Source organism: Pseudomonas sp. KB_12 (assembly GCF_052114545.1).
Lineage (GTDB): Bacteria > Pseudomonadota > Gammaproteobacteria > Pseudomonadales > Pseudomonadaceae > Aquipseudomonas > Aquipseudomonas brassicacearum.
In genome coordinates this window covers 57143-112740 of the sequence record NZ_JBFREY010000019.1, presented here as the reverse complement: position 1 = coordinate 112740, position 55598 = coordinate 57143, and the positions used below count along the sequence as shown (strand labels likewise).

Here is a 55598-nt window from a genome sequence, read left to right as displayed (position 1 = left end):
CGGGTTTTACCCGCCTCATCGGTTACGGTCTCGACGCTACCGCCAAAGCCGATCGGGTAGACCACCTCCGGCCGCTCGAACTCCCAAGGGTTGCCGAAATCCAGCCAATGCTCGGTCTGCTCCTGCTGCCAGCCGTCGACGATCGCCTGGCGAAACAGGCCGTGTTCATAACGGATGCCGTAGCCATGGCCGGCAATACCCAGGGTCGACATGCTTTCCATGAAACACGCGGCCAAGCGGCCAAGACCACCGTTGCCCAACGCCGCATCCGGCTCGAGCAGACGAATGCGCTCCAGGTCCACGCCCAGCTCGGTCAGCGCCTCGCGCGCCGTGTCCAGCAGACCGAGGTTGCTCAGGCTGTCGTAGAGCAAACGACCGATGAGGAATTCCAGGGAGAGGTAATAGACGCGCTTCTGGCCCTTGCGGTAGATCTGTCGCGTGTGGTCCATCCAGTGATCGACCATGTGGTCGCGGGCGGCGAGGGCGATGGCTTCGAACCAATCGTGATCAAACGCATGATCCGGGTCCTTGCCAACGGCATAAGTGAGTTTGGTCAACACTGCGTCGCGAAATGCGGCAACTTCGGCTTCGCGAACAAGTGGTTCTTGAGTCATTGATAAGACCTCGAACGAGCATGGAATTGTCTGAGCCTAGACGGTCTGACAGACGGCATAGGCTCTTGGTTCGGTAGATTTCCCCGAGTCTCGGAGAATCGTCGCCATGGAATTGCCGGATGGTCGAATGAATGCAGGGGCCGTGCCGATCCGGGCGGGTTTGGCCGGGATGAAAAAAAACTGGCGGATGGTCGTTCAAAATTTCACCAGTCCCGGTATGATCTCGCGCCCTGATGCATGCTGGTAAACCGTGATGATGAAGCCCAACCTGATCGCCGCCGCGGAGATCGACCGACTCGATACCTGGGCCAAGTACTCCGCCCCGATGTGCGGTTCCTGCGTGTCGAGCTGCTGCACGCTGCCGGTGGAGGTCAAGATCAAGGACCTGATCCGCATCGGTATCGTCGACGAGTTCGAACTGGGCGACCCACCGAAGAACATCGCCAAGCGCCTGCAAAAGGAAGGGATCGTCGAGCGCTACAACCAGAAGTCCGAGATCTTCACGCTCCAGCGCATGAGCAACAACGATTGCCTTTATCTGGACCGCAAAAGCCGGTTGTGCACCATTTACGAGAAACGCCCGGACACCTGCCGCAACCATCCGCGGGTCGGGCCACGGCCGGGGTATTGTGCCTACAAGCCCAAGGAAGTGGAGCGCGAGCGTAATCCGCGGACGTTGGACAAATTTTGATCGACTGATGGTTCAGCTGTGTCTGAACCTCCGTTATCGCGAGCAAGCTCGCTCCCACACAAATCTGTATCCACTGAAGATCCACTGTGGGAGCGAGCTTGCTCGCGATAGGGCCTGACAGCCGCCACACAAACTCCAGGCATAAAAAAACGCCCCTGATTTCACAATCAGGGGCGTTTTTTTTAGCTGCTAACTAAGTCGAAACTCAGTTGCCGCTTTTCTTGGCAGCGCGGGTACGCTCGCTTTCGCCCAGGATCTTCTTGCGAAGACGGATGGACTTAGGAGTGACTTCACACAGCTCGTCTTCCTGCACGAACTCCAGAGCTTGCTCCAGGGTGAACTTGACCGGCGGAACCAGGGCGATGGTTTCGTCCTTGCCCGAAGCACGCATGTTGTCGAGCTTCTTGCCTTTGGTTGGGTTCACGCCCAGGTCGTTGTCGCGGCTGTTCAGGCCGACGATTTGACCTTCGTAGATATCCTGGCCGTGCTCGACGAACAGCTTGCCGCGCGCTTGCAGGGTTTCCAGCGAGTAGGTCAGTGCCTTGCCGGTCGCAACCGATACCAGGACACCGTTCTGACGGCCGGACATGTCGCCGGACTTCATCACGTCGTAACGATCGAAGATCGAAGTCAGGATGCCGCCACCGGAGGTCAGGGTCAGGAACTCGTTACGGAAACCGATCAGGCCACGAGCCGGGATGTTGTACTCAAGGCGCACACGGCCCTTGCCATCCGGAACCATGTTGGTCAGGTCGCCTTTACGCAGGCCCATTTGCTCCATGATCGCGCCCTGGGATTCTTCCGGCAGGTCGATGGTCACGTTTTCGTACGGTTCGTGCTTGACGCCATCAACCATGCGGATGATCACTTCAGGACGGCCCACGCCCATTTCGAAGCCTTCGCGACGCATGGTTTCGATCAGTACCGAGAGGTGCAGCTCACCACGGCCGGAGACCTTGAACTTGTCGGCCGAGTCGCCTTCTTCAACGCGCAGTGCCACGTTGTAGAGCAGCTCTTTGTCCAGGCGTTCCTTGATGTTACGGCTGGTCACGAACTTGCCTTCTTTACCGCAGAATGGCGAGTCGTTGACCTGGAAGGTCATGGAAACGGTTGGCTCGTCGACGGTCAACGGCTTCATCGCTTCGACATTCAGTGGGTCGCACAGGGTGTCGGAGATGAACAGTTGCTCGAAGCCGCTGATGCAGACGATGTCGCCGGCAGCTGCTTCTTCAACGTCGATGCGGTGCAGGCCGTGGTGACCCATCAGCTTGAGGATACGACCGTTGCGCTTCTTGCCGTCGGCGTCGATGGCAACCACCGGGGTGTTCGGCTTGATGCGACCACGGGCGATACGGCCAACACCGATAACACCCAGGAAGCTGTTGTAGTCCAGTGCCGAGATCTGCATCTGGAACGGACCGTCACGGTCGACTTTCGGCGCTGGTACGTCGTCAACGATCGACTGGTACAGCGGGGTCATGTCTTCAGCCATGGCGGTGTGGTCCAGACCGGCAATGCCGTTCAGGGCCGAGGCGTAGACGACTTTGAAGTCCAGCTGTTCTTCGGTGGCACCCAGGTTGTCGAACAGGTCGAAGATCTGGTCCAGGACCCAGTCCGGACGCGCGCCTGGACGGTCAACCTTGTTGATGACCACGATCGGACGCAGGCCGGCTTCGAAAGCCTTCTTGGTCACGAAACGGGTTTGCGGCATAGGACCGTCTTGAGCGTCAACCAGCAGCAGCACGGAGTCGACCATCGACATCACGCGCTCTACTTCACCACCGAAGTCGGCGTGGCCCGGGGTGTCCACGATGTTGATGTGGTAGCCATTCCAGTTGATGGCGGTGTTTTTCGCCAGGATGGTAATACCGCGCTCTTTTTCCTGGTCGTTGGAGTCCATCACGCGCTCGTCGTTGAGCTCGTTGCGCTCCAGGGTGCCGGATTGACGCAAGAGTTTGTCTACCAGGGTGGTTTTACCATGGTCAACGTGAGCAATGATGGCGATGTTGCGTAGATTTTCGATCACTTGTGTATCTCGATCAGAGGATTCGGTGTGCTGACAGGTCGTGGCAGCGATTTACGTTGAGTCCGACAAGGCCGTTACAGCCTGTCGGCGGCGTCGGGGGGCCGGTGACGCAGGCCACAGGCAAACAGCCCCGGGCACTTAGCTCGGTCGATAAACGCGCACATTGGCATGTCCCTCACTGAGCAAATGGTGGGCATGCAGGCGACTCATCACGCCTTTGTCGCAATACAGCAGGTACTGGCGAGTAGGGTCCAGTTCCTTGAAACGCGCGTTCACTGCATAGAACGGCATCGTTTTTACCTCGATGCCGGCGATGCTCAGCGGGTCGTCTTCAGCGTCGTCCGGGTGACGGATGTCGATGATGATCTGACCGGCCAGCGCTTCGCCGACTTCTTCAATCTGAATGTCCTGGCCCAACTCATCGATGACTCGATCGATTGGCACCAGCCTGGCGTTTTCGAGCGCACGCTCGAGCACCGCCATGTCGAATTCTTTCTCTTCGTGTTCCACCCGCCCGCGCTTGGCCGCCGTCTTCGGATTGACCGAGATGACGCCGCAGTACTCCGGCATGTGCCGGGCAAACTCGGCGGTGCCGATTTCATTGGCCTGGTCGATGATGTCCTGCTTGTGGCTGGCAATCAGCGGCCGCAAGACCAGCTTCTCGGTCACGCAGTCGATCACCGACAGGTTCGGCAGCGTCTGGCTCGACACCTGGGAGATCGCCTCGCCGGTCACCAGCGCATCGATTTGCAGGCGGTCGGCAATTCGTGAAGCGGCGCGCAACATCATACGCTTCAAAATGACGCCCATATGACTGTTATCGACTTTGCCGAGAATCTCGCCCAAGACTTCTTCGAACGGCACACTCACAAATAACACGCGTTGGGAGCTGCCGTACTTCTTCCAGATGAAGTGCGCCACTTCCATCACGCCCAGTTCATGGGCACGCCCGCCGAGGTTGAAGAAGCAGAAATGGCTCATCAACCCGCGACGCATGATCTGGTAGGCGGCCACCGTGGAGTCAAAACCGCCGGACATCAGCACCAGGGTCTGCTCCAGCGAACCCAGCGGATAGCCGCCAATGCTGTTGTGCTGGCTGTGGATCACGAACAGCCGTTGGTCGCGAATTTCGATGCGCACTTCGATCTGCGGGTCTTTCAGCGAAATACCGGCCGCGCCGCACTGTCGGCGCAACTGGCTGCCGACGTATTTCTCCACATCCATCGAACTGAACGGGTGCTTGCCGGCACGCTTGCAGCGCACCGAAAAAATCTTGCCGGCCAGGGCATCACCATAATGGAGCATGCACTTGGCGAGGATGTCGTCGAAATCCCCCAGCGGGTATTCATCGACTTGCAGGAAATGCGCGATGCCCGGCATGCAGCTCAGGCGCTCGGTCATTTCCTTCAGGACCTTGGGTTCGCTGACACGGGTTTCCAGCTCGAGGTTGTCCCACACGCCATTCACCACCACGGCCGGGTCCAGGTCTCGGAGCACGGCACGGATGTTCTTGGCCAACTGGCGGATGAAACGCATCCGTACCGGGCGGCTCTTGATGGTGATCTCGGGGAAGACTTTTACGATTAGTTTCATGAAAACAGCGCGCGAACGGCCAGCCGAAAAAGGGGGGCGCGGATTATAGCGGAAATTGCTCAAGGTTTAACCAGTTTATGTGCAGATGGTTTTACACGCACCAAAACAGGTCATTATTGATTGACGGCGCCACATTGCAGTGCGTTATTGTCTGACAATCTTTGATTTACGCCATTAAAAGCGTGGATTTGGTGCAAAAAACCCATGGTGGGGCACTGGCATGCAATTTGCTCCCTTGTGAGGCAGGTTGCCATGGCAGAGTATTCGCGCCGGCATCACCCATATCTAAGGGCACTCCACTACCCGCCCGAAGCCACCCGGAGGACATATGTCGAAGTCGGTTCAACTCATCAAAGATCATGACGTCAAGTGGATTGATCTGCGCTTCACTGACACCAAAGGTACTCAACATCACGTGACCATGCCGGCCCGTGATGCGCTGGACGACGAATTCTTTGAAATCGGCAAAATGTTCGACGGTTCCTCCATCTCCGGCTGGAAAGGCATCGAAGCCTCCGACATGATCCTGATGCCGGACGACGAAACTGCCGTCCTGGACCCGTTCACCGAAGAGCCGACCCTGATCCTGGTCTGCGACATCATCGAACCTTCGACCATGCAAGGCTATGACCGCGACCCACGCGCCATCGCCCACCGCGCCGAGGAATACCTGAAGTCCACCGGTATCGGCGACACCGCTTTCTTCGGCCCTGAGCCTGAGTTCTTCATTTTCGACGAAGTCAAATTCAAGTCCGATATCTCCGGCTCCATGTTCAAGATCTTCTCCGAACAAGGTTCGTGGATGTCCGACCAGGACGTGGAAGGCGGCAACAAAGGCCACCGTCCAGGCGTCAAAGGCGGCTACTTCCCGGTTCCACCGTTCGACCACGACCACGAAATCCGTACCTCCATGTGCAACGCACTGGAAGAAATGGGCCAGACCGTCGAAGTTCACCACCACGAAGTGGCAACTGCCGGCCAGAACGAAATCGGCGTGAAGTTCAACACGCTGGTCAAGAAGGCTGACGAAGTCCAGACCCTGAAGTACTGCGTCCACAACGTTGCCGACGCCTACGGCCGCACCGCGACCTTCATGCCGAAGCCACTGTACGGCGACAACGGTTCGGGCATGCACGTTCACATGTCGATCTCCAAAGACGGCAAGAACACCTTCGCAGGCGAAGGCTATGCCGGCCTGTCGGACACCGCCCTGTACTTCATCGGCGGCATCATCAAGCACGGTAAGGCCCTGAACGGCTTCACCAACCCGTCGACCAACTCCTACAAGCGTCTGGTACCTGGCTTCGAAGCCCCGGTCATGCTGGCCTACTCGGCTCGCAACCGTTCCGCCTCGATCCGTATTCCTTACGTGAACAGCCCTAAAGCCCGCCGTATCGAAGCGCGCTTCCCGGATCCGGCTGCCAACCCGTACCTGGCCTTCGCTGCACTGATGATGGCCGGCCTGGACGGTATCCAGAACAAGATCCACCCTGGCGACGCCGCTGACAAAAACCTGTATGACCTGCCGCCTGAAGAGGCCAAGGAAATTCCACAGGTGTGTGGCAGCTTGAAAGAAGCCCTGGAGGAGCTGGACAAGGGCCGTGCCTTCCTGACCAAGGGCGGCGTATTCAGCGATGACTTCATCGACGCTTACATCGCACTGAAAAGCGAAGAAGAAATCAAGGTTCGCACCTTCGTACACCCACTGGAATATGAGCTGTACTACAGCTGCTAATCCAGTAAGCGCCGCCACGCACGGCGTGCAATAAAGAAAGGCCTCCTTCGGGAGGCCTTTTTTATGGGCGCAGGTTACGTGCATGATGCCTCGTCGTTCCCCCTTAGAAGACGAGACTGCCCATGACTTTGCGTTTCAAGCTCTGCCTTGCCCTGTCTGCCGCGCTGCTGGCCTCCACCGCCGAAGCCGCCTCGACTCAAGCGCCCGAGGCCCTGACCCCGCTGCTTAACGCCATTGGCGAACGCCTGGCCCTTGGCGATCAAGTGGCGTTGAGCAAATGGGACAGCCATAAACCGGTAGAAGACCGTCAGCGCGAGCGTGAAGTCATTGCCGCCGCCGTTGCCCAGGCACCGGTCTACAAGCTGAGTGGCGAAACCGTGGAAGCGTTTTTCGCCGCCCAGATAGAAGCCAACAAAATGGTGCAGTACATCAACCTGTCCGACTGGGCCCTGGAAGGCAAGGCCCCGGACCTCCCGCGCCCGGACCTGGTGGGACAGATCCGCCCGCAACTCGACCGCCTGCAAAAACGCCTGCTGCAACAACTGGCCGACTTCGCCCCCTACCGCACCGACCCGCAGTGCCCGCAATGGCTGGCCCGAGCCACCCACCACAACAAGCAGCACCCGGTGCACCGCCTCGCCCTGATCCGAGCGACCGGAGAGCTGTGTATCCCCACAAAATCCTGAGACAACACCCCTTCCCCTGTGGGAGCGAGCCTGCTCGCGATGAGGCCGGCACAGCCAACATCTCAGTGACTGACATACCGCTATCGCGAGCAAGCTCGCTCCCACAGGGGTTATGTGCAACAACTTGGGTCAATCACCCTCCCTGACCTATGCTGCAACCCATCACTTTTCGTTTTCGGTCGATTTTCCATGGGTCGTGGTTTTTCAATCCTCCTGTTGTTGCTGTTGGCACTGCCTGCCGCCGCGCAGATCTACAAATACACCGACGCCGACGGCAACACCGCCTACAGCAACCAGCCGCCCCAAGGCGTGCCGGCCCAGACGGTGGAGCTGCCGCCGCTCAACAGCATCGAACGCCAATCCCCGGCCAGCCCGAAAACACCGCCAGCCCCCGCCAACAGCGACGAGCCGCGCAATGCCTACGAAATATTGGAACTGACGGACATCCCCACCGACGAGGCCCTGCGCGCCAACAACGGCACCTTCACCGTTGGCGTGCGGGCGCAACCGCGCTTGCAGAGCCCGCATCTGTTCCGGCTGTTGCTGGACGGCCAACCCTACGGCCAGCCGTCCAACGTACCGCGCCTGCAATTGGTGAACATCGATCGGGGCGAGCACAGCCTGGCGGTTCAAGTCATCGACGGGGACACCCTCGTGCAACAAAGCGAAACCGTCACGTTCACCGTGCAACGAGTGCACCAGCCATGATCCGCTGGCTGCTCGCGCTTAGCCTGGCGCTGGCGGCGCTGCCAGGGATGGCGCAGGTCTACACCTACATCGATGCCCAGGGTAATCGCGTCTTCACCGATCAGCCGCGCCCCGGCAATGCGAAGAAAGTCCAGCTGCCACCCGGCAACCGGATGCCGACGCCGCCCCCGGGCACAACCTCGACGCCCACGGCCGAAGCCCGGCCCGAGCCCCTATTTCATTACGAAATGCTCCGACTGTTGATACCCGAGCCGGAGGCGACGATACGCAGCACCGCAGGCGAACTGATCGTCAGCGTCACCAGCGAACCCGGCCTGAAAAAAGGCCACCGCTATCGCCTGCTGCTCGACGGCCAGCCAACAGGCGCGCCGGGGCCGAGCCCGGTGTTTGCCTTGAGCAACATCGATCGAGGCACCCATCAACTGGCGGTAGAAATCCTCGATGAGCAGGACCGCATCGTCGAACGCACCGCCAACCAGCCCTTCCATATGCAACGCATGTCCCTGGCGCAAAAGCGCCGCATCAAACCCTGCGTCACGGCCGATTACGGTCAACGCCCCGAGTGCCCCCTCGCCGAAAAGCCTGAAGAAGAAAAAAGCAGCATCCTGCCGTTCTTCTAACATCACTCAGGGCTGCGCACTATATTGGTGCGCTCCATTGCCCACTACTCAGATCCCAAACCCATTTTGGTTCGAAAGTACCCGTAAAAGCTGGCTGAATGCCACGCAACCGGGCGAAAAACACCTTTTTGAGGCTCTAAACGCTTCTTTTCGGAGCCTTGGTTTGGTTTTTGCATTTTCCTTGTAACAGCGCATTAATCGCGCGCGCAATTTGGGACCGGTCCCGAGTTGCTACGCTCCAAAAGAGGTCCTGATGACCATTAGCGACGCACTACACCGCTTGCTGCTCGACAACCTCACCACCGCGACCATCCTGCTCGACGCCGAACTGCGCCTCGAGTACATGAACCCGGCGGCAGAGATGCTCCTGGCTGTCAGTGGCCAGCGCAGCCACGGGCAGTTCATCAGCGAGTTGTTCACCGAATCCGCCGAAGCGCTCAACTCCTTGCGCCAGGCGGTGGAACAGGCCCATCCGTTCACCAAGCGCGAAGCGATGCTCACCGCGCTGACCGGCCAGACCCTGACCGTGGACTACGCGGTTACGCCGATCCTGAACAACGGCGCCACCCTGCTGTTGCTGGAAGTCCACCCGCGTGATCGCTTGCTGCGTATCACCAAGGAAGAAGCGCAATTGTCCAAGCAGGAAACCAGCAAGATGCTGGTGCGCGGCCTGGCCCACGAGATCAAGAACCCCCTCGGCGGGATTCGTGGCGCGGCGCAATTGCTCGCCCGCGAACTGCCGGAAGAAAGCCTCAAGGACTACACCAACGTCATCATCGAGGAAGCCGACCGCCTGCGGAACCTGGTGGACCGCATGCTCGGCTCGAACAAGCTGCCATCGCTGGCGATGTGCAACGTCCATGAGGTGCTGGAGCGGGTCAGCAGCCTGGTGGAAGCCGAAAGCCAGGGTTGCATCACGTTGGTGCGCGACTATGACCCGAGCATTCCCGATGTCTTGATCGATCGCGAGCAGATGATCCAGGCCGTGTTGAACATCGTGCGCAACGCGATGCAAGCCATCAGCAGCCAGAACGAGCTGCGCCTGGGCCGCATCAGCCTGCGTACCCGCGCCATGCGCCAGTTCACTATCGGCCATGTGCGTCATCGCCTGGTGACCAAGATCGAAATCATCGACAACGGCCCGGGCATCCCTGCCGAGCTGCAGGAAACCATCTTTTTTCCCATGGTCAGCGGCCGTCCGGACGGTACCGGGCTGGGCCTGGCCATTACCCAGAACATCATCAGTCAGCATCAGGGCTTGATCGAGTGTGAAAGCCACCCCGGCCACACCACCTTCTCGATCTTCCTGCCACTGGAACAAGGAGCCACATCGACATGAGCCGTAGTGAAACCGTGTGGATCGTCGATGACGACCGTTCTATCCGTTGGGTCCTGGAAAAAGCCTTGCAACAGGAAGGCATGACCACCCAGAGCTTCGACAGCGCCGATGGGGTGATGAGTCGCCTGGCGCGTCAGCAACCGGACGTCATCATCTCCGACATCCGCATGCCTGGCGCCAGCGGCCTGGACCTGCTGGCGCGGATTCGCGAACAGCATCCGCGGCTGCCGGTGATCATCATGACCGCCCATTCCGACCTGGACAGCGCCGTGGCGTCCTACCAGGGTGGCGCTTTCGAATACCTGCCCAAGCCATTCGACGTCGATGAAGCCGTGTCGCTGGTCAAGCGCGCCAATCAACATGCCCAGGAACAACAGGGCATGGAAGAGGTACCGGCCCTGGCTCGCACCCCGGAAATCATCGGTGAAGCGCCGGCGATGCAGGAAGTGTTTCGCGCCATCGGGCGCCTGAGCCACTCCAACATCACCGTGCTGATCAACGGCGAGTCGGGCACCGGTAAAGAACTGGTGGCCCACGCCCTGCACCGTCACAGTCCACGGGCGGCATCGCCGTTCATCGCGCTGAACATGGCCGCGATTCCCAAGGACTTGATGGAGTCCGAGCTGTTCGGCCACGAAAAAGGTGCGTTCACCGGCGCGGCCAACCTGCGGCGCGGGCGTTTCGAGCAAGCCGACGGCGGCACGTTGTTCCTCGATGAAATCGGCGACATGCCGGCGGACACCCAGACCCGCTTGCTGCGCGTACTGGCCGATGGCGAGTTCTATCGGGTGGGCGGGCATACGCCAGTCAAGGTGGACGTGCGCATCATCGCCGCGACCCACCAGAACCTGGAAACCCTGGTTCACGCCGGCAAATTCCGTGAGGACTTGTTCCACCGCCTGAACGTGATCCGCATTCATATCCCGCGCCTGGCGGATCGTCGCGAAGACATCCCGACCCTGGCCCGGCACTTCCTCAGCCGCGCGGCCCAGGAGTTGGCGGTCGAGCCTAAGCTGCTCAAGAGCGAAACCGAGGAATACCTCAAGAACCTGCCGTGGCCGGGCAACGTGCGTCAGCTGGAGAACACCTGCCGCTGGATCACGGTGATGGCTTCGGGTCGCGAAGTGCACATCAGCGACCTGCCGCCGGAACTGTTGAGCCTGCCGCAGGATTCAGCCCCGGTGACCAACTGGGAACAAGCCCTGCGCCAGTGGGCCGACCAGGCCCTGTCCCGTGGCCAGTCGAGCCTGCTGGACAGCGCGGTGCCGAGTTTCGAGCGGATCATGATCGAGACCGCCCTCAAGCACACCGCTGGCCGCCGCCGCGACGCCGCCGTGCTGCTGGGTTGGGGCCGCAATACCTTGACCCGCAAGATCAAGGAATTGGGGATGAAGGTCGACGGTGGGGATGATGATGACGGAGATGAGGGCTGATCGGCCTTTAACCCCTTCGCTGAATTTGAAGGCCAATCGCGAGCAAGCTCGCTCCCACAATGGTTCTGCATCAGGCACAAAATTTGTGTTCACCGCAGATCCCCTGTGGGAGCGAGCTTGCTCGCGATGCTTTTTAAAGGACTGTGTGCACCGCTTCAATGCACTGCGAACCGCAATTGCGCATGCACAACGAGCCAAACCCCATCGACCCAGTTCGAAAAAAACCGCACAAATAAAAACAAAAGCCCCGGAATACGGGGCTTTTCGCATCACCAGCAGTTTTTTTGTGACAAGCCATTTAAAACTGGCACGCCCCCTGCAATAGCTAGATCACTACCCAGTTTCGGGGACCTTGGTACAGGCAGGCCGGGGATTCCCCATTTTATACCGGGCTCATCGAGCCCACTGTTTTGGGGGCCTTGATACAGGCAGGTCAAGGTTTCCCTTCTTTACACCAGGGCTGGACCTTCGCGGTAAGCCCTCCCGTTTTGGGGACCTTGGTACAGGCAGGCCGGGGATTCCCTCTTTTATTGCTCCTGGAGACGGACCTCCAGCCGCCAGCGGTCATCGACCTCGCTGGCGGTCCACGCCCCGCGCAACGGACGCGCCGCCACCAGCGTCAGCAGCAACCCCTTGTCACTCAACCGCACCCGCCAGTTCACGTCCTTGCCGTTGAGCTTTAACTGGCCGTTCTGCGATCGCCCTTCTGCTTCGAACAACAGCGCCACCGAGCCGTCGACGACTTCCCCGTGCAGCTTGGGTTCGGTGTTGAACCAGGCCACCACCCCACCGTCAATCACCTCGACCTGCTGCAGCACGCTCGGCTCGGGCGTGGTCAGGCGTCCGATCATCAATCCGACCATCATGCCGAAGATCGCCAACGAGCCCATCACCCGAGGCATTAGCTTCGAACGTCGGTCGGTTTGCAGCGTAGAATGCTGCTCATCTTCATCTGCGGAGCCGTGCATGTTTCACGTCATCCTTTTTCAACCGGAAATTCCGCCGAATACCGGCAATGTCATCAGGCTGTGCGCCAACAGCGGCTGCCACCTGCATTTGATCGAACCGCTGGGCTTCGACATGGACGACAAGCGCCTGCGCCGTGCCGGTCTCGACTACCACGAGTATGCCACCTTGCAGCGTCACGCCGACCTTTCCAGCTGTCTGGAAAGCCTCGGGCATCCGCGCCTGTTCGCTTTTACCACCAAGGGTTCGCGGCCATTCCATGACGCCAGCTTCGTCGCCGGTGATCGATGAGGKCGACACGGTTCAACTGCAAAACCGCGTCATCGTTCATCGCGAGCAAGCTCGGCTCCCACAGGGCTCGCTCCCACAGGTTTTGTGCCGGACTGGCAGCGCCGCTTACTGAACGGTCGCGCCGCCTTCTTGCTGCATGCGCTGCAGTTCTTGCGCATACAGGGCATCGAAGTTCACCGGAGCCAGCATCAGGGCCGGGAACGAACCGCGGGTCACCAGGCTGTCCAGGGTTTCGCGGGCGTAAGGGAACAGGATGTTCGGGCAGAATGCACCGAGGGTGTGGCTCATCGAAGCGGCATCCAGGTTCTTGATCAGGAAGATCCCGGCCTGTTGCACTTCGGCGATGAACGCCACTTCGTCACCATTTTTCACGGTAACCGACAGGGTCAGCACCACTTCGTGGAAGTCGTCTTCCAGGGCTTTCTGGCGAGTGTTCAGGTCCAGGCCTACGCTCGGCTCCCACTGCTGGCGAAAGATCGCCGGGCTTTTCGGGGCTTCGAAGGACAGGTCACGTACATAAATGCGCTGCAAGGAGAATTGCGGTGCGGCTTCTTCTTCGCTGGCAGCTGTGTTCTGTTGGTCAGTCATCGCAGATCCTTCTTACTTTCAGGTTCTTTCAGTGGGAAATTCAGGCGTTGAGCAGTGCGTCGAGCTTGCCGGCGCGCTCCAGGGCGAACAGATCATCGCAACCGCCTACGTGGGTGCTGCCGATCCAGATCTGCGGCACGGACGTGCGCCCGGCCTTCTGGGCCATTTGGGCGCGCAGTTGCGGCTTGCCGTCGACCTTGATCTCTTCGAAGGCCACACCTTTGTTCTGGAGCAGGAACTTGGCTCGGGAACAATAGGGGCAGTAATCGCTGGAATAGACAACGACGTGGGACATTTCACTTCACCAGGGGCAGATTGTCGGCTTTCCAGCTCGCAACACCACCGGACAGCTTGGCGGCGGTGAAACCGGATTTCATCAGCTCGCGGGCGTGGGTGCCGGCGTGCTGGCCTTGGGCATCTACCAGGATCAGTGTCTTGGCCTTGTGTTTTTCCAGCTCGCCGATACGGGCGATCAGTTTGTCCTGGGGAATATTCACCGCCCCGACAATGTGGCCAGCGGCGTAATCCTTGCTCGGGCGGATGTCCACCACCACGCCGGCATCCTTGTTGACCAGCGCCGTCAGCTCGGCAGTACTGAGGCTGCGACCGCCACCCTGCATCGTATGGGCTACCAGCAACGCCAGCAGTACGACGAAGATACCGACGAGAATGTAGTGGGTAGTGGCAAATTCAATCAGGTGAGCAACCATCGAAGGAGGTTCCAGGGCGTTAAAATGTCGGCCAGTATACACAGCACACAAGGCCGGCCAAACCCCGCCCGGCGGTGACGCCGTCGGAACTTACCTTTAAACTGCCCGTCCCTTTTCCATCGTCTTCTTTTAACCTGCCACGAGTGGATTCCATGACTACCACGCCTAAACCTTTGGTCCTGATGATTCTCGACGGCTTCGGTCACAGTGACAGCCACGAATCCAACGCCGTGTATTCGGCCAACAAGCCTGTGCTGGACCGTTTGTGGGCCACCGTGCCCAACGGCCTGATCTCCGGCAGCGGCATGGACGTCGGCCTGCCCGACGGGCAGATGGGCAACTCCGAAGTCGGCCACATGAACCTCGGCGCAGGCCGCGTGGTGTATCAGGACTTCACCCGCGTGACCAAATCGATCCGCGACGGCGAGTTCTTCGAAAACCCGACCATCTGCGCCGCCGTGGATAAAGCCGTGGTCGCCGGCAAGGCCGTGCACTTCATGGGCCTGCTGTCCGACGGTGGCGTGCACAGCCATCAGGACCACCTGATTGCCATGGCCGAACTGGCCTTCAAGCGCGGTGCCGAGCAGATCTACCTGCACGCGTTCCTCGATGGCCGCGACACCCCGCCGAAAAGCGCCACGTCGTCGATCGAACTGCTGGACGCAGCGTTCCAGGCACTCGGCAAGGGACGCATCGCCAGCCTCATTGGCCGCTATTACGCGATGGACCGTGACAACCGTTGGGACCGCGTGTCCCAGGCCTACAACCTGATCGTCGACGGCAACGGCGAATTCAACGCCGCCACCGCCCAGGAAGGCCTGGAGGCCGCCTACGAGCGCGGCGAAAGCGACGAATTCGTCAAGGCCACCACCATTGGCGAGCCGGTCAAGGTTGAAGACGGCGACGCCGTGGTGTTCATGAACTTTCGCGCCGACCGCGCTCGCGAACTGACCCGCGTGTTTGTCGAAGACGACTTCAAGGAGTTCGAACGCGCTCGCCAGCCAAAACTGGCCGGTTTCGTGATGCTGACCCAATACGCCGCCAGCATTCCTGCGCCATCGGCCTTCGCCGCCGGCAGCCTGGAAAACGTGCTGGGCGACTACCTGGCGAAGAACGGCAAGACCCAACTGCGCATCGCCGAGACCGAAAAGTACGCCCACGTGACGTTCTTTTTCTCCGGCGGCCGTGAAGAACCCTTCCCGGGCGAAGAACGCATCCTGATCCCCTCGCCAAAAGTCGCCACCTACGACCTGCAACCGGAAATGAGCGCGCCGGAAGTGACCGACCGCATCGTCGAGGCTATTGAAAACCAGCGTTACGACGTGATCGTGGTCAACTACGCCAACGGCGACATGGTGGGCCACAGCGGCGTGTTCGACGCAGCGGTCAAGGCCGTGGAATGCCTGGACACCTGCGTTGGCCGCATCGTCGAAGCCCTGGAAAAGGTCGACGGCGAAGCACTGATCACGGCCGACCACGGCAACGTCGAGCAGATGTCCGACGAATCCACCGGCCAGGCCCACACCGCCCACACCACCGAGCCGGTGCCGTTCATCTATGTCGGCAAGCGTGATTTCAAGGTCCGCGACGGTGGCGTGCTGGCTGACGTGGCACCGACCATGCTGATGCTGCTGGGCATGGAGAAACCGGCGGAGATGACCGGGACGTCGATCCTGGTCTGATTGATCCATCAATCACCGCAAACCCTGTGGGAGCGAGCTTGCTCGCGATAGCGCCGGATCAGCCACCCTTGATGTTGACTGATACACCGCCATCGCGAGCAAGCTCGCTCCCACATTGGTTTTGGGTGTTTTTTGGGCCAGTTATCACACAGCCCCAAATGGGCGTTTTTTTTGCAGCGTGGGGCGGGCATACTAGGCCGTCCCTTTCCCTGGTGTCGCCCGCCTCTATGCTTCGCGTCCTGATAGCCCTCGCTCTGACCTGCCTGCTCCAACCGGCCTTTGCCGACGAGCGCGCGCAAACCCAACAACAGTTGGAAGCCACGCGCCAGGACATTGCCGAGCTGAAAAAGCTGCTGGGCAAGTTGCAGGAAGAGAAATCCAGCGTGCAGAAAGACCTGCGCGGCACCGAGACCGAGATGGGCAATCTGGAGAAACAGGTCGACGCGCTGCAAAAAGAGCTGAAGAAAAGCGAATCCGAGCTGCAACGACTCGATGGAGAGAAAAAAAAACTCCAGAGCGCGCGCACTGAACAGCAAAAGCTGATCGCCATCCAGGCTCGGGCCGCCTACCAGAACGGTCGCCAGGAATACCTCAAGCTGCTGCTAAACCAGCAGAACCCCGAGAAATTCGCCCGCACCCTGACTTATTACGACTACCTGAGCCAGGCACGCCTGGAACAGCTCAAGAGCTTCAACGAAACCCTGCGCCAACTGGCCAACGTCGAAAAAGATATCGAACTGCAGCAAGCCCAGTTGCTGGTGCAGAAAAGCAGCCTCGACACCCAGCGCGAAGAACTCGATAAGGTTCGCAAGGAGCGCCAGGTGGCCCTGGCCAAGCTCAATGACGATGTGAAGGCTCGCGACAGCAAGCTCAAGGCCCGCGAGCAGGACCAGGCCGAACTGGCCAATGTGTTGAAAACCATCGAAGAAACCCTCGCCCGCCAGGCCCGAGAGGCAGAAGAAGCGCGCCAGAAAGCGCTGATCGCCCAGCAGGAAGCCGAAAAAAAGCGTTTGCGTGAAGCCCAGGCCGACGCGGACGCCGGCGACGCGCCGCGCAAGCCGGTGAAATCAAGCCCCGGTGCACTGGTTTCCAGTGATGGCGAAACCTTCGGCGGTGCTTTTGCTTCGGCGCGGGGCAAACTTCCATGGCCGGTCAATGGTCGACTGCTTGCGCGCTTCGGTGAAACCCGCGGCGACGACACCCGCACCAAGTGGGACGGCGTGATGATCAGCGCGTCCGCTGGCAGCCAGGTGCATGCCGTGCATGGCGGGCGCGTGGTCTTCGCCGACTGGTTGCGCGGCGCCGGCCTGCTGGTGATCCTGGATCACGGCAACGGTTATTTGAGCCTGTACGGCCACAACCAGACCCTGCTCAAGTCCGCGGGGGATGTGGTCAAGGCCGGTGAGTCCATCTCCACGGTCGGCAACAGTGGCGGGCAGGATACGCCAGCGCTGTATTTCGCTATTCGTCAGCAGGGTCGCCCCAGTGACCCGGCCCAATGGTGCCGTGCGCAAGGATAAGCGCGCCCATCCTATTAAGGAGTTCGTTCGACATGCTGCATTTGTCCCGCCTTACCTCGCTGGCCCTGACGATCGCCCTGGTGATCGGTGCGCCCCTGGCTTTCGCCGCCGAACCGGCCCCGTCGGCACCCGCCGCCACAGCCGCGACCACCAAGGCCCCGCTGCCGCTGGACGAACTGCGCACCTTTGCCGAGGTCATGGACCGGATCAAGGCCGCCTATGTCGAACCGGTGGACGACAAAGTACTGCTGGAGAACGCCATCAAAGGCATGCTCAGCAACCTTGACCCGCACTCGGCCTACCTGGGGCCGGACGACTTTGCCGAACTGCAGGAAAGCACCAGCGGCGAATTCGGCGGCCTGGGCATCGAGGTCGGCAGTGAAGACGGTTTCGTCAAAGTGGTTTCGCCGATCGACGACACCCCTGCTTCCAAGGCCGGCATCCAGGCCGGCGACTTCATCGTCAAGATCAATGGCCAGCCGACGCGCGGCCAGAGCATGACCGAAGCCGTGGACAAGATGCGCGGCAAGATCGGCCAGAAGATCACCCTGACCCTGGTGCGCGACGGTGGCACGCCGTTCGACGTGACCCTCACGCGAGCGGTCATCCAGGTCAAGAGTGTGAAGAGCCAACTGCTGGAGTCAGGCTACGGTTACATCCGCATCACCCAATTCCAGGTCAAGACCGGCGAAGAAGTCGCCAAGGCCCTGGCCAAGATGCGCAAGGACAACGGCAAGAAGCTCAACGGCCTGGTCCTGGACCTGCGCAACAACCCCGGCGGCGTGCTGCAATCGGCGGTGGAAGTGGTGGATCACTTCATCACCAAGGGCCTGATCGTCTACACCAAGGGCCGCATCGCCAATTCCGAGCTGCGCTTCTCGGCCACCGGCAACGACCTGAGCGAAGCCGTGCCATTGGTGGTGCTGATCAACGGCGGCAGCGCCTCGGCATCGGAAATCGTCGCCGGCGCCCTGCAAGACCAGAAGCGCGGCGTGGTCATGGGCACCACCAGTTTCGGCAAGGGCTCGGTGCAGACCGTCTTGCCACTGAACAACGACCGTGCCCTGAAAATCACCACCGCGCTGTACTTCACGCCCAATGGTCGCTCGATCCAGGCCCAGGGCATCGTCCCGGACATCGAGGTGCGCAAGGCCAAGATCACCAACGAGCAGGACAGCGAATACTTCAAGGAAGCCGACCTGCAAGGTCACCTGGGCAATGGCAACGGCGGCGCCGACAAACCGACCGGTTCAGGCGGCAAGACCAAGCCAATGCCGCAGGATGACGACTACCAGTTGGCCCAGGCCCTGAGCCTGCTCAAAGGGTTGAACATCACGTCCGGCCGCTGAGATGGGCCTGCGTTTCACCTTCGTCCTGCTGTGCCTGCTGGCGGGAGCCGTTAACGCGGCGCCCGCCACGCCCTCTTCGCCGCACAAGGCCTACCTGAGCCTGATCATCGACGACCTGGGGCAAAACCTGCCCCGGGATCGCCGGGTACTGGCCCTCCCCGGCCCGGTCACCACCGCGATCATGCCAGACACGCCCCACGCCGCCGAATTCGCCCGCGAAGCCCATCGCGCCGGCAAACTGGTCATGCTGCACATGCCCATGGACCCGGCCACCGGGCCGTTCGCCTGGCATCCGGAGCTGCCCATCGAAGAACTGGGCAAGCGCCTCGACGCCGCGTTCGCTGCCGTGCCTTATACCAGCGGGATCAACAACCACATGGGCAGCCGCATGACTGCCCAGCCCCAGGCCATGGCGTGGCTGATGGCGAACTTGCAGCAGCGACACAAGTTCTTCGTCGACAGCCGCACCAGCGCCCAGACCGTCGCCGCCGCCGAGGCGCAGAAGATCGGCCTCGCCAGCGTGTCGCGGGACGTGTTCCTGGACGACGAGCGCACCGAAGCGGCCATCGCCCACCAGCTCCAGACCGCCATTGACCTGGCCCGCCGGCAAGGCTCGGCCGTGATGATCGGCCACCCCTACCCACAGACCCTGGCAGTGCTCGAACGCGAGCTACCCAAGCTCAAGGCCCAGGGCATCGACTGGATCGACATCAAGTCGATGATCAGCCTGCGCAGCAATCGGGCGATGGGCGGGCATGGGAAGGATGGGGTTTATCGGTAGCGGCTCGTCGCCTTCATCGCGAGCAAGCTCGCTCCCACAGTGGTTCTGCATCGGGCACAAGATTTGTATTCACAGCAGATCCCTTGTGGGAGCGAGCTTGCTCCGGGCGGCGATCCGACGATGGCGGCGGCACAGCCTGCACAGCGCTCAGAGATACCGCGCCATAATCGCATCCACCGTGCCTTCCTTGCGCAGTTCATCCAGGGCCTTTTGAAGCCGGGCAACCACGTCGTCAGGCACGTCTTTGTTCAAGGCCAGGTACAGCTCGGCACTGTTGAAGCGCAGCACGGTCTTGAGATCGTTCACCCCTTCCTGACGCGCCAGGTAACGCCCGGCAGGGTCGCCAGTGGCCCACAGGTCGATCTGACCGTTGACCAATTTCCGGGCGTTGTCCTGATCGCGCAACACGACAATCGGGTTCAGCCCCTGCTTGGCCAATGTCTCGGCAATCGCGTCGCCCTTGTAGGCTCCGACCTTGTATTGGCGCGCCTGCTCCAGCGAGCCTAGGGCGATCTTGCTGTCGGCCTTGGCGAGCATGATCCAATCATCCGGACCGATGGGGCCAACCCATTTGAAAAGCTTTTCACGCTCCGGCAACCGCGCCATGACAAACACACCGTAGCCAGGGTTTTCCAAGGCGAGTTTGTAGATCCGTTCCCAGGGGAAACGCAGCGTCAGGCTGTAGGAGATATCGGCACGCTTGAAGACTTCGCGGACGATGTCCACGGCAATGCCATGGATGTTCTCGTCCTGGGCGAAGTTCTTGCCGTTCTTGGCCATGTTGTACGGTGGGAAGTTTTCCGTCAGCAACACCAGCGATGTATCAGCGGCGCGGACGGTGCCTGCGAGCAACAGCGTGGCACCGGCAAAGGCAAGAACGAGGCGTTTGAGCATGTCGGGCTACCGCAATCCATGGTGTGCCCAAGAGTGCCTTGGGCCCGCCATGGTGTCCAGCGATCAGCGAATGCAGATACCGCGATGCGCCATGTAGGCCTTGGCTTCCGGCACGGTGTATTCGCCAAAGTGGAAGATGCTCGCCGCCAGCACCGCGCTGGCATGGCCTTCCAGGATGCCGTCGGCCAGGTGCTGCAGGTTGCCGACGCCGCCGGAAGCGATCACCGGAATGCCCAGGGCATCGCTGATGGCGCGAGTGACACCGAGGTCGAAGCCATTCTTCATGCCGTCCTGGTCCATGCTGGTCAGCAGGATTTCACCGGCGCCCAGGCCTTCCATCTTCTTCGCCCACTCGACGGCGTCCAGGCCCGTAGGCTTGCGCCCACCGTGGGTGAAGATTTCCCAGCGCGGGGTTTCGCCCGGGCCGGAGACCTTCTTCGCATCGATGGCCACGACGATGCACTGCGAACCGAAGTGCTGGGCCGCTTCGCCGACGAACTCCGGGTTGAACACCGCCGCGGTGTTGATCGACACCTTGTCGGCACCGGCATTGAGCAGGTTGCGGATGTCCTGCACGGTGCGCACGCCACCGCCCACGGTCAGCGGGATGAACACCTGGCTGGCCATGCGCTCGACGGTATGGAGCGTGGTATCGCGGCCATCGACGCTGGCCGTGATGTCGAGGAAAGTAATCTCGTCCGCACCCTGTTCGTCGTAGCGACGGGCGATTTCCACCGGGTCGCCGGCATCACGGATGTTCTCGAACTTGACACCCTTGACCACCCGGCCGTTGTCCACGTCCAGGCAAGGGATGATGCGTTTGGCCAGCGCCATGGTGAGTCCTCAGCCTTTATAGGTATCGCAGAAGGCCTGGGCCTCGGCGACATCCAGGGTGCCTTCGTAGATCGCGCGACCGGTGATCGCACCGATGATGCCCGGCGCCTTGGCGTCGAGCAGTGCCTTGATGTCACCCAGGTTGTGGATGCCACCGGAAGCAATGACCGGGATCTTCGTCGCGGCAGCCAGGGCGGCGGTGAACGGGACATTGCAGCCCTGCATCATGCCGTCTTTGGCGATATCGGTGTAGACGATGGCAGACACGCCGTCGGCTTCGAAACGCTTGGCCAGGTCGATCACCTGTACGGTACTGACTTCAGCCCAACCGTCGGTGGCGACGAAACCGTCTTTTGCGTCCAGGCCAACGATGACCTTGCCCGGGAAGGCGCGGCACGCTTCAGCAACGAACTCGGGCTCTTTCACGGCCTTGGTGCCGATGATCACGTAGCTCACGCCGGCCTTGACGTAATGTTCGATGGTTTCCAGCGAGCGAATGCCGCCGCCGATCTGGATCGGCAGGTTCGGGTAGCGCTTGGCAATGGCCGTGACCACTTCGCCATTGACCGGTTGCCCTTCGAAGGCGCCGTTCAGATCGACCAGATGCAGGCGACGGCAGCCGCCCTCCACCCACTTGGCGGCCATGCTCACCGGGTCATCGGAAAACACCGTGGAGTCTTCCATGCGGCCCTGACGCAGACGTACGCAAGCGCCGTCCTTGAGATCGATAGCGGGGATAATCAGCATCTGGCAAACCTTCAAATACGAATATTCAGCTTGGCTCGAAAATCAGTTTTTCTCGAGCGCCCACAAGTCGCTTTCAATGCTTTCGAACCTTTCTTTAAGGTGCGTCTGCACATCGAAAATCGCCCTGTTGTAATAGTGCGGAGCAATTTCGCGGGTAAACAGGTCAAGAATTTCCGCCGCTTCGAACGAACCCAGGTCCAGCTCGAAACGCTCCTCCATGAACCGCTGGATCTTGCGGTTCGCTTCACTCTCCTGCTCGGGCGTGAGGGTGAGGATCGGCGGCTTCTTGCGGGCCATTACCAGCGCCCGTCCCACGCGGCGAAGTTCTGCAACAGCTGCAGGCCATGGGTATGGCTCTTCTCCGGGTGGAACTGCACGGCGAAGCGCGAACCATCGGCCAGGGCGGCGGCGAAATCGACGCCATAGTGACCGCCACCCACCACCTGCCGCGCATTGCCGGCGGCGATGTAGTAGCTGTGCACGAAGTAGAAGCGCGCCAGGTCCGGGATGTTGTGCCACAGCGGGTGATCCACCGTCTGCTTCACTTCGTTCCAGCCCATGTGCGGGACTTTCAGGTGCTCGCCGTCTTCATGCAGGCCCTTGCCGAAAAACTTCACCTGGCCTGGAAACATGGAGATGCAATCGACGCCGTCGTTCTCTTCGCTGCGCTCGAGCAAGGCTTGCATGCCCACGCAGATGCCAAGGAACGGACGGTCCTGGCTGACTTCGTGCACCAGCTTGTCGAAGCCCAGGCGACGGATCTCGGCCATGCAATCGCGAATCGCACCGACGCCGGGGAACACCACCCGGTCAGCTTCGCGAATCACGTCGGCATCGCTGGTGATCAGCACCTTGCCAGCGCCCACGTGCTCGAGGGCCTTGGCCACCGAGTGCAGGTTGCCCATGCCGTAGTCGATTACCGCGACCGTCTGCATTACAGGACGCCCTTGGTGGAAGGCATCTGGCCGGCCATGCGGTCATCGAGCTCGACAGCCATGCGCAGGGCACGGCCGAAAGCCTTGAACACGGTTTCGATCTGGTGGTGGGTGTTGTGCCCGCGCAGGTTGTCGATGTGCAAGGTCACGTTGGCGTGGTTGACGAAGCCCTGGAAGAATTCCTGGAACAGGTCAACGTCGAAGCCGCCGACGGTGGCACGGGTATACGGCACATGCATCTGCAGGCCCGGACGGCCGGAGAAGTCGATGACCACACGCGACAGCGCCTCATCGAGCGGCACGTAGGCATGGCCGTAGCGACGGATGCCCTTCTTGTCGCCGATGGCTTTGGTAAAGGCCTGGCCCAAGGTGATACCGACGTCTTCCACCGTGTGGTGGTCGTCGATATGCAGGTCGCCCTTGCTGACGATGTCCAGGTCGATCAGCCCGTGACGGGCGATCTGGTCCAGCATGTGCTCAAGAAAAGGCACGCCGATATCAAACCGGGCCTTTCCGGTGCCATCCAGGTTGATCGAGGCTTTGATCTGGGTTTCCAGAGTGTCGCGCTCGACAGACGCCTTACGTTCGGCCATCACCAGCTCCGCAAAATCATTGGGCGAAAAAGGCAGCCATTATAGGGGCGCGAGCGGCAAACAGAAACACAAGAGGTGACATCACTGACGGGCTGAATCCCGGGCTGTCGGTGATAGACATGTCCATACAAGTCTTTGCCATCACCCAAAACGACTGTGGGAGCGAGCTCGCTCGCGATAGCGGTGGGCCAGCCGACCATGATGTCGACTGACACACCCTCATCGCGAGCAAGCTCGCTCCCACAAAGGTTGCCCTACCGGATGGTCAGGGCAACGGTCTTAATGAAACAACACCGCCGTCTTCTGCAGGGTCACCCACACACCCCACGCCAACGGAATGCCCACCACCAGCCAGGCGGCGATCGCCAGGGGCTTGGTGCCCGGCGCGGCTTTCCACTCCAGCGAAGTGGTGCTGTCGGCGCCCTTGTCATGGCCCAGCGCCTGTTCGGCGGCCAGTTCGGCGTCGGTCATGAAGTACTTGTCGGCGACCGGGCGGACCAGCAGATTGCACAGGAAGCCCAGCACCAGCAGGCCGGCGAGGATATACAAGGTGATGTCATAGGCCGCGGCACGTTCAACGCCGATGCTCAGCTGATATTCACGCAGGTAGTTCACCAGTACCGGACCCAGCACGCCTGCCGCCGCCCATGCGGTCAACAGGCGACCGTGGATCGCGCCGACCATTTGCGTACCGAACAGGTCCGCCAGGTAGGCCGGCACGGTGGCGAAACCGCCGCCGTACATCGACAGGATGATGCAGAACGCCGCCACGAACAGCGCGACACTGCCCAGGTGACCCAGGTTCGGGATCAGTGCGTACAGGGCAAAGCCCAGGGCGAAGAACACGAAATAGGTGTTTTTGCGACCCAGGTAATCCGAGAAGGATGCCCAGAAGAACCGGCCGCCGATGTTGAACAGGCTCAGCAGACCGGTGAAACCAGCCGCGATGGCTGCGATCTGGCCCAGTTGCGCGGCATCCAGTTGACCGAAAGGCAGGTCATTGCCGAGCAACTTGCCGCCGAACACTTCCTGCAACAGTGGCGAAGCCATGCCCAGGATGCCGATACCGGCGGATACGTTCAGGCACAGCACCAGCCATACCAGACGGAACTGCGGGGTTTTCCAGGCCACGTTCACGTGAACGTGGCGATGGGTGATCATCGCGTTCGCGGCTTTCTTCGGTGCCGGGGTCCAGCCTTCAGGCTTCCAGCCGGTTGGCGGAACGCGATACGACAGAGCGCCACCGATCATGAACACGAAGTAGATCGCGGCCATGACCAGGAAGCTCTGCCATACGCCCACGCCGGTTGGCGAAGCGAAATGGCTCATCAGCGCCGCAGCCAGCGGAGCACCGACCATCGCACCACCGCCGAACCCCATGATCGCCATGCCGGTGGCCATGCCGCGCTTGTCCGGGAACCACTTGATCAGGGTCGACACCGGGGAGATATAGCCCAGCCCCAGGCCGATACCGCCGATCACGCCAGAACCGAGCCACATCAGCCAGATCTGGTGGGTATAGATACCCAGCGCGGAAATCACCAGGCCACCGCACCAGCACAACGCCGATACAACACCGGCCTTGCGTGGCCCGGCGTGTTCCAGCCAGCCGCCCCAGATGGCTGCCGAGCAACCCAGGAAGATGAAGAACAGGGTGTAGATCCAACCGAGCATCGAGATCGGCCAGTCGCATTGGGACGAAAAGACTTGCGAGATGAAGCTCATATCCGGTGCACAGGCCACAGGCTTGGTGATACCCAAGGCTTTGGACAGTGGCAGCCAGAACACCGAGAAGCCGTAGGCCATGCCGATGCAGAGGTGAATAGCCAGTGCGGCCGGCGGAACCAGCCACCGGTTGAAACCGGGCTTGGCGATGATGCGCTCCTTGGAGAGGAACGCAGGCTGGTCGGCGACGCCGCCGGCCGTGATGCTCGTGCTCATTTGTGTATCCCCCAGTTATTAGAATGGTTCGCCAGTCACGCATCACCGTCAGCCTTCATTGCACGCAGGCATGACTGTATTTTCTGGTAAAGCTCCATATTAGTGCGACATTACGCCGCAGAAAGACGGGCGAACGGGCAAAGGTTACCATTTGATCGCTACAGAAAAGTCAAAGTGATATCACCTTTTTCGTTTCATCTGTCTTATCGCGCCATTGCTGACTTTCTATAGGGCGTGAACCGTTTATTTTTCAGGAATCTGTATGCCCATCGTCGTCGAGCACCTGAACGAAGCCACCTGCCAAGACCAGCAGGACCTGCAGAAAATCTACCGGGATGCCCCGGCCTGGCTATTCGAACCGTTTAGCGATGCCACGCAACTGATCGAGCAATGCCTCGAGGAAGGCTCGCTGATCGCGGCACGCTTCAATGACCGACTGCTCGGTGCAGCACGCCTGCAACGGCACCAGAACGCCTGGCGCTTGTCCCACCTGTGCGTACGAAACGTTACCCGTCGCCGTGGCGTGGCTGAACGGCTGGTGAGCGAAGCCCGACGAATGGCCGCGCTAAACGATGCCGAGCTGCACCTGTTGGCCCCGACCGGGCATCTGCAAGCCCAGGCGCTGGCGGCCAAGCTGGGACTGATGCTGGTCCAGGATTAGAAACCACTGTGGGAGCGAGCTTGCTCGCGATGGCGGTCGCACACTCGACACCTTCATGGACTGTCACACCGTTATCGCGAGCAAGCTCGCTCCCACAGTGGATTTGCGGTCCCAACGCACCACCACCAACCCACAGCGTTATACTCCCGGTTAAATTTTGAACTCAACCTACAAGGATTCGCCCATGAAAGCGTTCGGCAAAATCCTGGGTCTGGTACTTCTCGGGCTGTTGCTGATCATTGTGGCCCTGGGCTTTGCCCTGACCCACCTGTTCGATCCCAACGACTACAAAGAAGAGATCCGCCAGATAGCCCGCGACAAGGCCCACATCGAGCTGACCCTCAATGGCGACATCGGCTGGAGCCTGTTTCCGTGGCTGGGCCTTGAGTTGCACGACGCCAGCGTCGCTACCTTGGCCAGTCCGACCCAGCCTTTCGCTGACCTGCAGATGCTCGGCCTTTCGGTCCGGGTGATACCGCTGCTGCGCCGGGAAGTACAAATGAGCGATGTGCGGGTCGAAGGCCTGAACCTGCGGCTCAATCGTGACAAGAACGGGCACGGCAACTGGGAAGACATCGGCAAGGTGCCGGCCTCTGCGTCGACGGCGAACGCGCCGGCCACCGTGCCGGCCGAACAACCGACCCCGCCCGTCAGCACCCCGGCAGAAAAACCTGCCCAGCCGACCCGACTGGATATCGACAGCCTGACCGTGAACAACGCCCGGGTCGAATACACCGACGAGCAGACCGGCAAGCTGTTCACGGCCGAGAGCATCCAACTGAGCACCGGCCCGGTCCACGACTCCACCAACATTCCGGTCACCCTGACCGCATTCCTGTCCAGTAACCAGCCAGCCGTACGCGTACGCACCGAAGTGACGGGGGAACTGCGCTTCGAACGTGCCTTGAAGCGCTACAAGTTCGAAGACCTGAAACTGTCCGGCGAAGCCACTGGCGACCCCTTGCAGGGCAAGACCCTGAACTTCGCCGCCCAAGGCCAATTGTTCCTGGACAAAGCCGCAAACGTCGCCGAATGGACCGGCATCAAACTGTCGCTCAATCAACTGCGAGCCCTGGGTGAACTGAAGGTCAACGACCTCGACAAGACCCCGCAATTGAATGGCGGCGTGTCCATCGCCCAGTTCGACTTGGCGAAGTTCGTCGACAGCGTCGGCCAGAAACTCCCCGCCATGGCCGAAGGCAGCCTGAGCAAGGTCGAGCTGTCCAGCCGCATTGCCGGTACGCCAACGAGTGTCGAGTTCAACGACATCAACCTGAAAGTGGACGACAGCAACTTCAGCGGTCGCATCGCCGTGGAAGACTTCGCCAAGCAATCCCTGCGCGCGCAGCTCAAGGCCGACACGTTCAACGTCGACCGCTACCTGGCGCCAAAGTCCGCCGAAGCCGACAGTTCCAAGGCGGCCCGTGAGGCCGAAGTCAGCAACACCGAAGCCAGCGCCATGGCCGGTGCCGGCAGTACACCGCTGCCAAGCGCCCCGACCCAGGGCGCCTGGAGTAACGATCGACTGTTTCCAGTGGAACGCCTGAGCAAGCTGGACCTCGATGCTGACCTGACCTTCGGGCAACTGACCCTCGATAAACTGCCAATCCAGAACGCTGCGCTCAAGGCCACCGGCCGAGGCGGCCTGCTGACCCTGGAGAACCTGCGAGGCGACCTGTACAGCGGCAACTTCGAAACCAAGGGCACCCTGGACGTGCGCCAGCCCACGCCACAGTTGAGCCTGCAAACGCGCATCAATCGGGTCCCTGCCGAGAAGATCATCGAAAGCCAAGGCAAGAATCCGCCGGTCACAGGCCTGGTCACCGTCAACAGCGCGATCACCGCCAGCGGCAATAGCCAGAAAGCCCTGATCGACAGCCTCAACGGCACCGCCGGGTTCGTCATCAACGATGGCGTGCTGCTCAATGCCAACCTCGAACAGCAATTGTGCAAAGGCATCGCCACCCTCAATCGCAAGACCCTCAGCGGCGAACCCCGGGGCAAGGACACGCCGTTCCAGCAACTCAACGGCAATCTGACCTTCAACAATGGCGTCGCCAACAACCCGGACCTGAAAGTCCGCATCCCCGGCATGATCGCCAACGGCAACGGCGACATCGACCTGCGAGTGTTGGGCATGGACTATCGCGTCGGCATCATCGTCGAAGGCGACAAGAGCGATATGCCAGACCCGGCCTGCCAGGTCAACGAGCGCTACGTCGACATCGAATGGCCATTGCGCTGCCGCGGCCCGCTCGAACTGGGCGCCAAGGCCTGCCGCCTGGACAACGATGGGCTGGGCAAGGTCGCGGCGAAACTGGCCGGCGACCGTCTCGGCGACAAGATCGATGAGAAACTGGGCGACAAGGTCAGCCCCGAACTCAAAGATGCGCTCAAGGGGCTGTTCAAGCGATGAGAGCCGAACAGTTTTCCACCGCCGTACTGGACTGGTTCGACCGCCACGGGCGCCACGATTTGCCCTGGCAACAAGCCATCTCGCCCTATCGGGTGTGGGTCTCGGAAATCATGTTGCAGCAGACCCAGGTCAGTACCGTGCTCAACTACTTCGACCGGTTCATGGCCTCGCTGCCCACCGTTCAAGCCCTGGCCGCCGCGCCGGAAGACGAAGTGCTGCATCTGTGGACCGGGCTGGGCTATTACACCCGTGCGCGCAACTTGCAGAAAACCGCGAAAATCGTCGTAGAACAGTACGGCGGCGAATTTCCCCGGGACGTGGAAAAACTCACCGAGTTGCCGGGGATCGGCCTGTCCACCGCCGGCGCCATCGCCAGCATCAGCATGGGCCTGCGGGCGCCGATCCTCGATGGCAACGTCAAGCGGGTACTGGCGCGCTTCACCGCCCAGGAAGGCTACCCAGGCGAACCCAAGGTTGCGAAACAGCTGTGGGCCACCGCCGAGCGCTTCACGCCACAGGACCGCGTCAACGCCTACACCCAAGCGATGATGGACCTGGGCGCCACGCTCTGTACCCGCAGCAAGCCCAGTTGCCTGCTCTGCCCGCTGAAGCAAGGGTGCGAGGCCCACATGCTGGGCCTGGAAACCCGCTACCCGATTCCCAAGCCTCGCAAGGAAGTGCCCAAGAAGCGCACCTTGATGCCGATGCTGGCGAACCACGAGGGCGCGATCCTGCTTTACCGTCGCCCTTCCACGGGGCTGTGGGGCGGTCTGTGGAGCCTGCCGGAACTCGACGACCTCGACGACCTGCAGCATCTGGCCCTGCAACACTCGCTGGAATTGGGCAGCCAACAAGAAATGCCAAGCCTGGTGCACACCTTCAGCCACTTCCAGTTGGCGATCGAACCCTGGCTGGTCCGGGTCCGGGAAACCGGCCATCACGTGGCCGAGGCCGACTGGCTCTGGTATAACCTCGCCACCCCGCCGCGCCTGGGCCTTGCCGCCCCGGTCAAAACCTTGCTCGAACGCGCGGCCGCCGTAATGAACGCAGGAGAGTTGCAATGACCCGCACCATCATGTGCCGCAAGTACAAAGAAGAACTGGAAGGCCTGGAACGTGCACCGTTCCCGGGTGCCAAGGGCCAGGACATCTACGATCACGTCTCGGCCAAGGCCTGGGCCGACTGGCAGAAACACCAGACCCTGCTGATCAATGAAAAACGCCTGAACATGATGAACGCTGAAGATCGCAAATACCTTCAGGGCGAGATGGACAAGTACTTTTCCGGCGAGGATTACGCCAAGGCCGAAGGCTACGTACCGCCGTCCGAATAAGCTGTTCCGCGTGGGGGCGGATCGTAAGCGACGGTAATAATTAAATATTTTTTGAAAACGTGCTTGACGCCCCCCTGAAAAACCCGTTTAATGCGCCCCGTTGCCCAGATAGCTCAGTCGGTAGAGCAGGGGATTGAAAATCCCCGTGTCGGCGGTTCGATTCCGTCTCTGGGCACCAAATACCGAAAACCCCGATCAAGAAATTGATCGGGGTTTTTTATTGCCCGGGATTTTCTTCCTCCATCTTGGAGACTCAGCTACATTCGTCCGCTCCCCTCCAGCAAACGAGTCGACATGGACATCACCGGCATCCCCTTTGGCACCACCGATTGGTCAACCATCGAGCCCACCGAACACAAAGGTGTCACTGGAACCGCGTATTGGCGCACCCAGCAGTTCGGGAACATTCGCGTGCGGATGGTGGAATATACGCCGGGGTACCTGGCCGACCATTGGTGCACCAAGGGCCACATCCTGTTTTGCCTCAAGGGCGAGCTCAATACTGAACTCGAAGATGGCCGGCAATTCTTGCTCAAGCCCGGCATGAGCTACCAGGTCGCCGACCAGGCCGAGCCCCATCGCTCCTCCACTTCATCGGGGGCTACGCTCTTCATAGTGGATTGAGATTCGAAGCGTGCGCGTTGAAGCTGTAGGATAGATGGCCTTATCCATCAGGAATCCGACCATGTCATCGGCGAACAAACAGCAGAAGCGCAGCCAGCGCGCCAAGGCGAAAGCCAAGCAGAACCGTACTAAGCGTGCTGCTGCGCCGAACGATTTCCTCGACCCGAACGACGAGCGCATCGACCTGGAAACCGTGGACCTATCGGACATGTTCCGACTCATGGGCGCAGCCGAAAAGATCAGCCAGCAGGCCATGTGCATCGCCTTCCTGGGGCATCCACTGCTGGAGTTGGTGCTAGAGCAGGAAGGTGAGGAAGAAGCGACCGACTTCATCTTTACCGCATTGATCGAATACCGCCGCTTGACCACCGGTGTGGATGAGCAGACCGCGCTGGATTGGGTAGAAAGCAAGCAATTCCAGGCCGATTATGTGGCTGCATCCCAGGCACTGGCGCAAGGTAAGGTCTGACTGTCACCCGCCAAGCGCTTTGTGGCGAAGGGCTTCGCCGTGACTGACAGGCTGCGGGAGTAGTTCCTACAGGCCAAGGTCAACCAACATGGGGCGGCGTCATACCCGTCCTGCGTCAATCAGCCATTTTTCCTCCCAAGCAATCAGCCCCGTCCGGCATCATCGAAACGTCGCCTGAAGCATCCTTGCGGTCTGCCCCCTCTCAATGGCTGGATACTGCGATGACGCCACTGCTGCCTCAAGACGACCCACAGCTCGCCCCCTTGATCAACGAACTCGGCGAGCTGATTCGCCAGGCACGGCAGAAGGTCCTGCGTGCCGTCGATACGCTCCAGGTACAAACCTGCTGGCAGATCGGCCGGCATATCATCGAGTTCGAACAGGGCGGCGCCGAGCGGGCGGCCTATGGGGCACGGCTGCTGCCGTCGCTGGCGAAAGTGCTGACGGCACGGTTTGGGAAAGGGTTTGATGCTTCAAATTTGCGCTACATGCGTCTCTTTTATCAGGCGTTTCCAATCTGTGACGCACTGCGTCACGAATTGAGCTGGACTCACTATCGAACGCTGCTACGCGTCGAAAATGCGAATGCACGCCGTTGGTACATGAACGAAGCCGTCACTCAAAACTGGTCCACCCGCGCCTTGGAACGACAGATCGGCACGTTCTATTACGAACGTCTCCTGGCAAGCCGCGACCAGCCTGCGGTAGAGCAGGAAGCGGCCGCCAATCTTGAGAAGCTGGATTTCGGTCCCAGGGACATCGTCAGGGATCCGGTGGTCCTTGAGTTCCTAGGACTGCCCAATACCGGCACGCTGCTGGAAACCGACCTTGAACAGGCCTTGATCGACCAGCTACAAGGCTTCCTTCTGGAACTGGGGAAAGGTTTCGCCTTTGTCGCCCGCCAACAACGCATCAGCACCGAAAGCAAAGATTTCTACATCGACCTGGTCTTCTACAACTACCTGCTCAAGTGCTTTGTGATCGTCGACCTCAAGCGCGGCGAACTGAGCCACCAGGACATCGGGCAAATGGATATGTATGTGCGCCTCTACGACGAGCTGAAACGCGGCCCCGATGACAAACCTACCGTCGGCATCATTCTCTGCGCGCGCAAAGACGATTCGGTGGTGCGTTATTCCGTGTTGCAGGGCAATGAACAGTTGTTCGCCAGCCAATACCAATTGCTGCTGCCCACGGAGGAAGAGCTGCGCAACGAGCTGGATCGCGAACGGGCGCGACTTGAGGAGGCGCGATCAGGCGCAGCGACTTGAAGAAATGAAAGCCGACCGCAACCCGAACGGCACCGGGCTGGGGTTGTACATTTTCAAGGGGATTGTCCAGGCTCATGGCGGTAAACTGCACGCCGAAAGCCAACCAGGCCGGGCAGCGAATTCCGCTTTACCGTGTCGAAAGTCGACTGAGCCGGGCACCGTCCCCTAACAAATTGGAAACCGAAGCCCAATGGCCTCACTGAACAAACAGCAAAAACGCGCCAAGCGCGCCAAAGACAAAGCCAAGCAGATCCGCATGACCGGGCGCAAATCGATCCCGATGTATGGCGACCCGGCCCACGCCACCGCCCAGCCGCCGGTCTACGTGCTGGAACTGTTCGCCAAGCTGCGCGACGCCGAGGCCGTCAGCCGCAATGAAATGCTCGATACGCTGCTCACGTCCCTGAGCGAGATGATCATCGAACGCCCAGGCCTGCTCGACCTGAAAAACGCCGAAAACGAAAGCATGGCGGCGACCAACCTGGCCGCCGACATGCTGGTGGACTACCGCATGTGGGTCGATGAAATGGACCGCGAGACCGCCCAGCGCTGGCTCAGTACACCGGAGTTCATCAAGGACTTCAGCGAGGCGCTGGACCGTTACCGCCAGACCCTGGAAGAACCCGCCAGCGAATAAACCGGTCGGCTATTCGTCACTGTTCCAATGGAACACCAGGTTGCGCGCGGCCCCACTGCCTACCTCAGCAGTGTCGCGCCGCGCCTCACCATTGCGCGTCGCCACCACGCTGTACTTGCCCGGCGGCAGTTGCACATAAACCAGCGGCCCGGCCTCAGTCAGCGTCAGCAGTGTTTGCCCCGACGCCTTCTGGATGACGACCTCCACATCCGGGATGTATTTGTTTTCCGGACCAACCGAGAATGTCATGTGCAAGTTGTAACCCTGGGCCTGTCCAATGGCCCGTGCTTCGTCCTCGCCGATACCGCCGGACAGGTAGGTGATGCCGTTCTGCTGTAGTGGCTGGACCTGAACACCTGTGTTGTCGATGGGCGCGAGGTTGGTGGCGTTGAGCACAACGGGAAACAGCAGGACGCTGATGGCAACGAAGGGCAATACAAAGTAATGAATGAGCTTCATGGCGAGGACTCCAGGTTCTGGAAACAACTCACATGAGTTCTTTTTAGAGCGCAGTTGCGCATTGTGGTTTAGATCGATTGGAATTAAGGAATAGGACGAGATCGGTATATCTATGGACATATCTCTCACTAATCCTATGCTTCCATCTCGAATTCACCCTTGATGCCAACCCCCGGACTGCGCATCGAGGATTGGACCACTGTGACGACGCCGGGGTTGTAACTTCAGTGGCTTGAAGTTAAAAAAAGCTCCATCGAGCCCCTGTGGGAGTGAGCTTGCTCACGATGAGGCCATCAACTTCACATCTGCGTTGGCTTCTCTACCGCTATCGCGAGCAAGCTCGCTCCCACAGGTTTCATGGCTACTTTTTTCAACGAATAACGGAACCACACCCATGGCCTCCGCGAACAAGCAACAAAAACGCGCCAAGCGTGCAAAAGCAAAAGCCAAGCAACTGCGCGTCAGTCGTACAAAGCCTGCTGCCGTCACGTTTGATCTTCCCGAGTACGACGATCCGTACTTCCTGGATGCCTTGCAAGACGAATTCGCAGAACCTCCCAGAGACTTCTTGTCGCTGTTTTATGAGATGCAAGACGCCGAAGAAGAGACGGGACGCATCGACATGATGGTCAGGATGCTCGGATTACTCCTTGCGATGACGAATGAACAGCCCGAGCTTCTGGATAGCGAAAATGCCGAAAGCGAAGCCATGGCAGCCCAAAAACTAGCCGAAAATACGCTGATCGCTTACCGAAGATGGGCTGACGATATCGATCAGGAAGCAGCGGAACATTGGCTTCACAGCCCTGAAGTGCAGGCGGATTTCGAAACTGCACGAGCCAGCTTCAAAGAGGTTCTCAAAATACTGTGGGATCTCGAGGACGCTCCCGAATAACCCAACAGACTTTTGATTGCCGCAACGCTCATCCGGTTAACCCTTCCAACCCCCGCCCAAAGCTGGCACCATCGCGCCTTTTTTTACGCGACTCCCCGGACTTTTCACCGGTAAACCAGGTTCAAACGGCCGTTCGGTTGTTGATGGCGCGACAGACTGCTGTGCCGATGCGACAACCTGCCGCACATCACCGGTTTACCGCCCGTAGCGCTGTTGGCGGCCATTCGGACGCATGCTAGCTTGGCCGCCTCGCCAAGGAAGGCAGCCAACAGCAAGGGAGCACATACCATGAGGACCGCACATGGCCCAGGCCACGCCCGCGCTTGAAATCCGCAACCTGCACAAACGCTACGGACAGCTGGAGGTGCTCAAAGGCGTCTCGCTGACCGCCCGCGACGGCGATGTGATCTCGATCCTCGGATCCTCCGGGTCCGGCAAATCCACATTCCTGCGCTGCATCAACCTGCTGGAAAACCCCAACCAGGGCCAGATCCTGGTGGCCGGCGAAGAGCTCAGGCTCAAGGCCGCAAAGAACGGTGAACTGGTGGCCGCCGACGGCAAACAGATCAACCGCCTGCGCAGCGAGATCGGTTTTGTCTTCCAGAACTTCAACCTTTGGCCGCACATGAGCGTGCTCGATAACATCATCGAAGCGCCGCGCCGGGTGCTTGGCCAAAGCAAGGCCGAAGCCGTCGAAGTGGCCGAAGCCCTGCTGGCCAAGGTCGGTATCGCCGACAAGCGCCACGCCTACCCGGCCGAACTGTCTGGCGGCCAGCAACAACGCGCCGCCATCGCCCGCACACTGGCGATGCAACCCAAGGTGATTCTGTTCGACGAACCCACCTCCGCCCTTGACCCGGAAATGGTTCAGGAAGTACTTAGTGTGATCCGCGCCCTGGCCGAAGAAGGTCGCACCATGCTGCTGGTCACCCATGAAATGGGCTTCGCCCGTCAGGTTTCCAGCGAAGTCGTGTTTCTTCATCAAGGCCTGGTCGAGGAGCAAGGATCGCCACAGCAGGTCTTCGAGAACCCGCTTTCGGCGCGCTGCAAACAATTCATGTCCAGCAACCGCTAACGGAGCAGTACAGATGCAGACCTACAAGAAATTCCTCCTGGCCGCAGTTGCCGGCCTGGTCTTTTCGGCCAATGCCATGGCGGCGGAAAAGCTGAAGATGGGCATCGAAGCGGCCTATCCGCCGTTCAACAACAAGGACGCCAGCGGCCAGGTCGTAGGATTCGATAAAGACATCGGCGACGCCCTGTGCGCCAAGATGAAAGTCGAGTGCGAAGTGGTCACTTCAGACTGGGACGGCATCATTCCCGCCCTGTTGGCCCAGAAGTTCGACTTCCTGATTTCTTCACTGTCGGTCAATGACGAGCGCAAGCAAGCCGTGGACTTCACCGACCCGTACTACTCCAACAAATTGCAATTCATCGCACCGAAAAACGTCGATTTCAAAGTCGATAAAGAGTCTCTCAAGGGCAAGGTCATCGGGGCACAGCGCTCTACCCTCGCCGGCACCTGGCTGGAAGACGAACTGGGCAGCGATATCACCGCCAAGCTCTACGACACCCAGGAAAACGCCTACCTGGACCTGACCTCCGGTCGCGTCGACGCGATCCTGGCGGACAAATACGTGAACTACGACTGGCTGAAAACCGACGCTGGCCGTGCTTACGAATTCAAGGGCGACCCGGTGGTGGAAGGCGACAAGATCGCCATGGCGGTGCGCAAGGGTAACGACGAACTGCGCAACAAGCTGAACGCCGCCCTCAAGGAAATCATTGCCGACGGCACCTATAAAAAGATCAACGACAAGTACTTCCCGTTCAGCATCTATTGATACTGACGTGCCTGGCCGGCGCTGTTCCCTGGCAGCACCGGCCCTTAGCAAAGCCTGCCGCGATATGAACTCTTACCCATGATGATCGATCTCTACGGATTCGGCCCGGCGCTTGCCGCCGGCGCGCTGATGACCGTCAAACTGGCGCTCACGGCCCTCTGCCTGGGACTGGTGCTCGGCCTGCTCGGCGCCTTGGCCAAGACCTCGCCGTACAAGCCGCTGCAATGGCTGGGCGGCACTTATTCAACACTGGTTCGCGGCATCCCGGAATTGCTCTGGGTGCTATTGATCTATTTCGGCACCGTTAACCTGATGCGGGCCTTGGGTGAGTACTTCGGCAATCCCGACCTTGCCCTCAACGCCTTCGCCGCCGGGGTCATTGCCCTGGGCCTGTGCTTTGGCGCCTACGCCACGGAAGTGTTTCGCGGCGCGATCCTGGCGATTCCCAAGGGCCATCGCGAGGCCGGCGTCGCCCTGGGCCTGTCGAAGTGGCGGATCTTCACCCGATTGATCATGCCGCAGATGTGGCGCATTGCCCTGCCCGGGCTGGGCAACCTGTTCATGATCCTGATGAAGGACACCGCGCTGGTCTCGGTGATCGGCCTGGAAGAAATCATGCGCCATGCGCAAATCGGCGTGACCGTGTCCAAGCAACCGTTCACCTTCTATATGGTCGCAGCCTTCATGTACCTGGGGCTGACGGTGTTCGCCATGATCGGCATGCACCTGCTGGAACGACGCGCCGCCCGTGGATTTACCAGGAGCACCCAATGAACTGGGACGTCATCATCAAATGGCTGCCGAAGCTGGCCCAAGGCGCGACACTGACCTTGGAGCTGGTGGCCATCGCCGTGATCGCCGGGCTGCTGCTGGCGATTCCGCTGGGCATCGCCCGTTCTTCACGTCTGTGGCAAGTGCGGGCATTGCCCTATGCCTACATCTTCTTTTTCCGTGGCACGCCGCTGTTGGTCCAACTGTTCTTGGTCTACTACGGCCTGGCGCAATTCGATGCCGTGCGCAGCAGCGCGATGTGGCCGTACCTGCGGGATCCGTTCTGGTGCGCCACGGCCACCATGACCCTGCACACCGCCGCCTACATCGCCGAGATCCTGCGCGGAGCGATCCAGGCCATCCCAAAGGGCGAGATCGAGGCCGCACGGGCCCTGGGCATGTCGCGGCCCAAGGCGCTGCTCTACATCATGCTGCCCCGCGCCGCACGCATCGGCCTGCCGGCCTACAGCAACGAAGTGATCCTGATGCTCAAGGCCAGTGCCCTGGCGAGTACCGTGACCTTGCTGGAACTCACCGGCATGGCCCGCACCATCATTGCCCGGACCTATATGCCGGTGGAGATCTTCTTCGCGGCCGGCATGTTCTACCTATTGATGTCCTTCGTCCTGGTGCAAGGTTTCAAGCAACTGGAACGCTGGTTGCGCGTCGATGCCTGCCAAGGTCGCTGACAGCGACATTCTGACGGGCGAGGCACTGCTCGCCCGCTTCACGGCGCTGGACGTTTTTCTCACAGCGCACCAGGCACTGTGGAAACCGCGTCCGTTCACCCACCTGCAATTGCCTTGGGAAACGTCCCACCCGGAATTGGCCCGATGGCTACGCCAGCGTTCGCTGGAAGCTGCGGAAAACGACCATCATCAGCCTTGGTTGATGGAAGACGCGCCAGCGCCATTCCCGGAATTGGCCGCGATCTCCCGTGCACTTATCACTGTCGCAGAATTGCCGGCCAGCACGCTCCAGGCACCAAACCATCGCCTCAACGTCGACGTGCCCGGACGCAAATGGCAGCAGATCGAAGCCTTCGCCAGCCGCTTGCACTTCACCACCCAGCCGACTCACTGGCTCGATTGGTGCGCCGGCAAAGGCCACCTCGGTCGACGCCTGCTGCACGGTGAGCAGCAACTGACCTGCCTGGAATACGACCCCGCACTGGTCGCCAGCGGCCAACAACTGAGCCTGCGCCATCACCTGCCCGCCACGCACCTGCAACAAGACGTGCTGGCGGCGGACGCAACCCAGGCACTTCATCCCGAACACACCCCCGTAGCTTTGCACGCCTGCGGCGACCTGCATGTACGCTTGATGCAGCTCGCCAGCGCCGTTGGTTGTGCACAACTGGCTATCGCGCCGTGCTGTTACAACCGCATCAGCAGCGAGCGTTATCAGGCACTGTCCGACGCCGCCAAGGGCTCTGCCCTACAGCTGTCGCTCGACGATCTCAGCCTGCCGCAGACCGAAACCGTCACTGCTGGCGCCCGCGTCAGAAGACAACGGGACCACTCCATGGCCTGGCGCCTGGGCTTCGATTTGCTGCAACGGCAAATCAGAGGGTGCGACGACTACTTGCCCACGCCATCATTGCCTACCGTTTGGTTGGAAAAATCCTTCGCCCAGTACTGCATCGATCTGGCGGCCCTGAAAGACTTATCCACAGTCGGCACGCCTGATTGGGTTGCCTTGGAAGCAGCGGGCCATCAACGCTTGGCCGAAGTGCGCAACCTGGAGTTGTTGCGAGGCCTTTTCCGGCGACCGCTGGAGCTTTGGCTGGTACTGGATCGGGCGCTTTTCCTCACGCAAAAGGGCTACGAAGTTCGCCTCGGCACCTTCTGCGAAACGCCACTGACGCCACGCAATCTGCTGTTGCTGGCAGAGCGTTACTGAGACGAAACAGCCTGTGGATAACTCTGTTGATGAAATAAACTCGAATTCAAGAAAACCGTGATTTCCTGACCGAATGTGCATTGGTCATTTTTTGTTCACATGGATAAAAAACCATGAAAACAGGCATTTGCGACGAAACGCGACCGCGGTCACAAAATCGCGAAGTAACCTGCGTCTCATCCTGTCCGTTGTGCATAAGCGTCTAAGCAAAACGACATAACCGCCGAATTCAGTGCTGCCCCGCGCCAGTAATTGCGTCCATCGCGCCCGTGCTATACAACAGCCCCACGTATCGTGATTGACACAATGCCGACACACTCAAGGACTGGCCGTGACGTTCATTTCCTACGCACAAAACTTCGAAGACATACGCCTGTGGCGCGCCCTTCAATCGGTAGAAAACGGCTTTTACCTCGACGTCGGCGCCAACCATCCGACCGATGATTCGGTCACCCGCGCCTTTTACGACCGCGGCTGGCGCGGCATCAACATCGAACCGGTGCCGGCCTACTACGACGCCCTCTGCCAACAACGCCCCCACGACACCAACCTGCAATGCGTGGCCGGCGAAAACGCCGAGAGCCTGACCTTCTACACCATCGCCGACACAGGCCTGTCCACGGTGGAAGCCAGCGTCGCCCAACAACACCGCGACGCCGGCATGGACGTGCGCAACCAGACCGTCCAATCCCGCACCCTGGCCTCCATCTGCGAGCAATACGCCCAGGATCGTCCCATCCACTTCCTGAAAATCGACGTCGAAGGCCACGAAGAAACCGTGCTGCGCGGCATGGACTTCAGCCGCTGGCGCCCCTGGATCATCCTCGTCGAAACCCCGTGGGCCCGCGACCAAACCTGGGAAACCCTCATCACTGATGCCGGCTACCAGTCCATCCTGTTCGACGGCATCAACACCTACTACCTCGCCGAAGAACACCTGGCTCTCAAACCCGCCTTCGACATCCCCCCGTGCAACCTCGACGGCTTCCAACTCTGCAAAGGCCACAAACTCAGCCACCCCATCGACGACGCAGACCAACAGCTCAGCGCCGCCCTGCAACGCGCCGAACAGGCCGAAGCCCAACTCCACGCCATGCAAAACAGCCGCACCTGGCGCGCCCTGAACAAACTGCGCAACCTGCTGCACCGCGCTTGAGCCGGACCTGCGCAAAAATAGTCAGAATTCAGGGGTTTACAGAACGCACCCAATCGCTATAATCGTCGCCCACACGCCGGTATAGCTCAGTTGGTAGAGCAACTGACTTGTAATCAGTAGGTCCCGGGTTCGACTCCTGGTGCCGGCACCATACAAAACGAAGCCCTCGCAGAAATGCGAGGGCTTTGTTGTTTCTGGGGTGTTCACTTTTCCTCCACACCCTGAAAAACCTGTGGGAGCGAGCTTGCTCGCGATGAGGCCGCCAAACCCACCGACAATCTTTCAGCCCAGACAACGGGCAGCCTTTCTTTTAACGCCACGACTGAAGCAACCTCAACCAAACAGCATCCTTTGCCTCAGGAAAATAAATTCGTCCCATTTCTTCGCGGCAGATTTAGAAATATTTTGGTCATGACAACCTCAATGATGAAGGTTTTCGGGCTTGCTTGCTTTTCAACGTTTGTGACGATATGAGCAAGCACTGTTTCACGATTACTTCCTGCTGCGCCATCTCTACCCGTCCACCCAACTCCGGGGCTATAGATCATCCATTGAAACTTTAACTCGCTGTGGAGCAGCAAGCCGCTCTCGCGCCTTATGGATCAAGGCCACATCATCCTCGTTCATCAGTACCACCTTTGAAGGTAATTGACTCTGACTGACCACAACCTGCATGTTTTCTCCCGCTGTCATTTGAAGCACAGATTCGAGCAAACCCTGTTGAAACTGCTCGTATTCATCACCCATTGGAATCGCCTCCAAACACTTGTGTGCCCGTGCGTCGCACAGTCGACGCCATTGGCCACGACGCGAATTATTGCCCAGCCATAAAACTACCTAAACCTCATCCGCCAGCATCGCGCCACGATTGCAGCCTCCCCCATCGCCCGCTACTCTCCAACTGTCGCTGCCAATTCAGCGACCGGGCCTGAGAACCCGAGTAAGATGCAGGCGCTACAGCGCCCGAACCACGTTTTGCGGCGTTTTTTTATGTCCGCATTCCGTGCAATGGCGGCTGTGCGTGGGAGACCTTCGGGTCTGCCGGGTTCCTGTATCTCCGGTTTCTCAGCCTGCGCACAGCTGTCACCCATTCGCCTGAGAACGAACTTGGCAGCTCTCACCCAAAGACCTCAAAACCCCAGGCCTAACCCCCTTCTGCTACCACTCCGACCGCCCCCTATTCCGCGTCAACAGCGGCATCCCCATCGGCGAAGCCCTGTCCCACGCCTCCGACCTGCTCCACGTCGCCAAGGTCCTGGCCGAGGACGCGGCGATGATTCGCAGCACGGATCGATATGCCTGGGCGTCGTGTTATCTACAGGATATGAGCAAGGCCGTCATCGATGACGTGGTGAAGGTGCTGGAGGCGCCGGGGAGTAATCCTGCTTAAGAACCGCAGGCGCAATGCTGCTCACTGAGCGGGGCAGCATTGGGTTTAGTCTGCCGGGGCAGTTAAAGAAGGGCTGCTTCGCAGCCCAGCGGGAGCAAGCTCCCTCGCCACAGGTTCTCCCTGTCCCTGGCCCAAACAATTTGCGGCATATTCATCTAATCATTTCCCCCGCCGATAGCCTCGAATAAGAGCCTGGCCTGTCCCAAGGCTCGGCTGGCGCTCGACTACACTTTCCCAGAATTCCCCCGCTCCAGGAGCAGTAAGCGATGAAGATCCGCACCAAGATCATAGGCTCGGGGTTGGTCAGTCTTTCTTTTGCGCTGTTGCTCGGCGGTATCGGGTTGTGGGGTTATCACTCCATGACCGAGGCCCTGGTGCAGAACGAGACCAGTATTTCGGCCATGCGCAAGCACATGGAAGCGGACATGATGCACGACGCCATTCGTGCCGATGTGCTCGCCGCTCTGCTGGTGAAGCCGGGGGATGCCCAGGGGTCGAAGGAGGTGCTGGAGGCGTTCGATGAGCATACGCAGCGGATGCGCAAGGTTATCGCCGAAAACGCCGAGGCCAAGTTGCCAGGGGATGTCGCCAAGGCGATTGGCGAGCTCAAACCACAGGTCGAAACCTACATCGACAAAGCCAAGCAAATAATCGGCAAGGCACTGAGTGGCTCCCAGGATGGCCATGCGTTGCGCGCGGAGTTCGACAAGGCGTTTTCAGCGCTGGAGGAACGCAACGAAGCAGTGAGCGAGTTGATCGAGAACCAGGCGCAGTCGTCCCGCGAACATCAGGACAGCAGCATTCAAACGTCGCAAAACTGGATGATCGTTACTTTGTTGGCCACTTGTGTGGCACTGGCATTGTTGTCGTGGAGCCTGCTCAAGGCAGTGCTGACGCCGCTGAACAAGATCATCCTCAATACCCAGGCGATTTCCCAAGGGGATCTGCAGCGCTCGATGGGGGCTAAGAGCAAGGATGAGCTGGGTCAGTTGCAAGGTGTGATCGAGCAGATGCAGACCAATCTGCGGCAGATGATCGCCACGATCCGCGGCCAGAGCGATGAGTTGCACGGCACGTCCCGGCACCTGGGCGATACGGCGCGGCAGATTGTGTCCAGCGCCGATCAGCAGGCCCAGAGCGCGACCAGCATGGCGGCGAGCATGGAGCAGATGATGGCGAATATCAGCCAGATCCATCAGCACGCCGACAGTGCCCGGACGATTTCCGCGCAGTCCGAGCATTTGGCGAGCAGCGGTGGCCAGGTGATTCTCGGCGTGGTGGAGGGCATGAGCCGGATCGCCGAGGTGGTCAACCAGTCGTCCAGCAAGATCACCGCGCTGGACGCTTCGTCCGAAGACATTCATTCGATCATCCAGGTGATCAAGAGCATCGCCGAACAGACCAACTTGCTGGCCCTCAACGCCGCCATCGAAGCCGCCCGCGCCGGTGAGGCGGGGCGTGGTTTTGCGGTGGTGGCCGACGAGGTGCGCAACCTGGCGGCGCGCACCACGCAGTCCACTCAGGAAATCACCGCGATGATCGAGCGCATCCAGTCCAGCGCACGGGACGCGGTGGCGAACATGCAAGCTTGCGTCAGCCGCGTGGACGAAGGCGTCAACCTGGCCCAGCAGGCCGGGGTATCCATCAGCGAAATCCGCACCGGCGCCCGGCATGCGGCCGAAGTGGTGGAGGAAATTTCCCAGACCATTGCCGAGCAATCCAAGGCCAGCGATGAGATGGCCCAGCGGGTGGAGTCGATTGCCGAGCAGTCCCGCGAGAACACCCGTTCGATTCACACCCTGACGCAAACGGCGGATCAATTGAACAATGCGGCGGGGTCGATGCAGGCTTCGGTGCAGCAGTTCAAGATTTGATCAATCGGCGCTTTTGTGGCGAGGGAGCTTGCTCCCGCTGGGCTGCACAGCAGGCTCTGCTTTCAATAATCGCCAATTATTGAACATTATGGCTGGGCAATAATTATTGCCCAGCCATAAAACACCCTAAAAGCCTGACTCACACCTCGCTCACCTCAAACACAAACGAAATCTCCCGTTTCTGGGCATTCCAGACATACCGAATGTGCTTGCCCTGCGTCGGAATCGAAACCGCCGGCGGGCGAAACGCGGCCACGCATTCGTGGCCGGGCAGGCGGACGCTTTTGTACAGCAGCCCCCACGACAGGGTTTCACGCAGCTGCCGGGCAAACACTTGGGACGGGCCGTAGGCGGTAGGGTCCGGGTTGTGGAGGTGGGGGTAGTCGTGGCGGATGTCGTGCAGAGGTTTGACGACCTTGTTGACGTAGGTGCGCATGGTCAACTCCAGGTCTGGCTCGTTGGTCGCGCCAAGAAATCGCGCCTGGTGGTAGCAGGTCTCGGCAATGGCGGCTTCCTGGCTGCTGGCAGCGTAGTAGACGCCGAATGTGCCGTCGCTGAAGCGGCTGCTTTTGCCGATGTGGGTAAACGCCGCCATCACCGGTGAGGAGCCGGGCCCGGAAATGCGGTCCTCGGGACGTACCCGGGAGAGCACGCCGGCTTGTTCCATCAGCCGATCGTTGGTCAACGCTTCCAGGGCGTAGGCCGTGGGCAGGTCTTCGGGGTCGAGTACGTCTTCAAACAGCGAAATCGGCGGGAAGCTGCTGTTGACGATCCGATAGGCCCGTTTCCATTGCGGGTCCGCCAGTGGTGGCACCATTAACCGCGCACTCCGTCGAGGTATCGCCGCACATCGGCGATGTCCACCACTCGCCCGGTCAGCATGTAGGACAGCGCCGACTGGCCGTTGAACGGTGCCGCAGTGTTCGGGCTGCTGACCCATTGATAAGCACGGTCCCGGCTATTGCTGAAGATAATGCTCAGCGCCTTGTGGATACCCATGAGGTAGGAAATGCGCTCGAGCGTATCGCGAGGCAGCTTCACGTTTTCCGGCAATTGTTTGTATTTGTAAAAGGTCGTGTTTCCGACCTTGCCCAGCAATGTGCGCTGCTGCTCGACGCTGCAGCCCCAGAGCGCCATGAGGTTGAAGAAAAACTTCAACGCGACTCGACCCGCGTCCGGGGAGTCCAATTGTTGCTGTGCGTTGAGCGTGATGGAGGAAGTCGCCATGGGTTTGGGCTCCTTTGTCGCGTGGTGGTGCTTAGAGGATAGTACAGATGTGGATTATTTTTAAGTTTTTATTCGTAAACGAACAAGCAAGTCTGAATAGATAATTTTTCAGGCTTCTCCCCTGTTACATTTCTGACTTGAAGAAGATCGCGGCACGGATTGACATAAACCTTAGCCATACCAGAAAATCGACTTCAAGAGCGCGAAACCGACTGCCTTCAGGTGGCGATAGTCGGCGTTAGGAACCCCGTTGATAACCTGAACATCAGCGCTCGGGTGAGACCTCTTCTCCCCTGCTTGAGGGAGCACAATATCAAGCGACTCTTCAAGAAAAGCAGCCCCTGGGCTGCTTTTTTCATTCTTGGGGGCCCAAGCATCGCTGATAAACCAAATGGCCATGCCTGTGTTTGTTGAGTGCTTTCTTATCGCAATTCATGAAATTCCAGAGTACGTACCCATGATCGACATTGATCACCACAAGCATCTGGTATTTCGCCGCGTAAGCGCCGATGAACGCGAGGCGATACGACCCATCAGAGTAGAAAACCCGCCAAATCTCCAAAGGGTTGCGCACCGTATCCACTGCAAATTCCGTGAAGCGCTCTCGAGCGTTGGGTCTTTTCTCAACGATATGTAGAAGGTAGCGACGTCTGACAATCACCGGCACATACGGTGTGTCTATCCAGACGGTATCCATATCTTCCTGCAGCCCAAAACCCAAGGCTACCTGCTTCAGGGCACTGTCGAAGTCAACGGCACCGGGTAACTCATGCACTGGGGAGGCTGTTGGTGCAACCGAAATATCTCGAATATCAGGCAAGCCAAGATCTTTCCAGCTTGTTTGCCCAGACACCTCCTTCGTCCCAGGAAGATTCATGCAAGTGACCTTCAGCAACCACTTGCATGTTTCGTAGACGCCGGCAATTACCTTTATCCAACCGATCCAGACGTGGCGATGCTTCTCTAATGTAAGCGCCACATTTCAACCGTTCGAACAACACACGGATATCAGCCAGAGTCTTTTCTTTCCTGGGAAATTTCTGACACGGTTGCAGGCAAAGCGTTAACCAGACGGACGATACAAGCCTGTTCACGCCAAACCGGCAAAATCCCCAAATCCCGCATAAGCTCCAACCATCGCCTCCCGGCGTTTTTCGGCACAAAATCGCGACAATCGTGGCAAGGTGCATGATGATAGCCGGCATGCACTGCCTGGCCCGGCCCAGGTGCACAACAATAGCGAGCCCACTTAAGCAGAGGGCATTACCTCATGGATAGCAGAACCCTACGCAACCTCATGCGTATCGTGCAGACCGGCTCGTTGTCGGCAGCGGCCGAGCATTCGTGCCTCACGGTGCAGGCGTTGGCGGCGCAGTTGAACAAGGTCGAGGAACAGTTCGGTTTCCGGTTGTTCCGGCGCTCGAACAAGGGCCTGACGTTGACGAGCCAAGGCTCGGAACTGACCCCCTTCATGGATCAGGTGCTGGTTGCCACCCGGCAGTTGGAGGAGAAAGTCGCGGCGCTCAAGACCCCGCGACAGCGCACCCTCAGAGTGGCGCTCAATACCACCCTGCCGGCGGAGTTCAACCGACGAATGATCGACCGGTTGATCGCTGTGTTCCCCCAGTATCAACTGGAATTCAGCTACGCCGAGTCGATGGAGAACCTGAGCAAACTCAGGAATGAAGATTTTGACCTGGCGATCCTGATCGGCCAGCAACAGGGCGGTTTTACCAGCATCACCATGCCCGATGTGCAGGTGCGGGTGGTCGGCGCCCATTGTGGCGATGCAGACGATTCCCTTGGCCTGCTCGGTGACAAGTTTCAGGTGCGTCCGGCAGAAGAATGCCCGTACTCCCGCAGCTTCCTGCGCTTTCTCGACGCCGGTCTGGGTGAATACGGGTCAAGCCAGCGCATGGTGTATTCCTGCAGTGAGACGCTGACGTTGTCATTGATCACACAGCTCGATGGCTTGGGGCTGGTGTCCCGGGAAGCCGCGTTGCGCAACGGCTTGGCGATTTTCCCGGATTTCGAGGACTTCCTTGAAGTCCGCCTGGCGGTGAACAATCCGGAGTTGTCCGGCCAGGCACTGCACGATGTGGTGGACCTGACGCTACAGGAACGAACCGAGCGCGATGTACGCCGCCGTGCCCACCGCCACACTGAGAAACAGGTTGCGGCTGAAATACGCACATAACAGCGTCGGAATCGCGGCATAAAACTCAGGGCGGTCGAGTTGTATCCGCTGATCCTTGATCAACAAGGGCGTCAGGCTGATGGCAGCGACGATCGCCACTGGCAGGTATTCCAGGGCGCGGGCAATAAAGGGCGGCCAGTGTTCGGTATTGATCTGCAACGGCAGGGCGCGCGGCAGGAAGGTCACGGCCATCATCAGGACCACGACCAGGATCAGGAACGTTTGGTCAGGCATACGCCCACCCCGCAGCCAACGAACGTGGCAATGAAGACATTGAATGGCGAGCTGCCCAGCAGGCTCAGCCCGCCCATGCAGACGACAGCCGCCAGGGCTGCGATCAGTTTGTTGCGGGTGTTGCACAACGAAACCAGCACATAGAGCATCATCGCGGTCAGGGCATAGTCGAGCTGGTATTTGATGAGGTGCGCCGCGTATTGCGCACATACGGCGCCCAGCAAGCCACCCAGCACCCAGGATGTGTGGCAGAACAGGTTGAAGCCGACCAGGTAGCGCACGCTCACCGGCGCCCCGCTGCCGAGCTTGACGCTGTGGAACGCAAACGACTCGTCCGTCAGCCCCGCCGCGTAGCACCAGCGCTCGAAACGGCTGAGCCCCAGCGCACGCAGCGCCTTGGCCATGTAGACCGACATCAGCATGTGCCGGGCATTGATCAGGAACGTGGTAAGCACGATGGTGGTCAGCGACGCACCGCTGGAAATCAACGCCAGCGCGGCGAATTGCGCAGCGCCCGCATAAACGAACAGGCACATCGCCACCGGCAACCACAGGGGCAACCCGGCGTTGACCGCCATCAGACCGAACACAAACGAAACCGTGAAATAACCCGCTACCACCGGACTGGCTTCAGCAAAGGTACGCGAGGCTTGTGGTTCGACCGCCAGCGGCTGGCTGGAAGTCTTGTTCATAAATCCCTCTCGAAGGTGGTTTCACCCCGGGGCTCACAGAAGCCCTGGGCCGCCCAGAAGCGCTTGCCGGCCAGATTAGCATCGTCGACGAAAAGGAACATGCGCAGCACACCGACCCGTTTCATGTCAGCCGACGCGGCTTCGACCAGGCGCTGGCCCAGGCCTTTGGTGCGATGCTGCGGGTTGACCGCCAAGTGATTGATCGTGCCACGGGTACCGAGCATACCGCCGACCACCGCGCCCACCACGTCACCGCTCGCATCGATGGCCAGGTACGCGGTGGTGGTGTCCTGCAACAACACACCGCGCAAGAATCGGGCATCCTGCCATTCGCAGAACGACACTTCGTCGAAAGCGCGAAAGAACCGCTCCAGTCGCTCGGCGTCCCGGACCATGGCCCGGCGCAACAGGACCTGTTGCGTCGGCTCGTCCATGGGTTCGAGCCGTTCAGCGAACAATGTCGAAAGCGGTCCCGGGCCGCGAGAAGGAAATGGCCAGGATCTGCCGGTACGCCATGTCATGGCTATGGGTGTTGCGCGCCGGGGTCACGTAATGGCGCATGTCGCGATCCAGGAAAAACGTCGTGTCGAGGATGTCCTCGTAGGTCGTCGCCGCCAACTGTTCTTCCTGGGCGCTGTACAAGCGGCTTTCCGCACCGGCCACATTCTGACGGCCCCAGAAGTGCACGCCGCTGAACGGATAGCCGTCGCAGTGAATCCCTTCGGGGGTGATTTCCAGCTGTTTGCCCGGCTTGATCTCGATGCGGATCTGATGGATCTGGCACTGCCAGATTTCATCGTGCAGCTCCTGCGGCAAGACGTTCTTGTAGACCTCGAAGTCCGTGTCGATCAGGCTGCGCATCACGGGCGAATTGATCACTTCGTTGGAGAAGTCCTGGAAGTGCCGCTCCAGTCCGCCGACATAACTGTTGTTGGCCTTGGACTGAACGTAGGCCCGGTGTTCGAGCTGCGTGAGCGCGCGGGTCGTAGGGTTATATTCGAAGTCGCTGTAGCGGCGAAAACGCATGCCTGACTCGGCCTGGCCGTAGTAACTGTCGGGCTCCATGTTTTCCCAGCTTTTGGTCAGCCGGACAAAATCGCCGAAATGACCGTAGAGGTTGAAGTCCCCACCGCGAACGTTGACGTATTTGTCACGTCTTAGCGCTTCGCCCACTTCCCTGTTCAAAACGATCATTTTTCATAGGTCTCCGCTGCATTGAGCGGCCTAATCTAGTAGGTGCAGGATTTACGTCCATGAGAAAGTATTTGAGGCATTTCAAGCGGAGCTTGAAACGGCGGGCAAAGTTGCATTAGTACGACTTTTGCTCAGGGAAACAGGCGGTTACAGCGGTATTTATTGCACTAAAAGCCAAAAAGACCCGAGTTTGAGGTCGCAACGCTATTCACTTCAGGCAGGCACGAATTAGTTGTGGCAAGGGAGCTTGCCCTCGCTGGGCTCGTAGGAGCTGTCGAGTGCAACGAGGCTGCGATCTTTCCCCAGACGCTTGAGTCTCAAGCGAAAGATCAAAAGATCAAAAGATCGCAGCCTTCGGCAGCTCCTACGGCCAGCGGGAGCAAGCTCCCTCGCCACGGTTTTACCCACTTACAACGCGATCAGGCATCAGAAGACGTTGATCGGGTAATCCACAAACACCCGCAGCTCATTGCCGCTGACGTTGTACTCGCTGGATTTCTGCGACACCCGCAGCACGGAACTGCGCAACCTTACGCTCAAGTCCTTGGCCGGGCCGCCCTGGACCACGTACTTGAACTGGTTGAAGATCTCGCGCTCGGTACCGCCTTCGCTGGTGGACGTGGTGATGTTATCGCCACGCACATAAGCGACGTTATAGGTCAGGCCCGGTACGCCGAAGGTGGTGAAGTCCAGGCCATAGCCCAACTGCCAGCTGCGTTCGTCTTCAGCGTTGAAGTCGGACCAGTAGGAGTTGGCCAGGTAGATCGTGTTACCGCCATCACCCACCCGATTCTGCCCGCGCTGATAGCCGCCGTAGGCGTAGCCCAGGTTGCTGTCGCCGGTGCTGCGCTGATGGGCGAGCGTGAAGCTGTGCGGGCCCGTGGCGAAGGTGGCAGCCAGGCTCCAGATCTTGTTGTCATCGCCGGTGACGTTGTTTTCACGAACGTAGCTGTTGTCCAGCTTGGTGCGATAACCGTTGAAATCCAGGGTCAGGGACTGATCCTTGGCCAGCGGGAACACATAGTTGGCGTTCACGTATTGCTTCTTCAATACGTCTTCGACATCCGAAGCGTAGAGCGAAGCCTTGAACTGCTCGGTGAACTGATAGCTGCCGCCCAAGACGTTGATCGACTTCAGGCCACCGCTGTCACGACCTTCAGCGCTCTTGCGCGATTCGGCGGTGAAGCGGCCGGCATTGAGTTCCAGGCCCTTGATCTCCTTGGAGGTGATCAACGTGCCGGTGTAGCTTTCCGGCAACAGGCGCGAGTTGTCATAGTTGAGCACCGGCAGGGCCGGCATCTGGTCGCCGTAGGCCAGCACGGTGTTGGAGACGCGGAACTTGACCGCTGCCCCGAACTTGGACAGGTCATCGGCCGCGTTGCCGCTGTCGCCTTGCTTGAAGAAGTCGATGCCGCCCGCACCGCTGCGGCCTTTGCCGCCGTCCAGACGCAGCGCGTACAGGCCGAACGCATCCACACCGACACCCACGGTGCCCTGGGTGAAGCCGGACGAGAAGGTACCGATGGCCGCTTGGCCCCATTCGGCCTTGTCTTCGTTGCCATCTTTGTAGTCGCGGTTGATATAAGCGTTGCGCAACAGCACTTTCAAGCTGCTGTCTTCAACGAACCCCTTGGACTGCGCCTGGTCGTTGGCCATGGCGTGTGTCGTGCTCAAGATCCCCAGTGCGATCAAACTAATGCGTTTGTTCAACATGTTTATTTTCCTTGTACGGGTTGATACGCACTGTGGCGGGCAACCGAAATGGCGCTCTTGCGCTCTTTTTCGGACTCTTGCTCCTGGAAATAATGAAAAGGCCCGCCCACGAGTAATCGTGTCGGGCCTTTTTATTATTTAAGAGTCATGGTTGTTAGCCACAGGCGTAGGCGAATCCTAGTCGCGCCCTCAACGGTGTGTCAATTTCGTGAAACGTCTGTAATCAGGCAAAAAATGTCTAGGAACTGCTCACCGCGAACAACCGTCAAGACCGCAGGCCGCTGATGACGTGGAGGCCTGAACCGGCAAGGCTTGCGTCAGCCATTGGGCGAACGCCTCGGGTTTGCCGAGCCAGGGGCCGATGTCGATCAGCGTGAACTGGCCGTCCTGCTCCAGGGCCAAGGTCGGAAAACCCTGGCCGCCGACCTGAGCCAGCAAGGTACGACTGGCCTTGATATGCCCCTGCACGTCAACCGCAGGCAATGCCGCCAGGAACGCCTGGGCTGGCAGGCCAATAGATTGAGCGAGTTCCAGCAGGACAGCTTCGTCAGAGATACGCCGGCCCTCGACGTAGTGTGCGGTTTGCAGGCGTCCGAGCAATTCCAGGCCGTGGCCGTCGAGCTGTTCGGCAGCGAGGATGGCGGCGGTCGGCGCCGCCGAATCGAACACGGCGCTGTGGTCACACAGCAAACCTTCGAAATAGGCCTCGCCAAACGGTTGCCCGGAAGATTCGGCGATGCGCCGGTCGTGGGGCATCACGTAATCGCGCAATTGCGGCGAAACCTGCTGGCGATTGGCACCGGTCATCATGCCGCCGCCATGAGCAATCACCGGCAATACGCTTCGAGCGGCCTGCACCAACGGCTTGGCGCCGTAGCACCAGCCGCACAGCGGGTCGTAGATATAATGAAGAGTGGTCATGGGGGCTCCGCTAACCATGGGGATTGGATGGCAGCAGGGTAGTCTCTGGAGCGCTGCGGAAAAACGCTGGAACGGTTTTCAGTGTGTTTCGTGGATCGGTCGAATGCCCATTGAATTTGAACACTACCCCCTGTGGGAGCGAGCTTGCTCGCGATGGCAGTGTGTCAGTCAACAGCAGTGTTGTTGATCCACCGCGATCGCGAGCAAGCTCGCTCCCACAGGGTTCTGTGCGGATTTGAAGTCCGGCGGACACAAAAAAAGCGCTGCCATCCCGGCCAGCGCTTTTTATCAATCCGTCGAATTCTATCCTTGCATCACATCCCACAACGCTTCCAGCTCCGCCTCGCTGAACAGGCCAACGGGGTAACGCTCAACGATTACCTGGCGCGGATCAGGTTCTCTGATCTGACGCGTTCCGTTGGATTTCAACCACTGCGCCAAGGCTTGAAGCGACTCACCATTAACGGCCAAGGGATGGCATGTGCGCTCGCTTATCATATTCATTCCAGCGCCCTCTCCTGGTTGATGAGCGGCCAATTTATCCAAGGTTCATGACAAAACAACTCAGTTCTCTCCCCAGAACTGCCAAAGTACAGATACAAGAGCTATGCCAATGTATCCGCCACGCCAATAAACAGGCACAAAAAAACCCACGACCCAATCGGGCCGCGGGCTTGCAAGGATGGATCCAAAACAGCCGACCTAGAGCCGGCGCGGTCGATATCACCCAGCTGTTACATCGCCACTCATTTTGCCCGCGGTGCAGGTTGCTGTTGAGTAAGGCAATGGATATTCCCGCCCCCCAGTAACAGTTCGCGCCCTGGCACCATGACCACTTCGTGCTGCGGGAACAGGTTCTGCAGGATGTCCCTGGCCGGCGCGTCCAGCGGATCGTCAAAACTTGGGGCGATGATGCCACCGTTGACGATCAGGAAATTCACATAGGAACCGGCCAGCCGCACGGTTGGGTTGCGCTCTTGGGACCCCTCCACCGCATCGACGCCGGCACATTCTTCCTCGGTGGCGTACAACGGCCCCGGAATCGGCATTTTGTGCACTGTGAACGGGCGTCCCTTGGCGTCAGTGCTGTTTTGCAGCACCTTCATCGCCGCATGGCAGCGGGTGTAGTTCGGGTCTTGCGGGTCGTCGGTCCAGGCAAGCAGGACTTCACCTGGCCGCACGTAGCAGCAGAAGTTATCCACATGGCCGTCGGTTTCGTCATTGAACAGACCGTCCGGCAGCCAGATGATCTTGTCCACCGCCAACTGCGCGCTGAGCACTGCCTCGATCTCTTCACGGCTCAAGTGCGGGTTGCGATTGCGGTTGAGCAGGCACTCTTCGGTGGTGATCAGGGTGCCTTCACCATCCACATGGATTGAGCCGCCCTCGAGCACAAAACCTTCGGTGCGATAACGCGGGCTGCGCTCGATCTCGAGGATCTTGCCGGCCACTTGCGCATCACGGTTCCACGGTGCATACAGGCCGCCGTCGAAACCGCCCCAGGCGTTGAAATCCCAATCGACACCGCGCACTTCGCCGTTGTCATTGATGACGAACGTCGGCCCTGTGTCGCGAACCCAGGCGTCGTCGCTGGACATTTCCACCAGGCGGATATTCGGCACATCGAGACGCGCCCGGGCATTTTCATACTGGGCCGCAGACACCGCCACGGTCACCGGTTCAAAACGGGCGATGGCCTTGGCGACCGCTACGTGGGCGGCCTGCGCGGGCTTGCCGCCCAGGCGCCAGTTGTCCGGGCGCTCGGGCCAGATCATCCAGACCTGGGTCTGGGTCGCCCACTCGGCAGGCATGTGGAAACCATCCGCGCGGGGGGTGCTGTGCAACGTTGTCATGGGTCATCTCCTGGGCGATGGGCAGTGGCAACTTTATAAACGATAAATATCGACTAATAAAGTCAGAAAAATTAAAACCCATCAAAAAATAGCGCCAAACATCGACAAAAATCGATTTTATAGAATTAGCGCGAAACCCTGTGGGAGTGAGCTTGCTCACGATAGCGGTGGGTCAGCCAAATCAATATTGGCTTGGACACCGTCATCGCGAGCAAGCTCGCTCCCACAGGGGAACAGCTTGGCGTTCCAGATTAGTTACAGCCCCTCGTCCAAGACCTTCACCAACATATCGACGAAGAAATCCACGCTCTGGCGCGTGGTCACCATCGGCGGTTTGATCTTGAGGATGTTCAGGTAATCGCCGGTCGGTTGCATGAAGATCCCCAACGCTCGCAGGCGGTTGCACAACGCCGTGGTTTCTTCAGTGGCCGGCTCCAGGGTGTCGCGGTCGCGGATCAGTTCCACGCCCAGGTAGAACCCGGAGCCATGCACCGCGCCGACCAATGGATAGCGGTCGATCAAGGCCTCCAGCCGCGCCTTGAAGTGCCCACCCACCACCCGGGCGTTTTCCCAGAGGTTCTCTTCTTCCATGACATCCAGCACCGCCATGCCGATCTGGCAACTGACCGGGCTGCCACCGGCCGACGAAAAGAAATACCCCTCGGCTTCCAGCGCCTCGGCGATCTCTCGACGGGTAATGACCGCACCCAGTGGCTGGCCGTTGCCCATGCCCTTGGCCATGGTGATGATGTCCGGCACCACGCCTTGCTCTTCGAAGCCCCAGAAAAACTCGCCCATGCGCCCGTAACCGACCTGTACTTCGTCGGCGATGCAGACCCCACCGCGCTCGCGCACCATCGCGTAGACCTGCTTCAGGTAACCGGGCGGCAGCGCGATCCCACCGGCGTTGCCGTACACCGGTTCGCAGATGAAACCGGCGAGCTGGCGCTTGTTTTCAGCGATTTTCGCCAGGTTGTGTTCGACGCTGCGCACGTAGTCCGGCGCAGTGTCGGGGCCACGGAATTCGCCGCGATAGGTGTTCGGTGCGGTCACCGGATGCACCCAGTCCGGGCGGCTGCTCAGCGCCTGGGGATTGTCGGCGATGGAGGTCGAGACCGCATCGGCGGCCACCGACCAGCCGTGATAGGCCTCCAATACGCTGAGCATGTCCCGCCCGCCGCTGTAGGCCCAGGCCAGGCGGATCGCCAGGTCGTTGGCCTCGGTGCCGCTGTTGACCAGGAACACCCGGTCCATGTTGGACGGCGCCAACGCCAGCAGGCGTTCGGAAAATTCGGCGATCGCCGCATAGTGGAAACGCGAGTTGGTATTGAGCAGCGACCACTGCCGGGCAGCCACTGCCGCCATGCGTGGATGACCATGGCCCAGCACCGCGACATTGTTGAGCATGTCCAGGTACGAGCGGCCCTGCATGTCGATCAGGTGATTGCGCCAGCCGCGCTCGATGCGCGGCGGATCCACGTAATAGTGCTTCTGCGAACGGGCAAAGCTCGCATCGCGACGGGCCAGCAGCACCTCGGGATCGATCTCCGGCTCGGCATCGCAAGCCAGCCCCAGCAGCACCGCCGGCGAAGGGCATAGCGCTTGCCAGGCCAATGCCCTGGAAGGTGTGCAGAACAGTGGTGGATCCACCTGGGCGCCCCGACACAACTGGACCCGCAACGACCCCGTCCCTTCGCCCAGCACCTGCCCCTTGACCAGTGCCGCGCCGGAATGCAGCGGCGACGTCACGCCCCACAGCCGCACGCTCAACTGCGCGCTGTCCAGCTGCAACAGGCCGTCGGCCGTCTTGTGCACGACCCCAGCGAACGGGGACTCGAGCGGCGTCCCCCGAGGAACGCTCAACTCCACGTGCAGTGGATAAGTATCGGGTTCGACGGCGCTATCCGGCCGAGTGCGGGATAACCGGTATTGCCCGTAGCGGCTGGCGGCCAGGCCATGAACGCCCGCGGCCTCGCTCAACAGGCGCTGGTCGATCCCCGGCTGCTCCCAATTGCCGGCCTCGAAATGCGGGCTCAGTACACCCAGGTCAATCAGCGCGAACTCACGCCCCACCAAGGTCGGCAACAGCGGCGCAAAGCCTTCGCTGGCGATGGGCGGCAGGCTGTGGCCGACGGCGGTGAGAATCGCCGCTTCCATCAGTTCGAAGGGCACCGAGTGCGCGACCCGGAAAATCTCCCACTCATGGGCCAGGTTGTCGCGGCTGTATTGGTTGTCCGGATCAATGGAGACCTGCTGCTCACCGCTGAGCACCAGTACCGCGGCGCGCGCCACGATCAGTGGCCACAGCGCCAGCAGTTCTTCGCGTTGCAAGGGATTGACCGCCTGGTAGGCCTTGATCGCCGGCAAGATGAAGAATGGATCGCCGTCGGCGTGGTGCAGCAGGGCCGCACACGTCACCGACAAGTCGGTGATGCGCCAGGTGCGGATCAGGTCGCCGAAATCGATGACGCCCTGCAATTGCCATTGGCGCTGGGCATCGCGCTGCCAGACCACGTTGTCATCGGTGATGTCCATGTGGATCGCCTGCACCGGCAGGCTGGCCTTGAGCGGCTGCAAGCGCCGCTCGGC

Annotated in this window: 56 protein-coding genes, 2 tRNA genes and 3 pseudogenes (2 of these 61 running past the window's edge); 33 read left to right on the top strand and 28 right to left on the bottom strand. The window is 59.9% G+C overall.

Going from position 1 to position 55598, the window contains the following annotated elements; all coding sequences use genetic code 11:
- Positions 1 to 614, bottom strand: the 5' end (the start) of a protein-coding gene (locus AB4Z20_RS17195; RefSeq protein WP_253471030.1) for a glycogen/starch/alpha-glucan phosphorylase. It extends 1837 nt beyond the left edge of the window; the window shows 614 of its 2451 coding nt (coding positions 1-614); the start codon lies at positions 612 to 614; its stop codon lies off the left edge, out of view.
- A gap of 253 nt (positions 615 to 867) precedes the next feature.
- Here AB4Z20_RS17195 and AB4Z20_RS17190 point away from each other — a divergent pair, with 253 nt between their 5' ends.
- Positions 868 to 1305: a YkgJ family cysteine cluster protein gene (locus AB4Z20_RS17190; RefSeq protein WP_003196865.1), complete on the top strand. Its 438-nt coding sequence runs from the start codon at positions 868 to 870 to the stop codon at positions 1303 to 1305.
- A 205-nt stretch (positions 1306 to 1510) separates the two neighbouring features.
- On the opposite strand, the gene typA is transcribed toward AB4Z20_RS17190, so the two are convergent.
- Together typA and thiI are read right to left on the bottom strand one after the other, a co-directional pair.
- Entirely contained in the window at positions 1511 to 3331 is a 1821-nt protein-coding gene (gene typA / locus AB4Z20_RS17185) for a translational GTPase TypA (protein ID WP_003186725.1), read from the bottom strand.
- Positions 3332 to 3469: 138 nt separating this feature from the next.
- Positions 3470 to 4924, bottom strand: coding sequence for a tRNA uracil 4-sulfurtransferase ThiI (gene thiI / locus AB4Z20_RS17180; protein ID WP_003196863.1), 1455 nt, complete (start codon positions 4922 to 4924; stop codon positions 3470 to 3472).
- A 328-nt stretch (positions 4925 to 5252) separates the two neighbouring features.
- Between thiI and glnA the strand changes: the two genes are divergently transcribed.
- The 6 genes from glnA to ntrC all read left to right on the top strand — a co-directional run bounded on the left by glnA (position 5253) and on the right by ntrC (position 11445).
- Positions 5253 to 6659, top strand: a complete 1407-nt coding sequence (glnA, locus tag AB4Z20_RS17175; protein WP_003186728.1) for a glutamate--ammonia ligase — start codon at positions 5253 to 5255, stop codon at positions 6657 to 6659.
- 122 nt (positions 6660 to 6781) lie between these two features.
- Positions 6782 to 7345 carry a chorismate mutase gene (locus tag AB4Z20_RS17170; protein WP_442090297.1) on the top strand — a complete coding sequence of 188 codons (564 nt, stop codon included), beginning with the start codon at positions 6782 to 6784 and terminating at the stop codon, positions 7343 to 7345.
- A gap of 189 nt (positions 7346 to 7534) precedes the next feature.
- Positions 7535 to 8053 (top strand): DUF4124 domain-containing protein, encoded by a 519-nt coding sequence (locus AB4Z20_RS17165; RefSeq protein WP_258690205.1) that lies wholly within the window; start codon positions 7535 to 7537, stop codon positions 8051 to 8053.
- Positions 8050 to 8673 carry a DUF4124 domain-containing protein gene (locus AB4Z20_RS17160; RefSeq protein ID WP_253471021.1) on the top strand — a complete coding sequence of 208 codons (624 nt, stop codon included), beginning with the start codon at positions 8050 to 8052 and terminating at the stop codon, positions 8671 to 8673. Before AB4Z20_RS17165 ends, AB4Z20_RS17160 begins: the two co-directional genes overlap by 4 nt.
- A 253-nt stretch (positions 8674 to 8926) precedes the next feature.
- On the top strand, positions 8927 to 10012 hold the full coding sequence (gene glnL / locus AB4Z20_RS17155; RefSeq protein WP_053117539.1) for a nitrogen regulation protein NR(II): 1086 nt from the start codon (positions 8927 to 8929) through the stop codon (positions 10010 to 10012).
- Positions 10009 to 11445, top strand: coding sequence for a nitrogen regulation protein NR(I) (gene ntrC / locus AB4Z20_RS17150; protein ID WP_013692071.1), 1437 nt, complete (start codon positions 10009 to 10011; stop codon positions 11443 to 11445). Before glnL ends, ntrC begins: the two co-directional genes overlap by 4 nt.
- Before the next feature lie 527 nt (positions 11446 to 11972).
- Here the strand turns inward: ntrC and AB4Z20_RS17145 are convergent.
- Positions 11973 to 12413: a hypothetical protein gene (locus tag AB4Z20_RS17145; protein WP_253471017.1), complete on the bottom strand. Its 441-nt coding sequence runs from the start codon at positions 12411 to 12413 to the stop codon at positions 11973 to 11975.
- On the opposite strand from AB4Z20_RS17145, the pseudogene AB4Z20_RS17140 reads away from it, so the two are divergent.
- Positions 12412 to 12696, top strand: a pseudogene (locus AB4Z20_RS17140) (tRNA (cytidine(34)-2'-O)-methyltransferase); the annotation flags it as partial. The gene AB4Z20_RS17145 and the pseudogene AB4Z20_RS17140 overlap by 2 nt on opposite strands.
- 111 nt (positions 12697 to 12807) lie before the next feature.
- Here AB4Z20_RS17140 and secB read toward each other — a convergent pair.
- Genes secB through AB4Z20_RS17125 form a run of 3 tightly spaced genes read right to left on the bottom strand, consistent with a single transcriptional unit; the run spans position 12808 to position 14000 of the window.
- On the bottom strand, positions 12808 to 13290 hold the full coding sequence (secB, locus tag AB4Z20_RS17135; RefSeq protein ID WP_024618249.1) for a protein-export chaperone SecB: 483 nt from the start codon (positions 13288 to 13290) through the stop codon (positions 12808 to 12810).
- Positions 13291 to 13330: 40 nt separating this feature from the next.
- Complete coding sequence (gene grxC, locus AB4Z20_RS17130) at positions 13331 to 13585, bottom strand: glutaredoxin 3 (RefSeq protein ID WP_214510937.1); 255 nt, start codon at positions 13583 to 13585, stop codon at positions 13331 to 13333.
- Position 13586: 1 nt separating this feature from the next.
- Positions 13587 to 14000 (bottom strand): rhodanese-like domain-containing protein, encoded by a 414-nt coding sequence (locus tag AB4Z20_RS17125; protein WP_212798599.1) that lies wholly within the window; start codon positions 13998 to 14000, stop codon positions 13587 to 13589.
- Positions 14001 to 14152: 152 nt separating this feature from the next.
- Here AB4Z20_RS17125 and gpmI point away from each other — a divergent pair, with 152 nt between their 5' ends.
- From gpmI to AB4Z20_RS17105, 4 genes are all read left to right on the top strand, one after another.
- The gene (gene gpmI, locus AB4Z20_RS17120) at positions 14153 to 15682 is read left to right on the top strand and encodes a 2,3-bisphosphoglycerate-independent phosphoglycerate mutase (RefSeq protein WP_442090296.1); all 1530 of its coding nucleotides are present in this window, start codon (positions 14153 to 14155) and stop codon (positions 15680 to 15682) included.
- A gap of 227 nt (positions 15683 to 15909) precedes the next feature.
- Positions 15910 to 17202: a murein hydrolase activator EnvC family protein gene (locus tag AB4Z20_RS17115; protein ID WP_214510939.1), complete on the top strand. Its 1293-nt coding sequence runs from the start codon at positions 15910 to 15912 to the stop codon at positions 17200 to 17202.
- A 32-nt stretch (positions 17203 to 17234) separates the two neighbouring features.
- The gene (locus tag AB4Z20_RS17110) at positions 17235 to 18551 is read left to right on the top strand and encodes a S41 family peptidase (protein ID WP_442090295.1); all 1317 of its coding nucleotides are present in this window, start codon (positions 17235 to 17237) and stop codon (positions 18549 to 18551) included.
- 1 nt (position 18552) lies between these two features.
- Positions 18553 to 19332 (top strand): divergent polysaccharide deacetylase family protein, encoded by a 780-nt coding sequence (locus AB4Z20_RS17105; protein WP_253471011.1) that lies wholly within the window; start codon positions 18553 to 18555, stop codon positions 19330 to 19332.
- A gap of 147 nt (positions 19333 to 19479) precedes the next feature.
- On the opposite strand, the gene AB4Z20_RS17100 is transcribed toward AB4Z20_RS17105, so the two are convergent.
- The 7 genes from AB4Z20_RS17100 to AB4Z20_RS17070 form a co-directional block, all read right to left on the bottom strand.
- Positions 19480 to 20226, bottom strand: a complete 747-nt coding sequence (locus tag AB4Z20_RS17100) for a substrate-binding periplasmic protein (RefSeq protein WP_253471009.1) — start codon at positions 20224 to 20226, stop codon at positions 19480 to 19482.
- 63 nt (positions 20227 to 20289) lie between these two features.
- The gene (hisF, locus tag AB4Z20_RS17095; RefSeq protein ID WP_003196830.1) at positions 20290 to 21060 is read right to left on the bottom strand and encodes an imidazole glycerol phosphate synthase subunit HisF; all 771 of its coding nucleotides are present in this window, start codon (positions 21058 to 21060) and stop codon (positions 20290 to 20292) included.
- A 9-nt stretch (positions 21061 to 21069) separates the two neighbouring features.
- Positions 21070 to 21807 (bottom strand): 1-(5-phosphoribosyl)-5-[(5-phosphoribosylamino)methylideneamino]imidazole-4-carboxamide isomerase, encoded by a 738-nt coding sequence (hisA, locus tag AB4Z20_RS17090; protein ID WP_003196828.1) that lies wholly within the window; start codon positions 21805 to 21807, stop codon positions 21070 to 21072.
- A gap of 42 nt (positions 21808 to 21849) precedes the next feature.
- A complete protein-coding gene (locus AB4Z20_RS17085; protein WP_003186749.1) occupies positions 21850 to 22104 on the bottom strand; it encodes a DUF2164 domain-containing protein in 255 nt (84 codons plus the stop codon).
- Positions 22104 to 22742 (bottom strand): imidazole glycerol phosphate synthase subunit HisH, encoded by a 639-nt coding sequence (gene hisH, locus AB4Z20_RS17080; RefSeq protein WP_253471006.1) that lies wholly within the window; start codon positions 22740 to 22742, stop codon positions 22104 to 22106. Before hisH ends, AB4Z20_RS17085 begins: the two co-directional genes overlap by 1 nt.
- On the bottom strand, positions 22742 to 23335 hold the full coding sequence (gene hisB, locus AB4Z20_RS17075) for an imidazoleglycerol-phosphate dehydratase HisB (protein WP_003186751.1): 594 nt from the start codon (positions 23333 to 23335) through the stop codon (positions 22742 to 22744). Before hisB ends, hisH begins: the two co-directional genes overlap by 1 nt.
- Before the next feature lie 279 nt (positions 23336 to 23614).
- A complete protein-coding gene (locus AB4Z20_RS17070) occupies positions 23615 to 25276 on the bottom strand; it encodes an OFA family MFS transporter (protein ID WP_214510943.1) in 1662 nt (553 codons plus the stop codon).
- Positions 25277 to 25538: 262 nt separating this feature from the next.
- Between AB4Z20_RS17070 and panM the strand changes: the two genes are divergently transcribed.
- The 10 genes and pseudogenes from panM to AB4Z20_RS17020 all read left to right on the top strand — a co-directional run bounded on the left by panM (position 25539) and on the right by AB4Z20_RS17020 (position 32687).
- Positions 25539 to 25937 carry an aspartate 1-decarboxylase autocleavage activator PanM gene (gene panM, locus AB4Z20_RS17065; RefSeq protein ID WP_253471003.1) on the top strand — a complete coding sequence of 133 codons (399 nt, stop codon included), beginning with the start codon at positions 25539 to 25541 and terminating at the stop codon, positions 25935 to 25937.
- Between the two features lie 184 nt (positions 25938 to 26121).
- The gene (locus AB4Z20_RS17060; protein ID WP_253471001.1) at positions 26122 to 28353 is read left to right on the top strand and encodes an AsmA family protein; all 2232 of its coding nucleotides are present in this window, start codon (positions 26122 to 26124) and stop codon (positions 28351 to 28353) included.
- Positions 28350 to 29417 (top strand): A/G-specific adenine glycosylase, encoded by a 1068-nt coding sequence (mutY, locus tag AB4Z20_RS17055; protein ID WP_003196816.1) that lies wholly within the window; start codon positions 28350 to 28352, stop codon positions 29415 to 29417. The genes AB4Z20_RS17060 and mutY overlap by 4 nt, the downstream gene beginning before the upstream one ends.
- Entirely contained in the window at positions 29414 to 29686 is a 273-nt protein-coding gene (locus AB4Z20_RS17050; RefSeq protein ID WP_003196814.1) for an oxidative damage protection protein, read from the top strand. The genes mutY and AB4Z20_RS17050 overlap by 4 nt, the downstream gene beginning before the upstream one ends.
- 102 nt (positions 29687 to 29788) lie before the next feature.
- Positions 29789 to 29864, top strand: a tRNA-Phe gene (locus AB4Z20_RS17045).
- A 116-nt stretch (positions 29865 to 29980) separates the two neighbouring features.
- Complete coding sequence (locus AB4Z20_RS17040) at positions 29981 to 30310, top strand: DHCW motif cupin fold protein (RefSeq protein ID WP_014336091.1); 330 nt, start codon at positions 29981 to 29983, stop codon at positions 30308 to 30310.
- A 61-nt stretch (positions 30311 to 30371) separates the two neighbouring features.
- Positions 30372 to 30779: a hypothetical protein gene (locus AB4Z20_RS17035; RefSeq protein ID WP_014336090.1), complete on the top strand. Its 408-nt coding sequence runs from the start codon at positions 30372 to 30374 to the stop codon at positions 30777 to 30779.
- Positions 30780 to 31000: 221 nt separating this feature from the next.
- Positions 31001 to 32050, top strand: coding sequence for a PDDEXK nuclease domain-containing protein (locus AB4Z20_RS17030; protein ID WP_253470997.1), 1050 nt, complete (start codon positions 31001 to 31003; stop codon positions 32048 to 32050).
- A gap of 7 nt (positions 32051 to 32057) precedes the next feature.
- Positions 32058 to 32200, top strand: a pseudogene (locus tag AB4Z20_RS17025) (ATP-binding protein); the annotation flags it as partial.
- A 40-nt stretch (positions 32201 to 32240) separates the two neighbouring features.
- Entirely contained in the window at positions 32241 to 32687 is a 447-nt protein-coding gene (locus tag AB4Z20_RS17020) for a hypothetical protein (RefSeq protein WP_253470995.1), read from the top strand.
- A gap of 9 nt (positions 32688 to 32696) precedes the next feature.
- Here AB4Z20_RS17020 and AB4Z20_RS17015 read toward each other — a convergent pair whose 3' ends face one another.
- Positions 32697 to 33146, bottom strand: coding sequence for a carboxypeptidase regulatory-like domain-containing protein (locus AB4Z20_RS17015; protein ID WP_253470993.1), 450 nt, complete (start codon positions 33144 to 33146; stop codon positions 32697 to 32699).
- Between the two features lie 394 nt (positions 33147 to 33540).
- On the opposite strand from AB4Z20_RS17015, the gene AB4Z20_RS17010 reads away from it, so the two are divergent.
- The 8 genes from AB4Z20_RS17010 (at position 33541) to AB4Z20_RS16975 (ending at position 39865) form a co-directional block, all read left to right on the top strand.
- Positions 33541 to 34041 (top strand): hypothetical protein, encoded by a 501-nt coding sequence (locus AB4Z20_RS17010; RefSeq protein ID WP_442090294.1) that lies wholly within the window; start codon positions 33541 to 33543, stop codon positions 34039 to 34041.
- A 301-nt stretch (positions 34042 to 34342) separates the two neighbouring features.
- Positions 34343 to 35116 (top strand): ABC transporter ATP-binding protein, encoded by a 774-nt coding sequence (locus AB4Z20_RS17005; protein WP_253470989.1) that lies wholly within the window; start codon positions 34343 to 34345, stop codon positions 35114 to 35116.
- Positions 35117 to 35129: 13 nt separating this feature from the next.
- Complete coding sequence (locus AB4Z20_RS17000; protein ID WP_214510951.1) at positions 35130 to 35885, top strand: ABC transporter substrate-binding protein; 756 nt, start codon at positions 35130 to 35132, stop codon at positions 35883 to 35885.
- A gap of 78 nt (positions 35886 to 35963) precedes the next feature.
- Complete coding sequence (locus AB4Z20_RS16995; RefSeq protein WP_109751966.1) at positions 35964 to 36659, top strand: ABC transporter permease; 696 nt, start codon at positions 35964 to 35966, stop codon at positions 36657 to 36659.
- Positions 36656 to 37345, top strand: coding sequence for an ABC transporter permease (locus AB4Z20_RS16990; protein WP_253470988.1), 690 nt, complete (start codon positions 36656 to 36658; stop codon positions 37343 to 37345). Before AB4Z20_RS16995 ends, AB4Z20_RS16990 begins: the two co-directional genes overlap by 4 nt.
- A complete protein-coding gene (locus tag AB4Z20_RS16985; RefSeq protein WP_442090293.1) occupies positions 37326 to 38558 on the top strand; it encodes a methyltransferase in 1233 nt (410 codons plus the stop codon). The genes AB4Z20_RS16990 and AB4Z20_RS16985 overlap by 20 nt, the downstream gene beginning before the upstream one ends.
- Before the next feature lie 331 nt (positions 38559 to 38889).
- Positions 38890 to 39714 (top strand): FkbM family methyltransferase, encoded by an 825-nt coding sequence (locus tag AB4Z20_RS16980; RefSeq protein WP_442090292.1) that lies wholly within the window; start codon positions 38890 to 38892, stop codon positions 39712 to 39714.
- Positions 39715 to 39789: 75 nt separating this feature from the next.
- A tRNA-Thr gene (locus tag AB4Z20_RS16975) sits at positions 39790 to 39865 on the top strand.
- Positions 39866 to 40251: 386 nt separating this feature from the next.
- On the opposite strand, the gene AB4Z20_RS16970 is transcribed toward AB4Z20_RS16975, so the two are convergent.
- Complete coding sequence (locus AB4Z20_RS16970; protein WP_442090291.1) at positions 40252 to 40461, bottom strand: hypothetical protein; 210 nt, start codon at positions 40459 to 40461, stop codon at positions 40252 to 40254.
- A 370-nt stretch (positions 40462 to 40831) separates the two neighbouring features.
- On the opposite strand from AB4Z20_RS16970, the pseudogene AB4Z20_RS16965 reads away from it, so the two are divergent.
- Positions 40832 to 41104 (top strand): annotated as a pseudogene (locus AB4Z20_RS16965) (DUF3077 domain-containing protein); the annotation flags it as partial.
- A gap of 266 nt (positions 41105 to 41370) precedes the next feature.
- On the top strand, positions 41371 to 42978 hold the full coding sequence (locus AB4Z20_RS16960) for a methyl-accepting chemotaxis protein (RefSeq protein ID WP_253470974.1): 1608 nt from the start codon (positions 41371 to 41373) through the stop codon (positions 42976 to 42978).
- Between the two features lie 139 nt (positions 42979 to 43117).
- Here the strand turns inward: AB4Z20_RS16960 and AB4Z20_RS16955 are convergent, their stop codons facing one another.
- The 3 genes from AB4Z20_RS16955 to AB4Z20_RS16945 form a co-directional block, all read right to left on the bottom strand.
- Entirely contained in the window at positions 43118 to 43795 is a 678-nt protein-coding gene (locus tag AB4Z20_RS16955) for an RES family NAD+ phosphorylase (protein WP_442090290.1), read from the bottom strand.
- Positions 43795 to 44205, bottom strand: coding sequence for an MbcA/ParS/Xre antitoxin family protein (locus tag AB4Z20_RS16950; RefSeq protein ID WP_003196771.1), 411 nt, complete (start codon positions 44203 to 44205; stop codon positions 43795 to 43797). Before AB4Z20_RS16950 ends, AB4Z20_RS16955 begins: the two co-directional genes overlap by 1 nt.
- Positions 44206 to 44560: 355 nt before the next feature.
- Positions 44561 to 45082: a PBECR2 nuclease fold domain-containing protein gene (locus AB4Z20_RS16945; RefSeq protein ID WP_442090289.1), complete on the bottom strand. Its 522-nt coding sequence runs from the start codon at positions 45080 to 45082 to the stop codon at positions 44561 to 44563.
- A gap of 393 nt (positions 45083 to 45475) precedes the next feature.
- Between AB4Z20_RS16945 and AB4Z20_RS16940 the strand changes: the two genes are divergently transcribed.
- Entirely contained in the window at positions 45476 to 46402 is a 927-nt protein-coding gene (locus AB4Z20_RS16940; RefSeq protein ID WP_214510958.1) for a LysR family transcriptional regulator, read from the top strand.
- Here the strand turns inward: AB4Z20_RS16940 and AB4Z20_RS16935 are convergent.
- The 9 genes from AB4Z20_RS16935 to AB4Z20_RS16895 all read right to left on the bottom strand — a co-directional run.
- The gene (locus AB4Z20_RS16935; protein WP_214510959.1) at positions 46319 to 46636 is read right to left on the bottom strand and encodes an AzlD domain-containing protein; all 318 of its coding nucleotides are present in this window, start codon (positions 46634 to 46636) and stop codon (positions 46319 to 46321) included. The genes AB4Z20_RS16940 and AB4Z20_RS16935 overlap by 84 nt on opposite strands.
- A complete protein-coding gene (locus AB4Z20_RS16930; protein WP_024619247.1) occupies positions 46615 to 47328 on the bottom strand; it encodes an AzlC family ABC transporter permease in 714 nt (237 codons plus the stop codon). The genes AB4Z20_RS16935 and AB4Z20_RS16930 overlap by 22 nt, the downstream gene beginning before the upstream one ends.
- Positions 47325 to 47762: a GNAT family N-acetyltransferase gene (locus tag AB4Z20_RS16925; RefSeq protein WP_442090288.1), complete on the bottom strand. Its 438-nt coding sequence runs from the start codon at positions 47760 to 47762 to the stop codon at positions 47325 to 47327. The genes AB4Z20_RS16930 and AB4Z20_RS16925 overlap by 4 nt, the downstream gene beginning before the upstream one ends.
- Before the next feature lie 13 nt (positions 47763 to 47775).
- A complete protein-coding gene (locus AB4Z20_RS16920; protein ID WP_253470966.1) occupies positions 47776 to 48522 on the bottom strand; it encodes a 2OG-Fe dioxygenase family protein in 747 nt (248 codons plus the stop codon).
- 426 nt (positions 48523 to 48948) lie between these two features.
- Positions 48949 to 50235, bottom strand: a complete 1287-nt coding sequence (locus AB4Z20_RS16915; RefSeq protein WP_214510962.1) for an OprD family porin — start codon at positions 50233 to 50235, stop codon at positions 48949 to 48951.
- Positions 50236 to 50484: 249 nt separating this feature from the next.
- Entirely contained in the window at positions 50485 to 51156 is a 672-nt protein-coding gene (locus tag AB4Z20_RS16910) for a DsbA family protein (protein WP_442090287.1), read from the bottom strand.
- A 303-nt stretch (positions 51157 to 51459) separates the two neighbouring features.
- A complete protein-coding gene (locus tag AB4Z20_RS16905) occupies positions 51460 to 51660 on the bottom strand; it encodes a hypothetical protein (RefSeq protein ID WP_053177657.1) in 201 nt (66 codons plus the stop codon).
- Positions 51661 to 51902: 242 nt separating this feature from the next.
- On the bottom strand, positions 51903 to 53009 hold the full coding sequence (gene aguA / locus AB4Z20_RS16900) for an agmatine deiminase (protein ID WP_442090286.1): 1107 nt from the start codon (positions 53007 to 53009) through the stop codon (positions 51903 to 51905).
- A gap of 255 nt (positions 53010 to 53264) precedes the next feature.
- Positions 53265 to 55598: the 3' portion of an aminotransferase gene (locus tag AB4Z20_RS16895; protein WP_442090285.1), read on the bottom strand. It continues 579 nt past the right edge of the window; 2334 of the gene's 2913 nt are visible here — the last part of the coding sequence; the start codon falls outside the window, past its right edge; its stop codon occupies positions 53265 to 53267.

Excerpts from the sequence above, each read along its gene's own strand:
- AB4Z20_RS17190 (WP_003196865.1), top strand. The coding sequence starts at position 868 with ATGATGAAGCCCAACCTGATCGCCGCCGCGGAGATCGACCGACTCGAT.
- thiI (WP_003196863.1), bottom strand. The coding sequence starts at position 4,924 with ATGAAACTAATCGTAAAAGTCTTCCCCGAGATCACCATCAAGAGCCGC.
- glnA (WP_003186728.1), top strand. The coding sequence starts at position 5,253 with ATGTCGAAGTCGGTTCAACTCATCAAAGATCATGACGTCAAGTGGATT.
- AB4Z20_RS17170 (WP_442090297.1), top strand. The coding sequence starts at position 6,782 with ATGACTTTGCGTTTCAAGCTCTGCCTTGCCCTGTCTGCCGCGCTGCTG.
- AB4Z20_RS17165 (WP_258690205.1), top strand. The coding sequence starts at position 7,535 with ATGGGTCGTGGTTTTTCAATCCTCCTGTTGTTGCTGTTGGCACTGCCT.
- AB4Z20_RS17160 (WP_253471021.1), top strand. The coding sequence starts at position 8,050 with ATGATCCGCTGGCTGCTCGCGCTTAGCCTGGCGCTGGCGGCGCTGCCA.
- glnL (WP_053117539.1), top strand. The coding sequence starts at position 8,927 with ATGACCATTAGCGACGCACTACACCGCTTGCTGCTCGACAACCTCACC.
- ntrC (WP_013692071.1), top strand. The coding sequence starts at position 10,009 with ATGAGCCGTAGTGAAACCGTGTGGATCGTCGATGACGACCGTTCTATC.
- AB4Z20_RS17145 (WP_253471017.1), bottom strand. The coding sequence starts at position 12,413 with ATGCACGGCTCCGCAGATGAAGATGAGCAGCATTCTACGCTGCAAACC.
- secB (WP_024618249.1), bottom strand. The coding sequence starts at position 13,290 with ATGACTGACCAACAGAACACAGCTGCCAGCGAAGAAGAAGCCGCACCG.
- grxC (WP_214510937.1), bottom strand. The coding sequence starts at position 13,585 with ATGTCCCACGTCGTTGTCTATTCCAGCGATTACTGCCCCTATTGTTCC.
- AB4Z20_RS17125 (WP_212798599.1), bottom strand. The coding sequence starts at position 14,000 with ATGGTTGCTCACCTGATTGAATTTGCCACTACCCACTACATTCTCGTC.
- gpmI (WP_442090296.1), top strand. The coding sequence starts at position 14,153 with ATGACTACCACGCCTAAACCTTTGGTCCTGATGATTCTCGACGGCTTC.
- AB4Z20_RS17115 (WP_214510939.1), top strand. The coding sequence starts at position 15,910 with ATGCTTCGCGTCCTGATAGCCCTCGCTCTGACCTGCCTGCTCCAACCG.
- AB4Z20_RS17110 (WP_442090295.1), top strand. The coding sequence starts at position 17,235 with ATGCTGCATTTGTCCCGCCTTACCTCGCTGGCCCTGACGATCGCCCTG.
- AB4Z20_RS17105 (WP_253471011.1), top strand. The coding sequence starts at position 18,553 with ATGGGCCTGCGTTTCACCTTCGTCCTGCTGTGCCTGCTGGCGGGAGCC.
- AB4Z20_RS17100 (WP_253471009.1), bottom strand. The coding sequence starts at position 20,226 with ATGCTCAAACGCCTCGTTCTTGCCTTTGCCGGTGCCACGCTGTTGCTC.
- hisF (WP_003196830.1), bottom strand. The coding sequence starts at position 21,060 with ATGGCGCTGGCCAAACGCATCATCCCTTGCCTGGACGTGGACAACGGC.
- hisA (WP_003196828.1), bottom strand. The coding sequence starts at position 21,807 with ATGCTGATTATCCCCGCTATCGATCTCAAGGACGGCGCTTGCGTACGT.
- AB4Z20_RS17085 (WP_003186749.1), bottom strand. The coding sequence starts at position 22,104 with ATGGCCCGCAAGAAGCCGCCGATCCTCACCCTCACGCCCGAGCAGGAG.
- hisH (WP_253471006.1), bottom strand. The coding sequence starts at position 22,742 with ATGCAGACGGTCGCGGTAATCGACTACGGCATGGGCAACCTGCACTCG.
- hisB (WP_003186751.1), bottom strand. The coding sequence starts at position 23,335 with ATGGCCGAACGTAAGGCGTCTGTCGAGCGCGACACTCTGGAAACCCAG.
- AB4Z20_RS17070 (WP_214510943.1), bottom strand. The coding sequence starts at position 25,276 with ATGAGCACGAGCATCACGGCCGGCGGCGTCGCCGACCAGCCTGCGTTC.
- panM (WP_253471003.1), top strand. The coding sequence starts at position 25,539 with ATGCCCATCGTCGTCGAGCACCTGAACGAAGCCACCTGCCAAGACCAG.
- AB4Z20_RS17060 (WP_253471001.1), top strand. The coding sequence starts at position 26,122 with ATGAAAGCGTTCGGCAAAATCCTGGGTCTGGTACTTCTCGGGCTGTTG.
- mutY (WP_003196816.1), top strand. The coding sequence starts at position 28,350 with ATGAGAGCCGAACAGTTTTCCACCGCCGTACTGGACTGGTTCGACCGC.
- AB4Z20_RS17050 (WP_003196814.1), top strand. The coding sequence starts at position 29,414 with ATGACCCGCACCATCATGTGCCGCAAGTACAAAGAAGAACTGGAAGGC.
- AB4Z20_RS17040 (WP_014336091.1), top strand. The coding sequence starts at position 29,981 with ATGGACATCACCGGCATCCCCTTTGGCACCACCGATTGGTCAACCATC.
- AB4Z20_RS17035 (WP_014336090.1), top strand. The coding sequence starts at position 30,372 with ATGTCATCGGCGAACAAACAGCAGAAGCGCAGCCAGCGCGCCAAGGCG.
- AB4Z20_RS17030 (WP_253470997.1), top strand. The coding sequence starts at position 31,001 with ATGACGCCACTGCTGCCTCAAGACGACCCACAGCTCGCCCCCTTGATC.
- AB4Z20_RS17020 (WP_253470995.1), top strand. The coding sequence starts at position 32,241 with ATGGCCTCACTGAACAAACAGCAAAAACGCGCCAAGCGCGCCAAAGAC.
- AB4Z20_RS17015 (WP_253470993.1), bottom strand. The coding sequence starts at position 33,146 with ATGAAGCTCATTCATTACTTTGTATTGCCCTTCGTTGCCATCAGCGTC.
- AB4Z20_RS17010 (WP_442090294.1), top strand. The coding sequence starts at position 33,541 with ATGGCCTCCGCGAACAAGCAACAAAAACGCGCCAAGCGTGCAAAAGCA.
- AB4Z20_RS17005 (WP_253470989.1), top strand. The coding sequence starts at position 34,343 with ATGGCCCAGGCCACGCCCGCGCTTGAAATCCGCAACCTGCACAAACGC.
- AB4Z20_RS17000 (WP_214510951.1), top strand. The coding sequence starts at position 35,130 with ATGCAGACCTACAAGAAATTCCTCCTGGCCGCAGTTGCCGGCCTGGTC.
- AB4Z20_RS16995 (WP_109751966.1), top strand. The coding sequence starts at position 35,964 with ATGATGATCGATCTCTACGGATTCGGCCCGGCGCTTGCCGCCGGCGCG.
- AB4Z20_RS16990 (WP_253470988.1), top strand. The coding sequence starts at position 36,656 with ATGAACTGGGACGTCATCATCAAATGGCTGCCGAAGCTGGCCCAAGGC.
- AB4Z20_RS16985 (WP_442090293.1), top strand. The coding sequence starts at position 37,326 with ATGCCTGCCAAGGTCGCTGACAGCGACATTCTGACGGGCGAGGCACTG.
- AB4Z20_RS16970 (WP_442090291.1), bottom strand. The coding sequence starts at position 40,461 with ATGGGTGATGAATACGAGCAGTTTCAACAGGGTTTGCTCGAATCTGTG.
- AB4Z20_RS16960 (WP_253470974.1), top strand. The coding sequence starts at position 41,371 with ATGAAGATCCGCACCAAGATCATAGGCTCGGGGTTGGTCAGTCTTTCT.
- AB4Z20_RS16955 (WP_442090290.1), bottom strand. The coding sequence starts at position 43,795 with ATGGTGCCACCACTGGCGGACCCGCAATGGAAACGGGCCTATCGGATC.
- AB4Z20_RS16950 (WP_003196771.1), bottom strand. The coding sequence starts at position 44,205 with ATGGCGACTTCCTCCATCACGCTCAACGCACAGCAACAATTGGACTCC.
- AB4Z20_RS16945 (WP_442090289.1), bottom strand. The coding sequence starts at position 45,082 with ATGAATCTTCCTGGGACGAAGGAGGTGTCTGGGCAAACAAGCTGGAAA.
- AB4Z20_RS16940 (WP_214510958.1), top strand. The coding sequence starts at position 45,476 with ATGGATAGCAGAACCCTACGCAACCTCATGCGTATCGTGCAGACCGGC.
- AB4Z20_RS16935 (WP_214510959.1), bottom strand. The coding sequence starts at position 46,636 with ATGCCTGACCAAACGTTCCTGATCCTGGTCGTGGTCCTGATGATGGCC.
- AB4Z20_RS16930 (WP_024619247.1), bottom strand. The coding sequence starts at position 47,328 with ATGAACAAGACTTCCAGCCAGCCGCTGGCGGTCGAACCACAAGCCTCG.
- AB4Z20_RS16925 (WP_442090288.1), bottom strand. The coding sequence starts at position 47,762 with ATGGACGAGCCGACGCAACAGGTCCTGTTGCGCCGGGCCATGGTCCGG.
- AB4Z20_RS16920 (WP_253470966.1), bottom strand. The coding sequence starts at position 48,522 with ATGATCGTTTTGAACAGGGAAGTGGGCGAAGCGCTAAGACGTGACAAA.
- AB4Z20_RS16915 (WP_214510962.1), bottom strand. The coding sequence starts at position 50,235 with ATGTTGAACAAACGCATTAGTTTGATCGCACTGGGGATCTTGAGCACG.
- AB4Z20_RS16910 (WP_442090287.1), bottom strand. The coding sequence starts at position 51,156 with ATGACCACTCTTCATTATATCTACGACCCGCTGTGCGGCTGGTGCTAC.
- AB4Z20_RS16905 (WP_053177657.1), bottom strand. The coding sequence starts at position 51,660 with ATGAATATGATAAGCGAGCGCACATGCCATCCCTTGGCCGTTAATGGT.
- aguA (WP_442090286.1), bottom strand. The coding sequence starts at position 53,009 with ATGACAACGTTGCACAGCACCCCCCGCGCGGATGGTTTCCACATGCCT.